This window comes from Coleofasciculus sp. G3-WIS-01, assembly GCF_040223135.1.
GTDB lineage: Bacteria > Cyanobacteriota > Cyanobacteriia > Cyanobacteriales > Coleofasciculaceae > Coleofasciculus.
In genome coordinates this window covers 57,672-113,467 of the sequence record NZ_JAVJZI010000184.1, presented here as the reverse complement: position 1 = coordinate 113,467, position 55,796 = coordinate 57,672, and the positions used below count along the sequence as shown (strand labels likewise).

The following is a 55,796-nucleotide window of genomic DNA, read 5'->3' as shown; positions in this document are numbered from 1 at the left end:
TTGAGTAGGGCGAGTTCCGTCCGATTTTAAGCCTGTGGACTGGTTGAGTGCCGACACCGAAGCGAGTGAAACAGGAAGCAATCCGGATAATGTCTAACAAGATCCAATTTTGTCTAGCTTTGTCCAAGTGTTGTAGAACGGCGTGTGCTTTATCATACCGATGTGCGCCCACTCATGGTGAATGAGTGTTTGATACTCGTCGATGAGTGTTTGATACTCGCCGATGAGTGTTTGATACTCGTGAATGAGTGTTTGATACTCGCCGATGAGTGTTTGATACTCGTGAATGAGTGTTTGATACTCGTGAATGAGTGTTTGATACTCGTGAATGAGTGTTTGATACTCGCCGATGAGTGTTTGATACTCGCCGATGAGTGTTTGATACTCGCCGATGAGTGTTTGATACTCGTGAATGAGTGTTTGATACTCGCCGATGAGTGTTTGATACTCGCCGATGAGTGTTTGATACTCGTGAATGAGTGTTTGATACTCGTCAACGAGTGTTTGATACTCGTCAACGAGTGTTTGATACTCGTCAATGAGTCATGAGTCAACAGCCTAGACGCGCCAACGGAACGTCTCTACAATCCGGGCTAGCCGTTGCCATTCCCATTCCCTGTAGTCGCGAGAACAGTATCAGCTAACTTACCCGGAACTTCCTGGAGATGATCATACTCCCAGTTAAAGAAGCCAATCCCTAAGGTGAGCGATCGCAACTCGATGATAAAGTCATGCATCTCCGCCTGAGGCAAATACCCAGAAATACGATCCCATCCATTCCAACCCGAAACCGGTTCATAGTTGAGAATTTGTCCCCGACGCCCGGATATCAGTTGCAGCGCTTTCGAGGTAAATTCCGTTGGCGCAGATACCTGAATTGCCATAATCGGTTCCAACAGTACCGGATTACACTTGGGCATTCCTTCCGTCATTGCCACTCGTGCGGCTTGTTTAAACGCCTGTTCCGAACTATCAACGGAATGGTAAGATCCATTGGTTAAGGTGACTTCTACATCGACGACAGGGAATCCCAAAGGACCTTGGGACAAATACTCCCGCACCCCCGTCTCAACACCCGGAATATACTGTTTTGGCACCACTCCACCGACAATCGTTTCCGAGAAGCTAAAGCCTTCACCGCGCTCCATGGGCTTAATATCCAGGTACACATCCCCAAATTGCCCATGACCCCCACTTTGGTGCTTATATCGCCCGTGGGATGAGGTGGATTTACGAATCGTTTCTTTGTAAGGAATCCGAGGGAGATGAGTATTCATCGGCAAATTATATTTGCGCCGCAGTCGGTCTAATGCCACTTGCAGGTGAATTTCACCTTGTCCCCAGAGGATAATTTCATGGGTATCCTCATGTTGTTCCCAAGCTAATGACGGATCTTCTTCTAAAAGCTTCGTCAGCGCCCCACTGAGTTTAACTTCATCTTTGCGCTGTTCGGCAGTAATCGCTAAGCCATAGACGGGTTTCATTGCTGGGGCTTTCGGTAATTCTTTTGCCCCCTTCTCGTCTGTACTCAGGGTGTCACCGGTGTGAATCCCTTCTAATCGTCCGATCGCGACAATATCACCTGCCTTTGCCTCTGGGGTAGACTGTTGTTGCTGACCAAAGATATGGTATAGTCCACCAGCCCGAACCCCATTGAGAACCGCACCATCGGTGAGTTGACCTGCCCAAACCCGCGCTAGAGAAAGTTTGCCTCCTTGGGGGGTGTAATAGGTTTTCAGTACCTGCGCTACCGTTGCGCCACCTTTACCCGTTAACCCCCGACGAAGAGCCGTGGCTTCTGGGGTGGGGGCTTCCCGTAATAGGGCGTCAATCAGGTGGCGCACTCCATAATCTTGTTCGGCGACACCCATAAATACAGGCACAATTAAATCCGCCCCTAATTCCATTTTCAAATCCTTGACAATTTCCTCTTGGGGCGGTTCAATTTCCTCTAAGAGTTCTTCGAGTAAGTGGTCATCAAAATCTGCCAACGCTTCCAGCATTTCTTCCCGTGCGGCGTGTTCGGCGTCTTTGAGGGAGTCGGGCAGGGGTATGGGGTCTGCTGGAGCGCCTGTATGATAATGAAAAGCTTGTTCTGTGACTAAATCAATAAACCCGATTAGCTGTTCTCCTTTGCCAATCGGGTACTGGTGGGGAATGATCGGGCGGGAGGATACCCCTTTCAAGGCGTCTAAAATCTGGCGATAGGGTTGACCGCAGGCTCCCCCGTCACAGGAGAGTTGATCGATTTTGTTGACAAAGACGAGGTGGGGGATTTTCCAGTCATCTAGGAACTTGAACAAGGGGGCGAGCATCAGCACGCGATCGCTGGTTGGTTCGCAGACGACAACGGCGGCATCGACACCCATCAGAGCATTATAGGTTTCTATTGCAAACTCAATCGAACCCGGACAGTCAATCCAGTTAAAGCGAATACCCTCGTATTCGGTACTGGCGACATTAATCTCCACCGTCATCGTGCGATCGCGAGCTTCGGCGATCGCATCCCCTACCGTGTTTCCATCTTTGATGCTTCCTTTGCGAGATGTTGCCCCAGTAACGAACAACAAACTTTCTAACAGGCTGGTTTTACCACTCAAATAAGGACCCACAATTGCCACATTACGGATGGCGGTTACAGCGTTTTGGTTCATAATTTTCCCCCGGACTAACGGTAATTCGGTGATTGGTTAAGGGAGTGAAGTCTTGTCTGCTCTCTCAATTCAGCGATTGGTTCACCTCTTAATCTGCCCATCTGTGGCATTTATCGTTTGGCTGAGCAGATGATCAACTCTCTGTTTATCAAATTAGCGCGTTCTGTCCTCAATTTGATAATTCTGGCGAGGTTGGGTCAGGAAAATTACCGTTAAAGTTAAGTAACATTGCTAGATATCAATGAGTGCTAATTTTCATAGCCATATCTGTTGCCCTAATGTATAATTCATAAGATAAGTCAATTTAACATTTTTTTAACATTTTTGGATAATGGTAGCTGAATGGGGAAACCAGAAAAGCCGGAGGAAAGGTTTCAAATCCTTGAGGCTTAACGTGAGCTTACTGTTGCTGAGTATTAGCATTGATCCAGTTGCGGCTCATCCTTCCCTAGCATCAGAGCAGGTGGGCAGAGTTTCCCTGAACCCAGACGCGCCATGGCACGTCTCTACATACAAGCCTGCATTCCTATTGCAGACACAAGGTGCTCATGATCTGGCTCAATCTATCCCTCCCCTGAAGCCAACCCAACCCGCTGCACTAGAACAGCTAAACCAGGGATTGAGGTTAATTCAGCAAGGGAATGTAACCCAAGCGATCGCGGCATTTCGTCAAGCGGCACAACTCAACCCCCAGCTTGCCCCAGCGCACTATAATTTAGGATTAGCCTTGCGTCAAGCCGGACAATTACAAGCAGCCGCCGATGCATTTTACCAAGCGACTCAGATCGATGCCAAGTTTGCTCTAGCTTACGCGAATTTAGGCGCAGCGTTGTTAGAAGGGAAGAATTTGCCCCAAGCACGGGATGCTTTGAGACGAGCAATTGAACTTGATCCGGAGTTGGGGGTCGCCCACTATAATTATGGGTTAGTGCTGTCTGAATTGGGAGAATATGAGGTTGCGATCGCGGCGTTCCAGAAAGCGATGCAGTTGAGCCGCAATGCGCCAGAACCTACTTATCATTTAGGACTGGTTTATTTGCGACAGGGACAGCTTGATCAGGCTAAAGCCGCATTTGAGCAAGCCATCAAAATCAGCCCCCAATATCCAGAAGCTTACTATAATATAGGGTCAATTTTATTTGAACAGGGAGATTTAGATGGAGCGCTAGAAGCCTTCCGCCAATCTGCTGAAAGTAACTCTAACTATGCCAATGCTTATTATGGGGCAGGTTTAGTCTTTCTGCGCCAAAATCGATTCAGCGATGCCCAGCAAGTTCTAGAATATGCTAGAGACCTTTATCAGACTCAAGGTAACGCTCAGTGGTCAGCCTTTGCTGAACAACTGTTGGAGCAAACTCGCGATCTTAACCGTTAGCTAGGGCTTGCTGCACCTTATCGAATACGAATCTGGATTCCCGAAGAGCGATCAATCAGATCTAAGCTGTGGATGCGGACTCTACCTGAGCGAGATCGGTGTCTGGCAGACCGAGTTGTATCAATAATCACAGGATCAACCAAGATAGAATCCGAAATAGTCGAATTGATAATTGTGGGGTTAATTAGCGTAGAATCACGAATGGTTCCCCGAATCGGCTCTTGATATCGAGTATAGTCGCGATCGCGATAGTTGCGATAGGATGAACCTTCAGAGGAAAAGGCACAAGGTTGACCTGTGACCCGATTCATGGGTATTGGTGATGGAATGGGGCTACCGTAAATCACCGAAGTACAGCGCGATGACTGAATCGGTCTAGCCTCTACAGCGCTATCCCCCACTATCATCCAAGCCACTCCCACGGTTAAAGGCGTGAGCATGATGTTCAGCCAACGGCGTTGTCGGAGAGAAAATTTCAGCATCGTTTTACCTCAAAATATGTTACGTAGCCATTCAGCGATTCAGTGAAGCGCAAAAATTTATCTTGTATCCGGCGATCCTGTTCCCTTACCAGTGTAACTATCCCAGTGAATCCGGCTGTCAGTCTCAGCGTAAGTGAAGTCAGATTGAACTGTTAGTTCCTTAGCGCTTTAATTCCTTCAGGTTTTCGTGTAATTTCAAGATATAAGCCTAGAGCCAGATCTAACTTCACCCAATGGCACGAATCAGTGTCTCGATGATGTCAAGTTTTTGACCAATGACCAATGACCAATGACAAAGAACAATTCCGCATCGAATACCAAACTGGAAAAGCTACCTTTGAGCGGGGTGACTATCGCGCTGCGGTGAAGCACCTCGAAAAAGCCTGCGCTTTGATTAACCGCAATTCTCGTTTAGGGGGAGAGGCGCAAATGTGGCTTGTTACAGCTTATGATGCAGCCGGACAACAAACTGACGCGATCGCGTTAGGTCAGCAACTGACAAAACATCCTGATCTGGATATTCGCAAACAGTCTACCAGCTTACTCTACATCCTACAAGCCCCCCAGCTCAAGCGACCTGAGGAATGGATGACCAAGATTCCCGATTTAGGTGCTATTTCTGAAAGTGATCCCATAGATCGTCGGGGTAGCGGGGTGAGTAGAAGCAATCCCAGTTCAAAAAGACAAATTGAACCAGAGGCGATCGATATGAGTCAAGTTAATACCAAAGATAATCAATTTATCTGGGTGGCTCTGGTTGTTATTGCCGTATTAGTGGGTGGACTCTTATGGTGGGGAGTGTGAGATAACCGTGGCAATTGCCGTGTTGGACTATGGCAATACCTCTGGACAAGAACTCGAACAACCCGTGGGATTTAAGGTGAGAGTGGAAAATGGGGTTGTTGATACGCGCTATTTGTGGTCAGGTTTAATTGGTTCGGGAATTCTAGGGATTATGGCGATCATTGCCACACCCTTTTCTGGGAAAGTCGCGATCGCAACCGCACTCTGGTTCCCGTCGAGGTTGTTCACATTCGCCCATATCCTTTATCGGATTATCCCCAAGATAAACACCCTTCTCCATAAGTAGTCAGTCATACGTCAGATGATGGTATTTGTTTGGATTGGAATTATTGTAATTATTGCTACTGCTGTTGTTTTGCTAGTTCTTCAGCAACGGGGACTTTGATCAGGACTAGGTGAAAGTCGGCGTTTACCTCTGCAAAACCTACCGTTTTTACCCTGGAAGTTGGTGATATTGTCCAATACATGGGGACAGATTGGGTAGTGGAAGGGCAACTGACTTATAATGTAGGCGACTATGCTTGGTATGAGTATTTATTGCAAGATGGAGAGCGTATTTGCTGGCTTTCTGTGGATGAAGATGACCGAGTAGAAGTGGCATTATTAGAGCCAACGCAGCAGTTAGAAGTGAGTGGAGAACCCCCCAAGCAGCTAAACTTTAGCGGTGACATCTATCGCTGTGTAGAATCTGGCGTGGCTCAAATGACGCGCACGGGTACAACGTTGCGCCGCACAGCAGAACGTTGTCGATATTTTGATTATGAAGGAGCGGATCATCAGGTTCTCTCGATTGAAGAATGGGATGGTAGGATTGAAGTCACCGTGGGAGAGCGTATTAATCCGAGAATGCTGAGTCTTCTTCCGGGGACAGGTCAACGGTTGTATGGCACTTAAGCGCTTTTAGTAATCGATTCTTCAGTTAGGTAGGACACTATCTCTCAACCTCTAATCAAACTCAGGCAGATCAAATGGGTTAAGTTTTATTACAGCAAAAAAATTTAACGAATTGTGACTCCTAAGAATAACTCTAATGGGTGAGGCTTTTTGATCCCCGTTAAGTGTACCTTACTACTACCGACGCCAAGTACCCCACACCCAAAACCATGAAATCTACCGCACTCGACAAGTTTATTCACTTCTTACGAGAGGAGTTAGCGATTCCATCGTCAGCGATTTCCTTAGCCTTACGCCATCAGGAGGAGAGTCCTAATCTATTACCAATGACTCTATGGCAGTACGGACTCATTTCACTGGAGCAATTAGACCGAATTTTTGATTGGTTGGAAACGGCACAGCTTACTCTGTAAGTCCTCTTTAGATTTTAACCTGCCTTGATACTGCTATGTTAATTAAGGATTGATTGGTGCGTTAGCGAAACGTAACGCACCCTAAAGTTTGGCTGTAAATACTTATAACTGGGGATTGGGTTTTTTTAACGGCTTTGGCAATGGCACGTCTGGAGAATGCTGTGCTTGATCAAGCTTATAGCCTTCAACTTGAAGTTGTTGCACGAATTGGGTTGACTCAAAGTGGGTTGGTTGTGTTGACGTTGGCAACTGTTCTTGTCCTTGACTTTGGCGTCGAAGTTGTTTTAGTTTCGCTTTTCGTCCCATGATTACTCCCTCGATAAGGACTTAACAAACATCTGATGTTCTGCTGTGGCTATCCCCTGTTGGATGATTTCCAATACCTTGGTTAAATCTCCAGCGAGTAAGGCGGATTGTTTTAACCACAAGCCAGGAAAGATTTCACAAAGAAAGGGCGGGAGGATGGAAGCCCAGCTAACTGGGATATATGGAGCGAAATCTCCATAGAATCTCCCTTTTTCTAAAAGGGTTAAGGTTGACGCGATCGCAGATTGATCTATCATGGTTTTGTTCTCCTTGAGTTGAGCCAGATTCAGCCGTCAAAAGTGACGCCACCAATATTGTTCTAGCTGATACCGTTGGCGCAAGTGTTGTAGGGCGGCTGTTGATAGCAATCCTTTGATCAGGGCAACGAATTGTCCCCAAGCTAGCAACTGCGATTCACTCGTTGCTCGGTTGAATTGGTATCCATAGAATGTTGTCCAAAATTCAGGGGCAATTCGAGACTTCCAGCGCTTGCGCCAACGCACTATATCTTGAGGGGTGGGAGATTCGGCTTCCAGGATTGGTGGAAAATCGGCATAGCTGACAAATCGGCTCAACCCTTTACCGTGAACATAAACAATATGTTGCCAGCATTCGATGCGATAAATCTCGTCGGGAGAGCGGTTAAACAGCAAGGAAACTGTCTCGACGGTGACGAATCGTGCTAAGGGATGACGGGTGGACGACTTGTAATTTAGTTTTGACTCTTCAAAGGTGGGCGTTTTTGTGGTATGTGTTGATAACATAGAAGATACTTCCCATTTAATGGGGCATTGGTGCGATTGCTCCACAGTTTTCTAGGCTAGAGGGCGATCGCTTTTTCAGGTTCTCTCATTAAAGGATGCAACTGCATCATTTGTCAAGGATGGGGTTAGTTAGGCTAAAGATTCGAGAACTTGCACAAGAGAAGGGATGGACGTTGAAGGAAGTGTCCGACCGTTCTGGTGTAATTTACAGTACGGTGAGAAGTTATGCCCGTCGTTCCGAGTTGTCAATGGTAGATTATACTGCCCTCTATAAGTTAGCTCGCACGTTTGATGTGATGATTGAGGATTTGGTTGAGATTTTAGAGGAGTAGAAACAAGCCGTTTTGGATCGCTGCAACCGTTGATATACCGTAGGGTGGGCATTGCCCACCAACCTGAAGTCAGTGCCACTCCTCCTAACATACTGTGTCAAAATTGACATAAGTTTTCAGAAGGGCAAACCATGGTTTGGGCGACAGGGGATGCACTTTATAACGGTAAGTACATCCTAGAAAGACAACTGGGACAAGGGCGTTTGGGGATTACCTATCTGGTAAAGGATAGAGACAATTGTCGCTGGGTAATCAAAACCTTGAATGATGCACTCCTCAACTCCCTCACCCCACAAGAACAAAACCGACTGGAAACCAAGTTTTGTCAGGAAGCGGTAAAACTCAATGGTTGTAATCATCCTCATATTGTCAAAGTCCGAGAACTTTTTAAAGACGGGAAACGGTGGTGCATTGTCATGGATTATGTGGATGGGATGAGTTTAGCCTACCGCGCCCAGAAAATGCTCCCAGAAGCCGAAGCCCTCAATTATATTCAGCAAATTGGTGAGGCGCTGATTGAGGTGCATCGGGATGGTTTGATTCATCGGGATGTGAAACCGGGTAATATTATTCGCCATGTTCGCGACGGAAAAGCGGAAGCTGTTTTAATTGATTTTGGTATTGCTAAAGAACTTATGATGAATCGTGAGCAGCAAAAATATTTTCTTGAAAACGGAAAATATTCAAAGTCAAAACATGAATTAAGTCTACTTATAAACAACACTAAACAGTACATATATTCGAGTCATATATCAACCATAAAACAACCTGAAAGCCTGCTAAATAAAAGCATCGGAAAATTAGGATTTGCTTTAGGTATTAGTAATTCAAATACTAAAACCGATATTCAGGGTGTATTTAATTATGGAATATCTCGTAATAATAAGCTCAAGAGCTATGTCGGGGCTGTAGTTGTTAGAGAATTATCAAAGATTGATGAACCAATAACACTGTCAATTTTATGTGAGTCAAAGTCTCTGGACACACCTCCTCCTGAACCAATCTATAAAAATGGAAAACTTGCGTGCAGCTCTGGTACACAAGAGGTTTCACCCTGAATGTACGATCGCACTCCAATGACTAATCACACTTAATCAATACTACGATAAAATTAGAGCTGTTATCCCCAGATTCCAATGACTTCTACAGCTAACCCTCCAACCTTTACCAAAACCCTACCTGACCATACTCAATTACCAGAATCTGATGGCACATTTGTGAAAAACTTTCAGGAGCATCCCCAAAGTATTCTCTTAACCGATTCCATCACATCTGTACTGCAACGATACCATCCAGATGGGCAATATTGTATTGGTCAAGATTGCGGGATTTACTGGCGTTTAACTGACCCACCCGAAAAAGGAGCCGAAGCACCGGACTGGTTTTATGTCCCCAATGTACCGCCTACGCTAAATGGTCAAATACGGCGTTCTTATGTATTGTGGCAAGAATTAATTCCACCTCTGATTGTTTTAGAATTTGTCTCAGGAGATGGCTCACAGGAACGAGATAATACTCCTTTATCCCGAACTCAAGAACCGGGAGCAGAAAAACCGGGCAAATTCTGGATATATGAACGGATAATTCGTCCAGCGTATTACGGCATTTATGAAGTGAACCGCGCCAGTGTTGAGGTTTATTGTTTAGTTGCAGGTCAGTATCAATTAGTAACCGCAAATGAACGGGGTCATTATCCGATTTCACCGTTAGGTGTTGAATTAGGAATTTGGCAAGGTCGATATCAGAATACAGAATTACCGTGGTTGCGTTGGTGGGATTCTGACGGTAATTTATTGTTAACGGGTCATGAACAAGCCGAACAGGTTCAATCTCAATTAGACCAAGAACGTCAGAGAGCCGAGCGATTAGCTGCACAATTGCGAGCCGCAGGAATTGAACCCGATTTATAAGCTGGTGTTTCGTAGCATTTCACCCCAGAACAAAATAACGGAAACCTTGATCAGTCAAGGTTTCAGCGCCTTCCTTTGTCCTAATCGCCTGTTGAGTTTTGGTACAATTCCATCACCTTGGTAATCGGTAGCCGTGACTGCACACCAATGGTTAAAGGAGAGGTATGTCCCCGATTAAGGTGATCCGCCGCTGCACAACCAATCATGGCAGCATTATCTGTACAATACTTAATCGGTGGGAAAAGAACGCGCAAATTGTGAGCTGACGCCGCCGCTTGTAGGTGCTGTCTCAATCCACTATTTGCCGCAACACCACCCCCCACAGCAATTGTGGTTAACCCATAATCGATCGCGCAATTAACCGCCCGTTTGGTGAGCGATCGCGCCACGGTTTCCTGGAAAGAAGCCGCAATATCATTCACGGGTAATTCATCCCCTTCTTGCTCTAATTGTTGCACTAATCGCAAGACAGCCGTCTTCAACCCACTAAAACTGGAATCATAAGGGTGATACCCTCCACTGGGACGAGATACCCTCCCTTCGGGTAACCCAAAGGCGTGAGGATTTCCTTGCTTGGCTAAACGATCAATCGCCGGACCGCCGGGATAACCCAAGTGTAACAATCGCGCTACTTTATCAAACGCCTCACCCGCCGCATCATCACGAGTGGAACCCAGCATTTCATAGACGCCACAGTCCTTAACATAAATTAAACTCGTATGACCCCCAGACACCAATAAACACAAAAATGGGGGTGCGAGTTCGGGTTCAATCAGATAGGTGGCGTAAATATGACCTTCTAAGTGATGCACTCCCAGAAACGGCTTATTATGAACCATAGCCAGGGTTTTCGCCGCCGTTAACCCCATCAACAGCGAACCCACCAAACCGGGCGCACAGGTAGCGGCTATCCCATCAATCGCCTCCCAGCCCAGGTTCGCTTCGGCTAAGGCTTGGGCGATCGCGGTATTAATCATTTCCAGATGCGATCGCGACGCCACTTCCGGCACAATCCCACCATAAGGTTGATGCACCGGAATCTGAGATGCCACAACATTACTACAACAGGTGCGATCCTCCACCACCGCCACGGCGGTTTCATCACAACTGGTTTCTATGGCTAAAACACAAGCCATTGCTCCTCACCTGAATGAAAAACTCAATTTACATTTTAATTAACTTAACTTTACTCTGTTCAACCTGTCAGAGTAATATTGCTGGAGTGTACAAATCCTTTCTGGGTTTTGTACATAAAACTTTTGATTTTGTAACAAAAGGAAACAATTCTATGCGACGATTGTTGGCTCTACTTTTCGCCGTTACCCTCTGGTTTAGCTTTGTCACTCCAGCCTTGGCTGATTTTGGCCATCTCACACCCTGTAGTGAGTCACCCGCATTTCAGCAACGAGCGAAGAACGCCCGTGCGACCACCGATGACCCCAATTCCGGGCAAAAACGCTTTGAGCGTTATTCTCAAGCCCTCTGCGGTGATGATGGACTGCCCCACTTGATTGCGGATGGTCGCTTCAGTCGGGCTGGCGACTTTACCATTCCTAGCATTCTCTTTTTGTATATGGCTGGCTGGATTGGCTGGGTTGGTCGCTCCTATTTACAAGCGATTCAAGCCGAGAAGAATCCCGAAGAAAAAGAAATTATCATCGACGTGCCTTTGGCAATTAATAAAATGCTCTTTGGTTTTGTTTGGCCCCTAGCCGCCCTGCAAGAAGCCCTCTCTGGCAAACTGTATGCCAAAGAAGGTGAGATTCCTGTATCCCCTCGCTAATCTAGAAATTGGCAACTGGAGATAGGATCTGATGGTGTAGAATTTTCCGTCATTTCGGGGGACTAACATCATAGCGACCCAAATCTCTAGTTACACGATTGATTGACTTACCTATCACCTATCACGTTCAGGAGAAGTTTGATGCAGTATTTTCTCAAGTATCTTTCCTTAGCCCCGGTGTTAATTGCTGTTTGGTTAACCATTACCGCCGGAATTTTGATTGAATTTAACCGCTTTTTCCCTGATTTGCTATTCCATCCGATGCCTTAAGCTGACTGGTGGGTATAGGTTGATAGCGGCATTTATGTCTCTATCAACCCATATTTTTAGATTCTCATCCCAGTACAAACGTATTGAGCAGTCGGCAAAGGGCGGGTTTATTAACATCAGGGCGGGAAACAAATGATAATAGTGAAACCCGCCCCGACAAACCAGGTTCCCCAAACGAAGTGAAGGGTCAAAACTTCCCCAAGCCCAGATATCCTAAAGAAGATTGTGATCGAGAAAAGTTATGGCACGTTTAGCCCTGCTGAGTGTATCCGATAAAACCGGACTGGTTGAGTTTGCCCGTCAGTTAGTTACAGAATTTGACTTTGCCTTAATGAGTAGTGGGGGAACCGCCAAAGCCCTGCAAGAGGCTGATTTACCCGTAACTAAAGTATCTGATTATACAGAATTTCCCGAAATTTTAGGGGGTAGAGTAAAAACTCTGCATCCCCGGATTCATGGTGGTATTCTGGGACGGCGCGATGTGGCGGAAGATGTGGAACAAATGACAGCCCACCAGATTCTACCCATTGATTTGGTGGTGGTGAATTTGTATCCCTTTGAGGAGACGATCGCGAAACCGGATGTGACGTTATCAGAGGCGATCGAGAATATCGATATTGGCGGACCTGCGATGCTACGGGCGTCAGCAAAGAATTATGCCCATCTAACGGTTTTGTGTAACCCTAGCCAGTATGAAACCTATCTAGAACAATTACGCCAGCATGAGCATCAACCGTCCCTAGAATTCCGCCAATCTTGTGCGATAGAAGCATTTTCTCATACAGGTGATTATGATCGCGCGATCGCGTCCTACCTAGGCAAAACTCAGGAACCCCTCGACGCAACCCAGGAAGCACCATCCCTTCCCCAAGATTTTGTCCTCTCTGGAAAGCAAGTGCAATCCCTACGCTACGGGGAAAATCCTCATCAATCAGCAACCTGGTATCAAACTGGAACCACTCCCACTGGATGGACAGCTGCAACTAAGCTGCAAGGAAAAGAACTCAGTTACAATAACCTAGTGGATTTAGAAGCCGCACGGCGGATTATTACTGAATTTACGGATTTACCCGCCGCCGTCGTCCTCAAGCATACCAATCCCTGTGGTGTGGCGTTGGGAGGTACGCTGTTTGAAGCTTACGAAAAAGCCTTACATGCTGATCCCGTTTCTGCTTTTGGCGGTATTGTCGCCTTGAACCATCCGATTGATATGTCTACAGCCGGGGCGTTAACCCAAACCTTCTTAGAATGTGTAGTCGCACCGGAGTGCGAACCCGACGCCAAAGAGATTCTGGCGAAAAAATTGAAGTTAAGAGTTTTATTGCTACCTGAGTTGCAAAAAGGTCCCAAGCAAACTGTAAAGGTTATTGCTGGTGGGTTACTGGTGCAAGCGTCGGATGATGCAGTAGATAACCCCGACGACTGGGAAATTGTCACCGAAAAGCAACCGACTCCTGATCAACTAGAGGAATTATTATTTGCCTGGAAGGTGTGTAAACACGTTAAATCTAATGCCATTGTCGTAACTCGCGATCGCACCACCTTAGGAATTGGCGCCGGTCAAATGAATCGGGTAGGCGCGGTGAAAATTGCTTTAGAACAAGCTGGGGAAAAAGCCAAAGGAGGTATTCTCGCCAGTGATGGATTCTTCCCCTTTGATGACTCAGTACGCACATCGGCTGATGCTGGAATAGACGCGATCGTACAACCTGGGGGAAGTTTACGGGATAAGGATTCGATTCAGGCGGCGAATGAATTGGGTTTAGTGATGGTACTTACGGGTATACGTCACTTTTTGCATTAACTAACAGGCTATAAATTTAAAGCGGGACATGGTAGTTGAGATGAGGTATTAGGTATTAGGTTTTGAGCTTCTCGTATAGAAATGCTTTTCCGGTATTGTCAAAAAAACGTGACATATCATTATTTTGATAGCTTAAGCCGCCAACTCCTCAAAATTTCGCCTCACCACCTCCTGATAATCTGGCAATGCCTCAATCTCCATCAACTCCCACGTTGAGTAGGGTGGGCATTGCACTACCCTACTTAATAGAGTGTTGAAAACTCGCCCACAATTTTTTAGGGGTAAAGCCTTGACGACGAACCCACCTGGATAAAGCTACAATAGTGCAATAGAAATTACCACAACAATCTCCTATGAAAGTTAAAGGAATTATACGCGGCAAAACCATAGAGCTATTTCAAGAACTTCCCGTGCCTAATGGCGTGGAAATTTTTATTGAGATTCCTGATACTACTTTATCGAACCCTGACTCCAATTGGCAACAGCTACAAGCCATTATTGGTGCATGGAAGGATGATCAAGAAATCGGAGACATTTTTGCTCAGATTGATAGAGAACGCCATGCTGACTTGGGTGAACCGATAGATTTTGATAATATGCGTCATTTTGTCAATATCCAAAATTTACACCTTGAGAATTGGTTAGTCCCTTAAACGATAGCAAATGGCAGAATAGAGGGAGCGATAGCATTCACTCGCCTCTATTCCCGAACCTGGTGCTAACGGCTCAACAGGTGCTAAACGGCAATGTCAAAAATTGATTTTCAGTAAATCGGCATCCCCAGGTTGAGGTAATCGTGGCTTAGATGGGCGAGTAGGAGTGGAGGGTGGCGAAGACTGCTGGCTGGGTATTGAAATTTGGGTATCGGGACGATTGGGATTAAAAATGCTAACCAAAACGTCAATCAAATCCTCTCGCTGCTGGCGAGTCAGCTTTTCTATCGCCGCGCGATCGCCTGCCATCGGATTTTCCCTTAACGTGTTACTACTGGGATACACAGATTCATTTATAGACTCATTAGCCCCAAGATAGTCAGCAAGGGTCAGCTTCCAATCAAATCGGTAATTAGGAAGACGTCTTTTCTCGTACAAGTGATAACGAATCAGACGACTTGCCAATGTACTCTCTAAATTGACTTCACCCGTTTCATTACTGACATACTGGTTCTCTTGTGGGAAATCAGGCAATCGCTCGTAAACTTGACGCCAAGTATCGTCAGGTCTAATTAATTGGGCGTTGACGGGTTGGGAACCTATAATTGACAAAATGGGGATAGTCCTAACTCCCACTTTGCCCCAGCACAAGCCGATACTCATTACAAAGGTAAGGGTAAACAGCACAACGAAGCGTGTCGCCTTACCTTTGTGTTTCAGTTGGAACATAGTGAATAGGGATGATATCTGACTTTCACGGTATGTGGCGCAACGTTAGTAGAGACGTTGCAGGCAACGTCTCTACAACTTTTTGGTTGCAACCTGATGTAACTAAACCCGCCCAGACGCGCCATGGCGCGTCTCTACAATAGTTTTTAGACTTCCCGTGAAAAGTCCGGGATGATATAGCTGTCGCCATAAAAGTTACTCCCCAAACTTGCCCAGCTTCCCCGGCGCCCGCCTTTAATCCCCAATTATTTCTGGTTGGGTCAGTTCATCAGACATCTCAATAATTGCCCGCAGTACAGGCTTCATCATTGGGTCGTCGAGATTTTCAAAATCTTCGTAGCGACGGCGCTTTGCCCGATTTGCCACTTGCACCGTAATCCGATAGCGATTAGAAGCCGCGTTGACTAGCTCCTCTGCTCGGTGCATAATTTGACTGTAATCCAACTGGTAACGCCGATGCAGCATAGCTTTTTATTCCGTTTCTTATCCTAAAGTCGCAAGTTATAAGTCTAGCATTCTTGACCCATGACTGCCTGTGTGAGCGCAGCAGGGCGAAGCCCAGCCAGAATGCCCCCATCTTCTAATCCAAGTGGGCAACCCAAGCAAGGATTGTCAACGCTTAGTCCTCGTGGTCTTCAAAGGGATCACTCAATTGAGCCGAAGGCGGACCAAAGGCTGTGTAGATTGAGAAGGCGGTGACGACGATCAGAATTACAGCGACTGAAATGCTAAGAACTATTGCAGGTTCCATGGTGGGTCTCTATAGATTAGTCTTCTTCCTCTATAATATTACAGAACATTACAAAACGTGATCGAAATTAATCATAGGTGACCCATGGCACAACGGACGTGGTTAGGAGATATTCTCAAACCCCTGAACTCTGAATATGGTAAAGTGGCTCCCGGTTGGGGAACAACGCCTTTGATGGCGGTGTTCATGCTCTTATTCTTCGTTTTCTTGCTAATTATCTTGCAGTTATACAACTCCTCGCTGTTGCTGGAGAACATCAATGTGGATTGGAAAAGCTTAGGTCAATAGGTCATGTTGGTGTTGATTGTACTCTTTCTCCCCCAACTTTCTCCTCCAAGCCAGCGACATGGTATTTGCGAAGCACCAAACAGGCTATAGGGTTCATAGCCATAAACTTTTCTCTAATCAGATATGAACCATTGATACCCTCTCCCTCTGTGCTTTTCAGTGGGGAGAGGGTTATCTGTGAAGCGTTAGACTTTAGATTTGAGACACAATAGACACAGGTCTCGGTACATCAGGAGGTTATGAAATGAACGTTTTTGGGATTGGTTTACCGGAAATGGCGCTGATTTTGATTGTGGCGCTATTAGTATTCGGACCGAAAAAGTTGCCGGAGATTGGTCGGAGTCTAGGCAAAGCCATTCGCGGCTTTCAAGATGCATCTAGAGAATTTGAATCGGAATTTAAGCGTGAGGCTCAACAGTTAGAACAAGCGACGAAAACACCAGCACTGTCTGAAACTCAGCAGAAAGCTACTCCTGAAACTGATTCAACAGATAACGATAATCACGCCGCGACTCCGTCTCAAGCTGGCTAACAATTATTTTTCACTGAACGTTTTCGCTGAACGTGAAGACGGAGTGTTAGTCTTGACTGACTGATGTTTCCCTAGCGGTGTCCATTTGTCAATACCTAAAATGCCACAAAATGTCAGGACAGCCATTTGTCCTAACTGTGGCACTTACCCTAAAAGAGGGAGGAATACGGCGACCAATATCAGATGGGTAAGCGCTCAAAATTATATCGGTCTTGGGCATCCGGACGGCTGCTGAGAGAAGGGTGATTAGCTGTAAGACCTAATCATGGGTAGTCCATGATCAAGTAATTCCTGATGAAGCCAAAAGCTGACACCATGGCGCGAGCTTGGTGTCAGTTGTTCATAAAGACCGTTGCCCATTATTTTGCTCAGTGTTGGGTGCCTCAAACTTGTACCCAACTCCCCGAATCGTTTGGATTAATTTTGGGTCACTCGCATCGATTTCGATCTTTTTGCGAATTTGCCCAATATGAACGTCAACAACTCGTTGGTCTCCAACATAGTCGTATTCCCACACTTCCTGAATCAATTCAGAGCGGCGCAGGACTTGACCCGGATGAGACGCTAAGAAATGTAACAAATCGAACTCTAGAGCGGTCAAAGGGACGAGTTGGTCGTGAAGGGTCACCTCCCGACGTGTGGGATCAATCGTCAAGTGATTGTAAACAAGGCGCTGCTGGTCAGTCGGCGTAATTTCTCGCTTACGTCTCAAAATCGCCCCAACTCGATTTTCGAGTTCCATTAAATCGAAGGGCTTGGTGAGATAGTCATCACCACCTTGTTTGAACCCTTGGTTTTTGTCAGCGGGTTCACCGCGACTAGTGAGAAAGAGAACAAAAACATCATTGATGTTTTGCATGTCCCGGCAAAGGTTGTAGCCAAGGGTATCCGGCAAATTTACATCCAGAATCACTAAGTCTGGGTTGAATTGTTTAAATGCGGCTAAAGCCGTCTTACCATCCTGTGCCGACTCCATTTGATAGTTCTTTTTGCTCAAAAAGCGAATGATTAAATTGCGGATTGCCGGGTCGTCGTCCACGACAAGAATTTTGGCGGAGACCATGGTCATAAATTTCCACGGAGAACTAATTTCAGGGATTGAGATAAGATGCACACCTATTCACCACTAGGATGTCTTGAGCATTTTAGTCAATACTCTTCTAGCGTAACTGGATCAGGAATCAGGGTATAGATTTTTGTGACATCAATAGCGTAGTCAGCCTTTAAGTCAATTATCGCCAGAGAACTCAGGGATGCCAATAGCGTTTGGCATCGTTACCCAAGTGGGAAAATAGGGCAGCCGCCCAATAGCATAACCGCTTTTGGCAGATCTGGCATCACTTGGGCTTGCTTCAACAAATTTTTCTGTCCAGAGGACTTGTTTGCAAAGAACAGGCTACACTAGCTTGCAAGGGAGTTAGCATGACACTTGGTACGTAACCAGACTGTTACCTGTTGGGTGCAGCCCGGTTGAGAGTATCGATGTCTATCATAATAACCAGTGTAGAGTCTTAAAAAAATCGGCGGAAGTCCCCATCTGTCTTCACGGTGGGAATGGATAGCCTCACCCTAGCTGATAAGCTAAAAACATTGGTTGGAACTCCAACTAAAAACCGCGTTCAAGGGACAAAACAAAATTACTGCCTGTGGAAGACGGGCGGCTGCCTGTGGACGCTGAGTAAGACCATCACCGGATTCAGTTCTGGACTTTCTGCGCTTTTGAAAGTACCCAACGTGGCATCGGCGGATGAGACGGGAAATCTCGAAGACGAATAAGACCGTCACTGTTTTAGCTAATGTGAGGGCGTTAGAAGCCCCAACAAAAGCGAAGCAGGTTGGGGTACTTCACGATATACCAGTGAAAAAAAGGGATATCTCGGAGGTTTTGAATGAGCGATCAAAATCCCTACGAAAAACTTGGGGTCACAGAAGATGCTTCCTTTGATGAAATTCAGGATGCTAAAGGACGCTTGATGCAGCAGCATCGCGGCGAACCTAAGCTCATAGAGTCGGTAGAGGCGGCTTATGATGCGATTATTATGGATCGCCTCAGAATGCGCCAAGAAGGAAAAATCAAGGTTCCAGAACGCATTCGTTTTCCGGAACGAGAAAAAGTCCCACAAACTTCTTTGGGTTTGAGCCCACCCTCAGGCAATTCCTCTCCGGCTTGGCTACAACGACTTTTAGATACCCCGACGAGGAGTGATCTTGTTGCACCAACGGTTGTGTTCTTGGGATTGAGTGGTCTGACTTTGTTTTATCCGGAAGCGTCAATTCTTACCTTGGCTGTCGCCTTGGGGTTTGGCGGTACAATTTATTTCCTCAATCGCAAAGAACAACAATTTGGTCGGGCTGTCTTACTGACCCTAGTCGGTTTGCTGCTCGGTGTAGCATTAGGAACAGTTCTGGGAGGAGCGTTGGAGTCACTGCTTATCGACATGGGTTTGACCATTGAGAAATTTGCCTCATTGGTAACCTTTGTCTTGTTCTGGCTGATTAGCAGCTTCCTGCGATGAAAGGGGGAATAGGAGAAGACAAGGTAGAGATTCAGCAACTCCCTTGTCCTCAATTTCCTTATTCCCTGTTCCTGATTAAAAAAATACTGATCAACTCTTTTCAATCGACAAACAACCCCGTTTCATCTGCTCCCTCTCTATCGCCTCAAACAAAGCGCGGAAATTCCCCTCACCAAACCCTTTTGCCCCCCATCGCCGTTCTATGAACTCAAAAAAGAAGGTGGGTTCGGCGAAAATAGGTTGGGTAAAGGTTTGTAGAAGCAACGCTTGAGGGGATTTGGCTTGCCAATCTACTAAAATTTGCTGCTGGGCGATCGCGTCCCATTCCGCCATCGAGAAATTATAGCCCGGATTGCGATCGCGGACTATCTTGTAATAACTGGGGGGAACGTTGATGAAGGACATACCTTGGCGGCGTCGTTGCGCGATCGCACCTACAATATCTCTCGTAGCTAAGGCAATATGCTGGACTCCGGCTCCTCCATTCACATCCAGAAATTCCTGAATTTGAGAATTCGCTGATGTCGGTTCATTAATGGGCAATTGTGTCCCTGTCACCGGATGCACCATAACCTGAGAGCATAAGCCAGATTTTTCCGTCTGGATAGTAAACACCTGCTGTGGTTGGAAGTCCAACACCTGCTGATACCACTGAACCGCTTTCGCCAAATCCCCTGCCGCCACATTCAGGACAACGTGATCGATATGGGTAAACTCCTCAATTGGGGAACTGTTGAGTGTTGATTGTTGAGTTTGTACAGATGCGCCCTGGCGCGTCTGATTGTTGGGTGTTGAACTCAACCAGTCTACCTGTACAGGAAAGTAGGGAATGGAATCAAAGCTATGGCGTTCAACCAGAGTATGAGTCATATCGCCCCAGGCGGCGACTTTACCCCATTTTATGTAACTATCCTCATACTTGCGAGTTTGAAGGGGTTGTAAGACCTTAGCGCCGCGTTTGAGCAGTCGTTCCATAACATATTCCATGTTGGAAACGTTAAAGGCAATATCAGCAACACCTGGAGGATGCTGGTGCAGAAACTGGGCAACGGGACTATTCGGCGCGATCGCAGACGACAGGACAAAATAAATTGCCCCACTCTTCACCACTGTCGTGCTTGTGTGACAACTCGCCCCCGATGCCACAGATTGAAAGCCCATCTGCTCGACAAACCAAGCGCGGGAGGCTAGCGCATCTTTAACGTAAAAGTGAATGTGATCGATTTTCATGGCTTATCCCATCCGGCAGCTTACCTGGTTGTCAATTTTGCCGTTTTTTGCGGAATTTCAGGTCATTCTTAAGGGAGAGCCATTTGTTATTTGTCATTTGTCCTTCGTTTACTCCCCCATCTTCTCTATCTTCTGTTCCCTCCCTTCGCCACAATACTTCTTCAGCACGCCCTCGTTAAAAGAATAGATGGCTTTCCGGCTGAATGTTGATTTCCATCGGTACTGCTTGCTCTTCAGCGTTCAGAGCAAACAGAACGGCATTAGCGGCTGTTTCCGGCGTGAGCATCTTCTTGCGATCCACTTTTAAGCTGACATTATCCCAGAAGGGTGAATCCACACCGCCAAAGTAAAAGAGTGTAAACTTAATCCCAAAACGCTTTAATTCATCTGCCATACATTTGCTAAACCCGACAACGCCAAACTTCGAGGCGCAGTACGCTGATGCCATTGCCATGGAATGTTTGCCCAAAATGCCGACGATATTACAGATATGACCGGATTTTTGACTTTTCATCACTTCGGCGGCGGCTTGACAGGTATAGAAGCTACCTTTGAGATTTAAGTCCAGCATCGCGTCTAGGTCAGCCGATGTAATTTTGTTGTACTGTTTAAGAATTCCTGCCCCCGCCGCATTGACGAGTACGTCAATCTGACCAAACTTGTCAACCGCCTTGTGCATAAGCGTTTCCACCTGGGCTGGATCGGTGATATCGGTTGGTACATTTAAGACTTGCTCTAAATTAGTCATGGGGAGTTGGGACACTAAAGCGGCTAAGCGATCGCTCTGTCTGGCGGCGAGGACTAAATTTGCTCCCTCTTTTGCTAATTGGTGGGTTACAGCCGAGCCAATACCCCCTGTGGCACCGACGACCACAATAACTTTATCTGGCATATAATTTTACATTTCTTTACACTTTACCTATGATAGAGCGGTTTGTCCGTTGTCATTGGTCATTTGTTGTATGTACTCATCTCCCCCTGCTCCCAGACGTGCCATGGCACGTCTCTACAACTCCTGCTTCCTGAAAACTTATAAAGAGCTAGATTATGGATATTGTGGTCATTGGTAGCGGATTTGGGAGTCTATCGGCGGCGATTCGGTTAAGTGCTGGGGGTCATCGGGTGACGATTGTGGAAAAGCGCGATCGCGCCGGGGGGCGTGCCTATGTTTACCAACAGCAGGGGTTTACCTTTGATGGGGGTCCCACGATTATTACAGTGCCACATTTAATCGACGAGTTATTTGCCCTAGCTGGAAAGAAAACTGCCGATTATGTCAAACTTGTCCCCCTTGAACCCTTTTATAACGTCCGCTTTCCTGATGGGTCAGTCTTTCACTACAATAATTCCGCCGACGCTCTAATTGAACAAATTCGCGCTTTTAATCCAGCCGATGTAGCAGGGTATCAACGCTTTGCCAAAGCAGCAAACGCTATTTTTGAGAAAGGATTGCCGTTGATGGAGCAGTCTTTTAGTCGCTTCACCGATATGTTGAAAGTGGCTCCAGATTTGATTCAGTTACAGACGTATAAATCCGTCGCTGGGTTTGTTAATCAGTACATTCAAGATGAACGATTGCGGCAAGTTTTTAGTTTTCATCCCCTATTAATTGGTGGAAATCCGTTTCAGAGTACGGCTATCTACGCCATGATTCACAAGTTAGAACAGGCGTTTGGGATTTGGTTCCCTATGGGAGGAACGGGCGCATTAGTCCAGGCGCTGGTGCAATTGTTTCAGGAACTTGGGGGTCAACTGTTGCTAAATCAATCGGTGACGGAAATTGTGGTGGATGAAACCACGAAACGAGCCACAGGAGTAAGATTAGATGGGGGAGAGGTGCTGAAGGCAGATGTGGTGGTAAGTAATGCTGATGTGGCGTTTACTTACTTGAATTTAATTCCCCAGAAATTTCGCCGCAAATATAATGACCGTCGCGTTAAAAAGATGCGCTATTCTATGTCCTTATTTGTGCTGTATTTTGGCACAAATCGTCAGTATCCCGACATGGCACACCATGAAATCTTGATGGGGACTCGGTATCGGGAATTGATGCGGGATATTTTTGGACGTCAACAGCTTGCGGAAGATTTTGCGTTGTATTTGCATCATCCTACGGCGACTGATCCATCTTTAGCACCACCTGGATGTGATTGTTGGTATGTGTTATCGCCTGTTCCCCATTTGGGGAGTCAAACAGACTGGACGGTGATGGCGAAACCGTATCGAGATAAGATTATTAAGTATTTGGAACAGCATTATTTACCCGATTTATCCAAGCATATTGTTACAGAACATTATATTGATCCGTTGCATTTTCGCGATACATTAAATAGTTATTTAGGGAGTGCCTTTTCCGTGGAACCGACTCTCACACAGTCGGCGTGGTTTCGTCCTCATAATCGGAGTGAGGATATTCCGAATCTCTATTTTGTGGGGGCGGGAACCCATCCGGGTGCGGGATTACCAGGGGTGATGAGTTCGGGAAAAATTGCAGCGCGGCTGATTGAAGAAACGGCAAGCCAAATGGTAGTGGCGTGGCACAGCTAAAATGGTGGAATAGATTTGACTGGTTTTCTGGGCGCACATCGGTGTGGGCGCACGTCGGTGCGCCCCTACAAGGTAATCAATCAATTTAGGTGTGCCACGTCGTCATCGTGAGGAGAGCGAATCGTAACACACCTGCTAACCCAGCCTAAACAAAGCCTATGACCCCACCGAGAGTACAATCAGTTAACACTGTTTGACTGGTAGGGAATCACCGTCCTATAAGGACGGTGAGGATGTCAAAACTGGTGCAAGATCTCAGTATGACCCGACAGAATATAGAAGGAGCGATCGCATTCACTGTGATCTGTTCTCCAACCTTGTGCTAACGGCTCAACAGGCGCTAAACGGCAATGTCATCTAACAATTTAGACCACTACTACAGAATACTGGGACTAGAACCCGGAGCCTCCCTAGAAGAAGTGAACCAAGCCTACAAAGACTTGGCATTTATTTGGCATCCGGATCGGGTACCGGAGGAGAATCAGCGCTTGCGCCAGAAAGCTGAGGACAAACTCAAAGAAATAAACCAAGCGCGAGACGAACTGCGATCGCACAAACCCAAAACGCCCAAACCCCCATCCTCACCGCCACGCAAGCCTGCTGCAAATACCTATTATTACCGTGCGCGATCGCCCCGAGAAGAACCGACTCAATCGCGGCGTTACTCTCAATCAACAGAACCGAAGCAACCACCCTCCCCAGCTAGGAGTTCCTCTCAATCAACAGAACCGAAGCAACCACCCTCCCCAGCTAAGAATGACTACCAACCCAGAACGCGATCGCAATCCCAGCGCCCGCGATCGCATCCTGATCTCAGTGGTGCTAATTTTCAGGGAGTTGATCTCAAAGAAAAAGACCTATCTGGACGCAATCTTAGTAATGCCAATCTCAGTCAGGCTAACCTGACAGATGCTTTTTTACATAATGTAAATTTCAGTGGTGCAAATTTAGAAGGAGCCAATCTTTTTCGCGCTAACTTATTTCAAGCCTGTTTAGTTCAGGCAAATTTACGAGATGCTAATTTAATTGGTGCGGATTTAAGTGGTGCAGATTTAAGTGGTGCAGATTTGCGGGGCGCTAAAGTGGGGACAGCCGACCGATTGCTCGTTAAATTAACGGGAGCTATTTTATCGGGGGCTATTTTACCCGATGGCAGAATTCATGAGTAATCAGACCCATGAAAATTTATCTAACTATCTGTTTGTGCTGAATACTCCATTTTCATTCACTTTCACCTTTATCAGTAAACCCCGACACCCGCCAAGAACTCAAGTTCTTGGCTTATAGCTAAAGTCCATTAAAATGGACTAAAACTTTTATGCACTCGTCTTTAGACGACTTGAGCTTGGGTTCTTTGGGTTGAAACCCAAGGCGCTTTAACTCGTCCAGAATCTGCCCAGATAGGTTAACCTGTATGCTAGATCAAGAGGGTTCTCCATACCCACACCTTGAACAGTTAACAATCGTCCGACTGTCAATGTTCTGGTTTTGTCAATCATTTGTAAGGGATGAGTAAAACGTTATATGAGTAGTTCAATCCAAGAATTTGATGTTAAATATTTTGTGAAACTGCGGAGTTCTCTAGATGGAGAACAAAGCTTTCTCAGTTGGTCAGGTTCTATCTATGCCTTTATTCCCGGAGAACGGCGAAAAAAATTGTTTAATATGCTGGGAATGAGTGTCAGCCGCTGTATTCCCGCCGATGAAGAAAGTTGGAATTTTACTTCACGAGAACTTACCTATTATCTTGACCCCGAAACCGGAGATATCCTGCATCAGTGGGACAATCCTTGGACGGGAGAAACCTTAACCGTTGTTCATGTGGCAAATAATCCGGTACAAGGTTATCTAAAAGGTAAATTTCCGGCGGAGGTAAATAAGGATATGACAACCTTCTGGTTTGATTTATTTCCCAATTACCCCAACCCTTTAGCCAACGAGCCTCAATTTGCCGCATACAGTCCCCAAGAAACCTATCAAGCGGCTGAACTGTTTAAACTTACGGTTCCTACAGAGGATTTACATAATCCAGACTTAAAGTCCGTTTCTAAACTCTTTCTCAGTTGGGATAGAATCGGACCTTGGGTACCTTGGATGAAAATGGGTGATCAACGTGGACAGCTTATCTATAGTGGTCGAGGGGTTAAAGTGAATGATTTTACGGAATTACCCGAATTACTCCAGAATGAAATTAATATTCGCGTTCCTGTCTATAAAAATGCTCCTCAGCCGCCATTAGATGAGGATGATGATATGACATCGTGGACGTATTTCCAAAAGCATTTTCAGGCGTATCTATCGGGAGAGCGATTTCCAATTGTGGAAACAGAATAATATCATCTGAAAGCATTCGCGACGAAAATTTAACGGTAGACCCGAACAATCCGCAATGCTTCTCCCCTAGTAATTTATCACTTCTTCAAACCAGGGTTTAATATGACTAAGGTATCATCATCAACACGAGGCGATCGCAGGTTCTCTAGAGGCGCTAACCGACGGGGGGAAACCGATTGGCGACTTTTCCTGAGATTGGTTCCTTATGCACTCACCAAAAAACGCCTACTGATCACAGCGATTATTTTACTCGTTCCGGTATCTATTCTGGGTGCTATTCAACCCTTAATTATTGGGCAAGCTGTTTCCTTAATTCGTCAAGAAGAAACCTGGTGGTTTCTTGAGAATCGTTCCTTGTCAGAAGGAATCAATATCTTAGCGATTTTCTTGTTACTGAGTATCATTATCCGATTAATCTGTAGCGTTTTCCAGAAATTCCTGGAAGAAAACTTGGGTCAGCAAATTACCGCCGGGATTCGCAATGATTTATTTGACCATATTACCTCCCTGGCGGTGCGATTTTTTGACCGCACCCCTGTGGGAAAACTGATTACTCGCATCACCAGTGATGTGGAAGCATTAGGATTAGTCTTTTCTAGTGGTGCAATTGGTATTCTTAATGACCTCTTCTCAATGCTGGTTATTGCCATTTTTATGTTTTCCCTGCAATGGCAACTGGCGCTCATTCTGATATTAATGCTGTTTCCAGTTACCGGGTTGATTGTCTATTTTCAGCAGCAATATCGAAAAGCTAATTATACAGCCAGAGAAGAACTCTCCACACTCAACTCAATGCTGCAAGAAAATATCGCTGGGATTAATATTGTCCAGCTATTTCGTCGGGAACAAGTGAATGCTGAGATGTTTCGGGCGGTGAACCAGCGCTATGTTGCGGAAGTTGATAAAACCATCTTTCATGATTCCGCTGTATCCGCCACATTAGAGTGGATTTCCTTAGTTGCGATCGCGGCTGTATTATGGTTAGGAGGTTGGTTAATCCTGCAAGATAATCTCAGTTTTGGTGTCTTATCTGCCTTTATTCTTTACGCCCAGCGTCTATTTAATCCTTTGCGTCAGTTTGCTGACAAGTTTACCATGTTCCAAGCGGGATTCACGGCACTTGAACGGGTGAGTGATATTATGCATGAGCCGATTGAAATTCGTGATCCAGAGTTAGCGCATTCGGCGTTAATTTCAGAACAACCGAGGACAAATGGTAAGGGAGAAGTAACAGCACATCAAGGTGAAATTCGCTTTGAACATGTCTGGTTTGCTTATAAAGAAGATGACTATGTTCTTAAAGACTTAGATTTTACCATTCGCCCCGGACAAAAAGTGGCGTTAGTGGGTCCCACGGGTGCGGGAAAGAGTTCGATTATTCGCTTGCTGTGTCGCCTCTATGAAGCCACAAAGGGACGCATTTTAGTAGATGGGATTGATATTCGGGATTTGCCGCAATCTGAATTACGGCGTCAGATGGCGGTTATTTTGCAAGAGGGGTTTTTGTTTGCTGGGGATGTTAAAAGTAATATTACCTTGGGAGAAGACTACTCGATTGAACAAGTGAAAGCGGCGGCGGAAGCTACAAATGTTGCTCAATTTATCGAACAACTTCCTCAAGGCTATGATACCCAACTCCGGGAGAGGGGAACCAATCTTTCTGGGGGTCAAAAGCAGTTATTGGCATTTGCCCGGGCGGCGATTCGTAATCCCCAAATTTTGGTATTAGATGAAGCGACGGCGAGTTTAGATGTGGGAACCGAAGCGTTAATTCAACAAGCCCTTGATCATTTATTGGAAAAACGCACGGCAATTATTATTGCCCACCGTCTGTCAACTATTCGCAATGTAGACCGAATTTTGGTGCTTAAGCGGGGTGAGTTGGTGGAATCCGGTTCTCATGAACAACTGTTGCAACAGGATGGTTTGTATGCGGCTTTGTATAAGTTGCAGATGTTGGGAAGTTAAGGCAACAGGAAATAGGGAACAGGGAACAGGGAACAGTAAATTCTAGAACTTTAAACATTGACAACGATGGCTAAGTATGGATAAAAAAAATAGAATAAAAATCGGTGCGATCGCGTCGATTTGTCTCCTCATTATAGTCTTAGGATGTTCTCCTGATGAACAAAACTCGGGGACAGTACAAAGCCGCGATCGCACGTTTGTAGAAACGACTGTATCTCCTGCAACCAAGCCCATTTCAGCACCAACCCATTCGGTAGGTGAAGTCATTTCTATCAGCCAAAACAATCTCAATCTCCAATTTACTGTTAACAGCACCAAGGTGCATCCGGGAAAAGGCGTGATTCAACCAAATAAAGGGAATCAATGGGTAGTAGTCGATACCACAATTGTCAATCAAGGACAACAACCACAAACATTTTCCGTCGTTTCCTTTGACGTTATCGATGGCAACAATAATACCTACGAAGTGGCGCTTTTAGCTAGTGCATTGGAGGATATTGAAACGCCGACGGGTGAAATTAGTCCCGGCGATCAACGACAGGGACAACTTGTGTTTGAAGTTCCTGAAGATACTAGCAATTTGAAACTGTTATTTCAGCCGAATCCGATTGAGTGTGAAGAAAAATCAACAGCAGCCAAGGGATTAGATTGTCAACCCATTGTTGTTAAACTATAACCAATCACCCATTATCCATCAACCCTATGGAAACCGCCAATCCGATATTTCGTCATCAAATCTCTGCTGATGTAATTGCCTTAGACAAACAGGGACGAGTTATTCTAGTTGCTGATGTCAGAGGTAGCCGTGTGGTTAAGCTTACCCTCTCTCAATTTACCTCCTACCTAAAAGCCACGCAAACCGCCGTTCCCTTCGCCATGCTAGTTGACCCCGAAACGATTCAAATTGTTCAATGGGATGGCGTCAATTGGTCAGAGGCTATCTGTTCCCTAAAGACGACGGATATGGTAAAACCATATATCAGAGACTTTGATAGTTATAAGCGTGACTATCAGCATCAACAAATAACTGGAGGTTACTTAGAAATATTACTTTTAGCATGGCTGGACGATTTAGCCTTCCACTGGAAGCTAGAAACACCGCCAGCATCAGAAGAATTAGCAGCCATTGGTTTATTAGAACGACTAGACGAGGGTAGCACCAAACGTGAGGTAGAAATTTCAGGTGATACTATACTTAGAGACGAACTTTCTCATGAGTATTTGTACTGGGCGTGATTCCTTAGCGACTACATTGCTGCAAAATACGCCATCATCGGTGCAGCTAGTTATGCCAAATATTTGTTTAATGGAATCCTTATCAGCGTTAGAAAATGAACAAAAATACCGCCGACGTTTTGAAAATGAACTAAATTTGCAAATTAGTCAGTTACGACGAGATGTAACCTCATCTCATGCGAGGTCGATGTTGGCGCTTTTAATGGAGTATAAAACTGAAAATGAGCAGCTACTTGCAGAGATTAAAATGCGTCTATTTCAAGCGATTAACCAGATATCTGAAAAAGCCGAACTCATTGCTTTAACGTCGCCCATGATCCAAGATGGTTTAACTATTCCTTTAATTGATAGAGATTATACAGATAATCTAATTCTTCATTGTATTCTACATCAGGCTCATTCATACCCGACGGAAACTCAAGTATTTTTGAGTAGTAATGAACGGGAGTTTGGTACACCCGAAGTTCAATCCGCGTTACGAAATGTTGGGATTACAAATTATTTTAGTAGCACTCAAGTATTGCTCAATTGGCTACAGTCCCAGCAATCGGAATAAGCAACAGAAATGATCAAGGTATTGGCTAGTCCTAACATAAGGCGTCTAGGGTTCGCTGCAATCCTCGCCTTCTTATGCGCGATCGCTTTCTCCTCCTGCAACCTGGTTAAATCCCCCAGCCCAGCTGCATCCACGTCAAATTTTCCGCCTTAGGGGGAGTATTCTGGAATATTTATGAACTCAAACTGGCGGCGGAGGACATTTAGTTCGTTCGTAGTAGGCGCTGTCTTCGCCATCAACGCTTGCATCAAACCCTTAAATCAAAAGGTTGATTTGTAGGGGCGGGTTTTACTCTTAGCTGCGGCGATATCTTACCAAGTGAATAAACCCGCCCTGACCCTAAGTACAATTTTTGTTCAATGCAGCGTTTCTTTAGGTTAATTTAATTAATGGCTAATCCAGTATAAATTTGGGACTAAGTGAGATATAATAAATTCAACCATCATCCCGTTGCCGACGACTAGAGCAATCATGTGCATTCCCTAGAAATCAAAGCTCAACTCAAATCCCTAATGAAAGAGGCGTCATCGATAGAACCCTGTTTAGCGAAACGGTTAGATGAGATTAACCGCTGGGTGAAAGACATCAAGCCAGGTTCGCTTACGGCTAAAAAATTTGTCATGGCGTTTTTGTTAGAGGTGATTCAAGATGCTAAGGTTTGGCTAGCTATCAAAGCCTTATCCTCTCCAGAGTTGCAGGAATCTGCCTTTGAGCAAATGACGCCAACGGAACGATATTGGTATCATTATCTTTTCCCCAAATGGCTAAATAGCAATGATCCAAAATTTTACATTTGGAAACAAAAGTTGATGTCAAGTGAGTTGACTCAAGCAGACGATGATATCCTTAAATCTATAGCTCAGACAATTGTCAGCCGAGGGGGTACAGTTTGGCGATGCTATATCGCAGATTTTTCTATAGCAACAGATTTGATTGTTAGTTATCGTCAAAGAAAGCCCCTGTGCCTACAGGTGACTAGCGTGAGTAATGACTATTCTCAAAAAAAATATGAAAATTGGCAAAATACTCTCCAGATGTGGGTAATCGATAGAGGGCTTTTCCTAAGTTATAACCCTGGAAAACCCGATTTTTTGGATCAGTTAGTCACAATAACACTTCATAACAGTGACTTTCTTCCCTTGGGACGTTATCTGAAATTTCCCTAACTGAGAAGATTAGTCATGACGACCGAAATCTTTTAGCCCAAACGGAATTTCCTATCTAAGTTATGGTCACCAAACAACAAAATTATAGTCATGATGACTTAGGCGCGTTTTCGGAAGCGCTGGAAAAATCCCGGAAAATGCAGCAGGATTGGCTGACGCATGGACTTGATTTTGTGAATTTGTATATTGAGGATATAGAGGAAAATTGGCTAGACAGGTGGGATGATGATGAAGTAACGGTAGAGAGTTCTGTCACCTTAGCATCAGAACAGACGTTTATTGAACCATCAGTTGTCGAATTTATGAGTGCTTTTTTGGCGAGTGATTATCCCGCCGCAGTTTGGGCGCGAGAAAGTGATCATCCCTTAGCGATGCGAGTACAGCAGCAAATGGAAACTGAGGGATTAGCTCAAATTATTGCCCGGTTGGGAGACTGTTTGAGTATTCCGGACGAATCGGAGAGGCTCCATGAAGCAACCATGATTTTGGCAGGTGGGGTTACGGTTGGAGAGATAACCCGCGATTCGGGTGATGAAGAGGATGAGTTTAAGTTATTTGATTTAGCCGAAAGTTTGTTGGAGAAATTAGCGGAACTGAAAGCAAGAGAATGGAGGATTATGGGGAATTGAGGTGATATGGATGTGCTTTCAGGCAAGAAAAGGGCGCACGGGGCGTGCGCCCCTACGAATAATGGGTTGCCATTGGTGCAATATCTGAGTTTGGGTCGCTATAATTTATAATCAAAACTTGCTGACTCCTCCAGGAAAATTGATATGAATCCAGAAACTCTATTATCCAGAATTTCTATCGATCCCAATATTTGCCATGGTAAGCCCTGTATTCGAGGTCATCGCATTTGGGTTTCTCTAATTCTTGACTATTTAGCGAGTGGGATGACTGTCGAGGAGATTCTTGATGGATATCCAAGTATAGAACGGAATGACATATTTGCTTGTATCGCGTATGGAGCTGAACTGGCGAGGGATTACTATGTGGAAATTCCCTTGGAGACGGCAAAATGAGGTTTAAACTTGATGAGAATGTAGATGTTCGTGTAGCAATTATTTTGCGTCAGGTAGGACATGATGTGGCAACAGTTTCAGGGCAAGGTTTGAATTCAACTTCAGATGTTGAACTAATTACAATTTGCCACAGTGAGGGGAGATGTTTAGTCACTTGCGACAGAGGATTCGGAAATCGCCTGAGGTATAAACCCTCGGATTATTCGGGCATTGTAGTATTACGTTTGCCATCTCGCCCTACCTTTGCAGATTGGCGTGAGGTAGCAAATACCTTAGTTATTGGATTGGAAAGTGCAGAAGTTCAAGGAAAGCTTTGGATTGTTCAGGGCGGGAGGATATTGGAATATCAATCAGTTGATGAGGAGGAAGTTGACTGATGAATAAGGGAAAAGGATTTGGTATTGGAAATCAGACGAAACGTGAACAAAAATATATAGCTCATCATATTACTTTAGAGGCTTTACTAAATTTAACGACTGAAGAAGCTTTTAAATGGATTGCTTCAAGATTTTCAAAGCGACACACTCTAACTTCTTTTAAGCAAGATATTGACATTTGGTATACGAGCGAAATCCAAAGCAAACTTTCTCTAGCAATAGAACATAAACGACGCGGGAAATTCAAGAAGTCCTTAAAAATCTATAATAACTTATTTCAGCAAATGCCAACTTGGTCTGAACTCTACAGAGGTGTGTATAAAACTCTTGCTATTTCTGGCAAGTTAGATCAGGCAGAGCGTTCTATTCAGATTAATGCTCTACTTTTATCACTAGAGTATGCTTTTACTGGTGCGCCATTTTCTTTTCCGGATGATTATTTTAATTTAATTTCAAATAATCCTAGTATTTTTTTGGCATTTTGGACGATAGAAGACCCCAATTTAGTCAAGCATTTGGGAGCAATCGCCTTGATTCGTCAAGGAGGATTAACAAAGCAATCAGTACAAGCTTATTTAAATAATATTCAAGGTAAATTACCGATAAATGATTATCCTGACCGAACGGTTTTAGCCAATAAGGGAAAAGAAGTATTGATTCAACTTCCCTGGCATATAATCTCAGAAATTGAAACTCCCAATAATTTGGTTAATTGGTTACGTGAATTAACAGCTATGCTTAGTTATGAATTAGGCAATTTATTACAGCCAGATAATTATGACAGCAAAGAACGTCTAAAGTCCTATTTAATGGATAAAATTCTGGGATTATCAAAAAATATTATGCAGAGAGAATCTCAGTTAGATAAGAATTACTGGGAAGATGTTGATCAAGAATATTCTGATTTAATGATACTGCTATTTATCAACATTATACAGAGTGGCAGCGACAGAGGAGTTGTATATCCATTTTTATTGGCAAATCTAGAAAATATAGATAATAATTTTGCTAAATATTGGCATATATTTTTAACAACAGAACTATCCAAAAAGAAACTAGAGCAAACACAAGGTACAGCAGCATATATTGCTCTTTTTAGCATGTTGATGCAAGAATTTCCGCAGGGAAACCAAGCCAATAATATAGAAATAGCAATAGCAGGCTATGAGGCTGTATCTACTGTGTATACCTGCGAAGCATCTCCTCAAGCATGGGCAAATCTACAACATAATTTTGGTGATGCCTACCTAAACCGGATTCGGGGAGACCAAGCCGAGAACTTAGAGAAATCTATCCAATACTACAATAATGCTTTAGGTGTCTATAAAAGAGAAATATTTCCTGAACTGCTTGCCAAGATGCAATGCTAGTCTACACTCAACAATCTTTTCCTGAACAATGGGCTTTAGCCCAAAGCATTCTGGGCAATACTTATAGCCAACTCAATCATATTAATGAGGCAATAGCTTGTTATCGGTCAGCTCTAAAAATATATTTATCTACGACTAATCCCTTGAATTGTCTCAGAATTGGACGTAAATTTGGTAAAGTTGCTTTCTTGGCTAAAGGTTGGGATGAAGCGATTGAGGGTTATAATCTGGCGATTGAAGCCGTAGAAACTAGCCGCCGTTGGGTAACGTCCGACTTCCGCCGTCAAGAGATTCTCGCTGAATCCCTTGATGTTTATGACAATATGGTGCAAGCTTGTATTAATGCTGGACAATTAGAAAAAGCCCTGGAAACCGTCGAGCGATCGCGGGCTAAACGTTTGGTCGATTTAATGGCAAGTAATGACCTTTACCAGAGTGAGGAAATTGCCCCAAATGTCAAGGCATTGTTGCAAAAGTTCGATGATTTGCAACAGCGAATTGACCAAGAACGAATACAAAATAAGTCCAGCCATAATCGAGAACTGATAAGGATGGATAGCCATCCCAGAAACCGCGCTGCATTCCAAGCCGAAAACGACGCGATCGCATCCTTAGAAGCTGAAAAACTGCACGTCTGGGAACAACTTAGACGCCTTGATCCTGTACTGGCTGGAGAAATTAAAGTTGATGCGCCTAATTTTGCTCAGATACAACAACTTATTGACGAACCGACTACTGCCATTCTGAGTTTCTATACCACAACTAACGACCTACATTTATTCATTCTACGACAAAATCAACTGACGCTACACACTTGTCCCGGTCAAGGAATTAATACCCTGCAAGGTTTTATTTCTCAGAACTGGTTACAACCTTATATTGAGGATAAGTTTAACTGGACAAGCAATATCAACACATTTCTCAATGAACTCTCTCAACGGTTGCAACTGACTGAACTGATTACCAACCATTTAAAAGGTATTGATGAACTGATTATCATTCCTCACTTATTGCTGCATCAAATTCCCTTTGCGGCTTTACCGATTCCGAACTCCTCTCCCGACTCAAAGAATGGTGCAAGTCGAGACTATTTCGGAGACAAATTCCTCATCCGTTATACGCCCAGTTGCCAAATCTTAACATTTTGCCACCAACGCCGCGATCAGGATGTAGAGACATTACCTGCAACCCAATATGGCACAGTTGAAGATGCCACAGATGACCTGCCTTTTGCCAGTTTTGAAGGCGAACAAATCGCCAATTTACATAATATTCCCGATAACCTACGATTAAAAGGCAAGACTCAAGCCACGGTTAAAAATTATCGCCAACTGGTCAATCAAGTCCAAGTGATTCACTCCAGTCATCATGCCGAATTTCGCCTGGATAATCCATTGGAATCGGTGCTTAAATTAGCGGATGGTCATATTACATTAGGACAATTAATGACACCAGGATGGCGTTTACCTGATTTATTCGATGTCTTTCTCTCCTGCTGCGAGACAGGTTTAGGATTGCCGGAAATCACTGATGATATCCTCACTCTCTCGACTGGCTTTTTATGTGCCGGGGCGAGAAGTGTGGTTAGCACCCTTTGGTCAGTGGCTGATTTAGCTACAGCTTTATTCTCTATTTTTTACTATCAACAGCGACAACATGGAAAAAATCGTCCTGAAGCGCTGCGATACGCTCAAATCCAATTACGGGAACTCCAGAAAGACGAACTGTTGAATCGAGAGGACATCAAAGAATTCTGCCAACAAGCAGAATTAAAGCGGAAAGAGGCAAGGTGTAAGCGCAACCAATGCCAACCCGATTCAACAGACTATTTAAAATGGGAAAGTGACTATAATAAATACCATACAATGATTCAGCAAATTCAGACTATAAAAAAATCTCCAGATGAATATCCCTTCTCACAACCACGATTCTGGGCGGCATTTACCTGCCAAGGCTTACGCTGAATTTGTCAGTCCGTGTAGATGAGAAAATCGAAACCATGCAAGCGTATCAATTATACAGTATGGGACTGATTCAGCGAAAGCGCGATCGCGTCATTCCTCATTGTCAGTTATATCGGCAATATTTTCAGCGAATTATGAATTATGAATCATAACTATTAAAATAGTAGAGACGTTCCATGGAACGTCTCTACAAGGTTTTGGCTTAACTTTGCTGTAGGGAAATAAATTCAGTTGGTTGATGGGGATATAAAAGATGAGAATGCTCACCACCCAGCTCAGTCAAAACCCGATAATGATCCTCATCGCTTAATCCCAGTTGATGGCGAATGGCTTGGAGTGGCTCTAGACTTTGGGACGACTGAAAACGCCCCTCTTCTAATCCATCCTGCAAGACTCCTTTGTAAAGGGAAAAGCGGTACTGTTGGCTAAAATTAGGCAGAACTTTTGCCAGAACATAGAGTTCATCAGCTTTTAATTGATCCAGAGAACGCCCCTCCAAAACCTGAGAAAAATCTACCGGAATCTTTTGCAATTGACGGCGGAAACTATGGGTGAGACTTTCCCGGTTATACTGCTCGGCGCTGCGATTCCAAGTGCGGTAAAGCCAAAGACTACTCACCACAGCAACAAACCCATTAAACATCAATTGTACCGAGACGGGTAAGCGGAGAATTTCTGGACGTCCCCCATAGATAAAGAAAATGTTAAACGCCAAAAAGGTACAAATCGAAAAGACTCGGTGCAGAACCTGTTCCCGGCTGATACTGGAGTTACGCCGTCTTAGAGAAGCGCGGTATGCCTTTTCAAATTTCGTACAAATCAGACAACTCATCACCACACAAACCCCCAGCGTTAAAGGACAAGCTACCAGTTTAGGAATAGGAATTGGATGATTGAACAGATAAAAACCCGGTTGCCAAAGCGTGGCTAATTGATTCGGTTCATGAGCCCAATCCCCAGAAAAGTAATAATCGAAATTACCCGCATATAATCCGTAATAAATGAAGTACCCAATCACTAAGCCCAAATAACCGTATTGCACGAGTTTTCGCCCCGGATGGCTGAGATAGTGCCAGTACGATTTCTCGGCATCTTTATCAATACAAGTAGACTTGCAGCCGATACAGGCACTTTTTTCTTTGCCTTTTGTCTTATCAAACGTGCGGCACTCAGATTGGGGAATACTACGACGTTCTGCTGTATGCGCTGGTGAGCTTAATAATCCCCGTGGACCCGTGAAAACAGTTTGCACGATGCCAAAGGGGCAAACATAATGACACCAACTCCGTCCTCCATACAGGAAAACTACTGTAATTGCACAGAGAATAGTTAGGATTAAAAACAGCCCTAAAACTGTGCGACTGGAATTAATAAATAGAATTCGGCAGTTCAAACCGATAAACAGAAGCGCAAATTGTAGATAGAGGTGGTTTTGTGCCAGCCAGAGATTTTTGCGAATATTAAGTCTGGGATTTAATCCCAAAGCCCGGGTAATTTGAGACAGAAAGTAGAGCGGACAAATACGCCGCCAGGTGTCATGACCGAAAACCAAGAGAATCATAATCGCACTGGGAACAATCATGCCCCAGAAAATGCGTGTCCCCATGGGATATGCGGCTTGTTCTAGACATTTTCCTTGCACTAATACGCAATTGTTCGGCTCGCGAAAAGGACTGAGGAGGTTATTGGGATCAGTTAGGTGATGGGAAATGGGGTCATAAAAGAGAGATAAAATTAATACCAGCCAACCGATTACCAGCACTAATCTGACGGTATGCATCTTTTTTTCTGAAACGTTATTAAGCACTTCGTTATTGCCTCCTAAATTGGTAAAATGATTAATGCGAGATTAATCTCTCAATTCAATCAATTGGAAGAATGAGCTGGAAAAAATTACGCCCACGTATCAAACATGGCGGTAGGCAAGATGCCGTAAACTCGCTCTACAATAGTTAGGATCACAGCCGTGTTAATCACAGCTGGCTAAACTGCCCGCTCCCACTTAACTGAAATGATGGGATATGGAGCGTTAACTGTAACCAGTTGACTGTCGGGATTGAGGATTAATTCAACAGAAATGTTGAGATTGATTGAGTTTGCCATTAAGATCAGATCAGAAGTTTGAAATAAACTACGCTTGGGAGTCAAATTTAGCTCCTGTTTTTTTGTTGACACTCCCGTCGCCGCAGGAGTGCGGCTTTATCAGTGCTTAATCCGCTATATTTCTCAAGGCTGATTACCTATGCACATTTGCAGCATCCGTGATTTTGAGATTCTATTGATCTATCGGGTTTCAGTTCTTCATTTTACGCAGAGAGGCTTGTTTTGTAACATTTATTCACAGAATGAAATGGGACTCTATTAACAACTCATTGAAGCAGTCAACGTATACAAATCAAGGTTCTGTGTAGCAAGATTCACAGACTCACAGGTTGTACACATCTGTGAAACGGGTGAGATGCCTCAGTTCAATAGAACCCGACTTTTGATTGATGCCTTTCAACTCCTACTATATTTTCTCAGTTGATAAAGAAGTTGAGGAAAATTGAGGATTTCTCAAACCAAGTATGGTTATCAGTGGGTTACAGCGGACATACAATTAAAATAAATTACCCGATTAACCCACGATGGCGGCGTGATACAGCTAAAATAGTGGAATAGATTTTACGGTTGATACCAAGTTGCGTTCTAATGTGTCATTGAAGAGCAAAATTTTTGACAACCAGTTACAATATCTTAGCGAGTTGGCAGGAAAATAAAACGTATCAAATCCCCTAGTAGCGACTCGGAGTAGTCATTTTTTCTGGGTTGATGAACCGGAAATTATCTTAGCAGCAATTCAGACCATTTTAGTTGATTATCATGAGTAGGGGCGCACGCCCCGTCATTGGTGTCAACTTAAGTCACAACCCTTACCCATTCTCGTTTCCAGCTTTAGGGTGGAAATGCTGCTTAAGCGGCTCCAGCCGCTTGTCAAAGGAGGCGGAGCCTCAACAGAGGCATTCCCAGGCTATGCCTGGGAACGAGAGTGTGCCTGGAAGCCTGCTCACTAACTGATTTGGCTTAAGTTGACACGGATGACGGATGGTGCGCCCTTCTTCATTAATGGCTAATAGACTTACCGAATGGAAATGGACTTAAACGCCCACTCGTGTCAGGTTAACCGTTGCCAAAGCTTCCACCAAACTGCGGACAGCCGCAACCATCGCCACTTCATTGTCTAACTGATTCACTGCCGAACCAACGCCAACGCCAGCGGCACCTGCGGCAATTGCCATAGGTACGGTGACACTGGATAAGCCAGAGGCACAGAGTACGGGAACGGATACCGCCCGAGAAATTTCTGATGCAGCGGCTAAGGTGGGGGCGGCTTTTTCAATCAAGCCCAATGTTCCAGCAGAACGAGGCTGACTGCTAGTACCGCCTTCAGTTTGGATAATATCTGCCCCGGCTTCCACCAGTTCTTGTGCCAATTCCACTTGCCGATCTAAAGTCAGAATGTGAGGAACGGTAACGGATAGGGTAATATCAGGCAAGAGCGATCGCGTCTGTTTGGTCAAGGCTAAAACCTCTTGCGCCTCGAACCGCCGTCCTTGAGCGTAGAAGCTATCGAAATTACCGATTTCAATTAAATCCGCCCCAGCTTCCACCGCACTGACAAATCGATGGGGTTCAACGGCTGATACACAAATAGGTATATTTGTCAATCCTTTGACCAGGTGAATCAAATCAGGATCAGCGGCGATATCGACAAACGTCGCACCACCACGATCAGCCGCCTTAACGGTGGCACTTACCCGCTGAGAGTCAAAGTTATTCAAGCCACTAATAACTTTGAGAACTCGGCGGTATTCAAAGGCTTTTTGTAGTTTTGGATGCATAGTCATTGTTGCACGTCTGCTCTATTATTACCGATCGGCAGTTTATTTTTGTCGAAGTTAATCGCTGCGGTCGCCTACATGAATTCATGAATAGGAAATATCTATTGTGCCACTTACTGAGGCGTCGTGTAAATTTGAAAAAATATAAGATCTTTGCCTAAACTAAGAAATAGGCTGGAGAGCTTGTATCATCTGATTTTGGAAAAATGAATTTTGTGCCGGGAAACCTGTCTTCCTTCCACTCGGAAATTTTACAGCAAACCCAACTTGGTCAGCTTTGCGGTCAAAATGAACAATTTTGCGATCGCTACAAGATCTTGCGAATGTTGGGGCGCGGTGGGTTTGGCGTGACCTTTCTCGCCAAAGATGCTGAGTTACCGGGTCAACCGCTGTGCGTGATTAAGCAACTTTGCCCCAAAGTTGATGACCCAAAAGCCTTGGAGAATGCTTGCCAGCGTTTTGAGAGAGAGGCAAAAATCCTCGGCAAACTGGGTAGCCACTCTCAGATCCCCATGTTACTCAATTACTTCGAGACTGGGGGAGAATTTTTTTTAGTTCAGGAATACGTCCGTGGTTCAACCTTAGCGCGGCTAGTCAGGCGCAGCGGATGTTTATCTGAGGTAGCCGCCAGACAGTTTTTGGCGGAAATGCTACCCCTACTCGACTACATTCACCGAAATAACGTCATTCACCGAGATATCAAGCCGCAAAACATTATCCGCTGTGAAGACGATGGTAGACTGGTGTTGATTGACTTCGGCGCGGTTAAGGAGAAGTTGGTTCAAGCCCTCGACAGTAGCCTGAAACTCGCCTCAACTCATTTTATCGGCACCGTCGGGTTTGCCCCACCGGAACAGTTTTCTCTGCGACCGGTATTTGCTAGTGATATCTACGCCCTAGGGATGACCTGTCTTTACCTGCTAACCGGAAAAGCGCCTCTAGATTTGGAGAGCGATCGCCAAACGGGTGCTTTATACTGGGAACGCTTGGTGCATGTCAGTCAGCCTTTTACTCAAGTGCTGCGGAAAATGACCGATGTATCCTTGACGAATCGCTATCATTCCGTTAAGCCGATTCTGCAAGACCTTAATTTTAAATCACCTTATGATGATCTGGCGCAGTATTTAGTCAGACAACCCCAACCGACAACTGACAAATCAGCCAATCAAGATGGAAGTAGTCACAAGAGTTATCGCACTCCATCAGCCAAAACAGCGGTTGCGATTAGGAACTGGAAACAACGACGAGAAAAAAAGCGGCGGCGTCCAAGTCAACCTCCATTGGGGCATTCTAAATGAACTACCATGTCCTTTACCTATAACCGCACTGTCCGCTTTCAAGATACCGATGCTGCTGGTGTCGTTTACTTTGCCAATGTTTTGGTAATGTGTCACGAAGCCTATGAAGACTCTCTAGCCAAGGCGGGTATTAATCTCAAGACATTTTTTAGCCGCGCCGCTGTGGCTGTGCCAATTATCCACAGTAGCGTAGACTTTTTTCAGCCCATGTTTTGTGGAGACAGGCTGCTGATTGAGGGGATACCTCAACGGTTAAGTGATAGCAAGTTTGAAATTAAGTATCACGTTGTTGATGCTGCTTCACCGCAACCGCACCTGGCAGATGCCTTAACTCGCCATGTTTGTATTGATACGAACACTCGCACTAAAATTCCTTTGCCAGACGCGATGATTAATTGGTTATATCATGTTCGGTGAATACTAAGACGACTAGAACACTGATCAAGTATTCCCAGAAACCCGGTTTCTCGCCAGGTCGATTTTATGTACGTGGCACAGCTAAAATGGTGGAATAGGTTGTAGGTTGGGTTGACGAGAGGAAACCCAACGAAATCTAGGGCTAAAGCCTTTACTACAAGCCAAATCTATCAAATTAGGTGTGTCACGCCAGTAGTGGACTGACACAGCTAAAATTGTGGAATAGATTTGACGGTGAAATTGGGCGCACACCGTGCGCCCCTACAATACTAATCCACCATTTTAGGTGTGTCACGCCAGTAGGTGTTTTTTTGGGGAGGTGGAAAAAAATGGCTGTATTCGTTACAGGAGAAAGGGTTGGCGCGATCGCGAGTTTCAGGGGGTTGCCGCACCTTACAGGGCTTGCGGTTTGAGCGATTTGGGGCTTGCGGTTTGAGCGAAATAATGGCACTCTGAAAGAGGTTATTGCATCTGTACCTTGAAAATTTGATCGGGTAAGGGTTTGAGTACCGCGCAGTCTTATCCACTCTTTATTGAGTGGCTCCATTCAAAGGTTTGTAGTAACCGATACAAGCGCTTATGGCACGCTTCGTGCCTACTACAATCCTATCCAGCTAAATTTAACCTCACCCGCTCCAATTCTTGCTCCAAATTCTCTAAAACATTTTGCAGTAACTGTAACTGATGGTGCTGAATTGTCAGCTTTAACGGTTCATTCGTCAGATTAACATTAATCACAGTTTCCGCCAATTTCTCATAGCCTTCCAATGCGGAAACCGCCTCCCGGCTCAAACAAGTTAGGTACTCTGTCGCCGCATTGGTGTAAGCTTGAGTCACTTGTTCTAGGTATGACGCCGCAGATTTTGGCGGTGCAGAATCCCCGGAATTTTTATTCAACAAATACGTCGCCCCACCCGCCACCGCCGCGCCAACGGGTCCCCCAAATACCCAACCCAATCCCGTCGCGATCGCAACTGGAGTAACGCCCTGAGTTCCCTTAGCTTGGGGTGGGGGTTCCGGAAGCTGGACTTCTGGGGGTTTAGGAAAGGAAATCGTCAAATCAGTCGGGGGTTGGCGATCAAAAAATTCACCCGCTTGATGTACCCATTTAACAATTCCCTGTTGATGTTCCTGAATCGCCTCTTTAAAACCGTCTTGTTCCCACAGATTAAACGTACCCTTTTGTAGCGCTGAAACCAATTCCGATTGATAGCGTTCTAAAAGTTTGGGTAAATACAGCCATCCTTGGAAATCAGAAACACTGGCGGCGAATCCTTTTTGAATTAGGTTTTGTGCTTTTTCTTTAATCTCTATTTTACTTTGATGCTTTTGTTGAGCCATCGTAATTTCAGCGGAAATGGCTTGCACTTTGACAGTTGCAGCCTGTTGGATTTGAGACGCGATCGCTTCCACACGGGGAAAGCGGATGGCGAGGCTCTCATGGCGAGTGGCGACAATGCTTTGCAGCGCCGATTCCAGCATGTCTAAGCCCGTGGTTTGGGCGGCGGCGGTATCCCCTTTGAGTCGATAGCGTAAGGCGGGGAGAGCATCGACGCGATAGATATTACTGATATTATTCGGCAGTTGCGATCGGAAACTTTCCGCCACAAAAAGCAGCCGATTATACACTTGTTTTTGCTCGTCAGGTTCTAATAAATTTAGGAAATTAACCACAAAAATAACCGTAGTAATTCCCCGATCCAATAACCAATCTCGCAGGTGTTCTCGTTCCCCTAACGTCATCAATTTACGACCATCGAGCACCTGTACAATTAAATCAGCGGTGAGCAGTTGGTCGCGAACTAAAGCGTCCTGGGCTTCCCGGTCATCCGTTCCCGGTAAATCCAGTAATTCTACCCCCGTTTTCAGGAAAGGATGGGGACAAAATACCTCAACATTGGTCACATCCTCCCGCATCCGCCGTTGGTCATCTAAAATGGCAAACTGTTTCAGAAGAACCGTACCATTTTCGCTAATTTGTTGACCATTGCTGAGGGTAATGCGCGTGTGTAACTCCTTCCCGTAACGGATATGAATCGCTGCACCTGTGGTGGGGATTAAGTCGATGGGTAGGGTACGTTTCCCCAGTAAAGCATTGAGTAGGGTAGATTTCCCGTAATTAAACGGACCAAAAACAGCGATACGGAAAATCGGATTCTCCAGATAATCACACAGTGCGATCGCGTCTTGGCGGAGTTGGGCATTTTGTTCCCCATCCAGCAACCCAATCGCCGATCGCAGCGTGTTCGCAAGTTCGCGGAAAACATCCTGTTCCATTGGTTATTAGTCATTTGTCATTGGTCATTTGTCAGAGTTTGAGGAATCTTTCTCTAACTTAGTATAGTTGGCTTTATTTCCATCAACCGTAACTAAGGGTACACCATTTTTCCAATAGAAGGTGGTTCAATCCTTTAATATGAAAGACAGCAACTATTACAGATTTCACCGTGATCAAAGCTTGTGCCGCTCATGAACCCGGAGGAAAACTCCAACCCTTCGAGTACGATCCGGGTAGTCTCGGCGATGAAGAAGTAGAGATTAATGTCGAGTACTGTGGGATTTGTCACAGTGACCTGAGTATGCTGGACAACGAGTGGGGAATGACTGAATATCCTTTTGTTCCAGGTCATGAGGTTGTTGGTACAATTGCCGCATTGGGCGATAAAGTAACCACGCTAAAGGTAGGACAACGAGTGGGATTAGGTTGGTTTTCGGGTTCCTGCATGACTTGTGAATGGTGTATGTCAGGGAATCACAACCTCTGCTCGAACGTAGAAGGTACAATTGTCAGTCGTCATGGTGGATTCGCGGATAAGGTTCGCGCTGATCAGAGTTGGGTGTTTCCCCTACCCGATGCAGTTAATCCGGCTACCGCCGGTCCTCTCTTCTGCGGCGGGATTACCGTATTTAATCCTATTGTTCAGTTTGACATTAAACCGACGGATCGCGTTGGCGTGATTGGTATTGGCGGATTAGGTCATATCGCCCTGGGCTTCCTCCAGGCTTGGGGATGTGAGATCACAGCCTTTTCTAGTAGTCCAGACAAAGAAGCAGAAGCACGGGAATTGGGAGCAACTTATTTTATCAATTCTAGCGATCCCAAAGCCTTGGAGTCAGTGCAGAATTCCTTTGACTTTATTCTCTCCACGGCTAATGCTGACCTCGATTGGGACGCCTACATTGCCGCATTACGTCCCAAAGGTCGGTTACACTTTGTTGGAGTCATTCCTAATCCCCTATCCACCCAACTTTTCCCTTTGATTGGCGGTCAAAAGTCAATTTCAGCCAGTCCCGTGGGGAGTCCAGCAACGATTTCCCAGATGATCGATTTCGCCGCACGACAGGGTGTTGAACCGATTACCGAAACCTTCAGCTTTGAGCAAGTGAATGAGGCGATGGAAAAGCTTCGTAATGGCAAACCGCGCTATCGCTTAGTGTTGAAGCATTAAAATAAAAAGATTGCGATTGTGAGGGATGTGCTTTGATCAGTGAGAAAATCAAACCCGATTGGGCGGGTGGTGACCTTCTTTCCCGATTGGTCAACATTCTGATTCAGACCAAGCCCATTTATAATGTCATGAAACACCAAGCTCGGCAAGTCTTGATGAAGACGGCGGAGAAAAATGGCATTCCTTGGCGCAAAACCTACCAAGAATTGGAAGCGTCAGGCGTCAAAGAACGTCTGGAACAGATTACGAATCAAAGCCTTACCTATCCTAACTACTACCAGGTTCCCTTCCACGCCTACGATCAAGGTAACTTATGTTGGTCGGCTGCATTTGAAGCCGAATCCGCCACATACTCAATGGGGTTAAGGGTTTGGCGTAATCAACCCTTGACTTGGCAAAAGGCTCAATCGCGGTTGCGGGGGAGTTTTCACCACGTCTTAGCTGAATATTGTACTCAACCCGTACAGGATATTCTAGACATGGGTTGTTCTGTGGGTATCTCAACCCGGACGCTACATGAGTATTACCAAAGCCATCAAGATACCCCCGTGCGAACCGTGGGATTAGACTTATCCCCCTATATGTTAGCGGTGGCTCAACTCCGGGATACCAAGGGTGAAATTGAGTGGATTCACGCCAAAGCTGAGGAGACGGGATTATCTGATGCTTCCTTTGACTTAGTGACACTGCAATTCGTGATTCATGAACTCCCGCGTCAAGCAACTCAGGCAATTTTCCAGGAAATACTCAGGCTTTTGCGTCCTGGGGGTTATCTGGCGATGGTAGATAATAACCCTAAATCTCCCGTCATCCAAAATTTGCCACCTGTACTTTTTACCCTGATGAAAAGCACTGAACCTTGGTCAGATGATTATTACACCTTAGATGTAGAAGGACTGATGCAGAGGGTAGGATTTGAATATATTGTTACCGTGGCGAGTGACCCGCGACATCGTACCATTATAGGTCGAAAGCCGGAGGAAGGATAGGACGCGATCGCTCTAACTTTTCATCGGAAGTCTTGACATCGGCGAAAGTCCGGGCGGGTTTAGTCACATCTAGGTGTAACCGAAAGGAGAGTCGTAAAACCCGCCCCTACACGATCCCGACTCAACTGTAGCCAAGTTCATATTTTGCCATCAGAGTCTGTCATTCTAGGAGCCTATCAGGGAAAGCACGCAATATTCCAGCTAACCGGATAAGTTGGATTTCGTTCCTCAACCCAACCTACTCTCGTTGAGATGCATCCGTCATTCTGAACGCAGCGATAGCGTGCATCCGTCATTCTGAACGAAGCGATAGCGGAGTGAAGAATCTCACCAGATGCTTCGTTGCTGTTCCTTCGCTTTGCTCAAGACTCAACTAAAAGGTAATAATGTTCATATCAAACTTATCAATCGAAAAATGGGTTGGCAACAAAAATCAAGGTGACTTAATCGAAAATCCGGATTGGAGTCAGATAGAAGCAGCTATCCGCCAGTTAAATGGAAAAAATCAAACGTTAGTTACCTTGGCAGCCGATGATGAGACTTACATGACGATTGGCGGTGGTTATGCTGGGAAATATATCGTTTCAGTCACCTTCGATAATCTAGATTTTTATAATTTAGTTGATTTATCCAAACCTGAAGCAACCGAAAAACTCGTTATTGGCGGACAAGAAGGTCTTTATTCCACAAAGATGTCTGTTGATTTGCTGCGTTGTCTGCTAGCGGCGCGAACATTTTCAGAATCAGGAAAACTCGATTCATTGCTATCGTGGGAAGAAGATAAGTCATTAGTCACCGTATAATAGATACGCGATCGCAACGGTTGGACTGAAATATATTTTCAGTGTGCCGACTATGGACATTACCCATAGCATCGTGCATAATATGAACAATCTGTACGCGGAGCGGACTAGGGATATTGTCATACTGATAGACATCAGGGACTTCCCCATTTAGTCTTTTTTACGTTTTGAGTAAAGATTGTAGACTACCATTTTTGAGAGAGTTATCTGTCAAAGTACAAGTTTATACTATAGCCATAATAAGTAAGCTGTGTCTTACTGTTCGCCAATCATTGAGAGAATGTATTAGCGATAACAGCTATACCAAATATCATAGTAACACGGAAAAATACTTTTGTAGTACGCCATGAGATCAGTGGATGGATTGTGGAGGAGGATGATTGCTCTCACCCCACCACCGCTTGTCCCAACCGCTTCAAAATCCGTAGAACCTCACTTAACTCATGTCGCCTGGGAAACAGCGAAAAAGTCCGCGATACATCATACTCTGGACTATCTCCTTGACTTAGCTTTAAAAACACAAACTCATCCCCATTTGTCGCCATACCAAACGCTAGGCGCTCCCTCTGCGGACTCGCTAACATATAAACCAACAACTGCGGTAAAGCCGCCGGAACTGGAATACTGGTTCGCTTCGACTCAATCACCAAAATCCAAAGTTGTTCTTGTACAACCAACGTATTAATAAAACCGCGAATGGTTTCTTCAGGATCATCAAGTTCTAACCCAACCCCATAAGGCGAACGAATGCGGAAAGGTGGATCAAGAAACCCGGCAAGTTCCAATAGTGGCGAAACCACCAGCAGATTAATTGTACCTTCCAATAACAAACCATCGCCGCGATGATAATCATAGCGTTGTTTAATCCGAGCAACACCCGCCTGTTCTCGTTCGTCGAGTTCGGGTAAATTATCAACCCACTCACTGAAAAAGCGCTCATCATCCGCCTGTCGCAAATTACAGCGCACCCGCAGATCATTTAAGCTTTTTATAGTATCAGTAATCCCTACACCCGTAACCATCTGTTGCTGTCTATTTGTTAACCTTAGTTTAGCAAACTGTTCAGGATACCCAAGCCAGTGATACCGAATCCGGTTGACTCCATTGATAACCGCCGCGATCGCACCCCAATCAGGTAGGGGCGGGTTTAGGGATTAAATCAGTGGACATATCCCCAATAAAACAACAAAACCAGCCCATTCTCCACCACCCGCGATCGCTATTTTCTCTGCGATCGCACCCCAATCAGGTAGGGGCTTCCTTTAGGAATTAAATCGCTAGACACACCTCAAACAAGACAACGAAACCCGCCCTCTTCTTAACCGTAAGGGGTGGATTTTGAATTGAGGTTACCGGTTGGGTTTAGGGCGGGTTTTGTATGAAATGTATTGATTTTCCCGTTCATTGAGTCCCTAAACCCGCCCCTACATTTTAATTTTCCTGTCAACTGATTTCCTTCTGGCAATATCTAGGGTTGTATGACATTATTGAACCCTTTTATTACCCGATAGTAGAGACGTTGCATGTAATGTCTCTACACCGTATCCTGCAATCGCGCCACTAACTCCGCACGCGCCGATACATTCAGCTTACGGAACATCCGTTTCAGCGCCTGTTTTACTGAATTTTGAGTAATCCAAAGTTCAGCACCAATTTCCGCATTTGTCAACCCCCTAGCAACTAAATCAGCAATTTCCCGTTCCCGTGGGGTGAGGCGATTGGCGACGAGAGACTGGGATTTTTTGGCTTGCGATCGCAAAGTAGCCAGACGTGAGGATAAATGCAAGCATAATCCGGTTAAATCAGCCAAGTCTTTATAATCAAACGCAGGCGCGTCACTCGCGCGGGCAAAATACACCCCACCCATCAAACGCCCCCCACTAACAATCGGACCCATCATCACATGCTCGTGATCGTAGCGAGCATAACAATTCTGGTACAGTTCAGATTGTTTCCAAACCTCTGGAGAGAATATCAGTTGTTCATGGGCGGGAGCATGGTGTTCGATGACATAGCGTAACACCGGATCGACCTTTCGCGCCAACTTATTGTAATCGGCGACAAACCCCTCCGTATCCGCTCCCCCTTGTATTTGCACCTCAGCCGCGTGAGAGTCTTCGTTGAGCAGACACAGCCCCCAATACTGCGCCTGAAAATACTCCCCTAATTCGTCCATGATTTGCAGGCGAAGTTCCTGCTCATCACGAGCATCTGCGATCGCTTGGAAAAAACTGTGGAGAGAACGGTTCATCGTACTTGGTACGGTCATAATCTATCATTTTGAACGAATTGTTAAATAAGTCAGAATGGTTTAACCTGAACGCTTAGGAGAGTTCATTTTTTGATCGGGGTGAACAGTAATTACAGTATAGCGACATTATCTTGACGATAAATTTTTTATTTTGATAGAATTTGCCATTTTATATGCTACTCTAAAAAGGTACTACAACAGTAGAGTAGCTAGGAGCAATAAATCTACTCTTGATGATCTGACGGGCTTTGAGCGATAAAAGCCGTAGCCAATCATGACACCTCCAAGACAATTAATGATATCTCGGTTGAGTCGTACCGATAAACCTTTTTTTGTGCTGGATACGACTGACACAGCCAACTCATTGACCCAAAGGAGGAGTATTAATGAACATTCAAGCACTTGATATTAAAGTTGGCGATCATATCATTGCCTACTGCAAGAATAAGATGCAACCTTGTACGGTGAAACGGTTACTGGATTCCACCCCCAACACAATCACACTCAAAGTATCCACCTGTACCCGTGTCCATTATCGGGAATCAGCCTCTTGTGTGATTCAGTTTCACCGAGAGGCTGTGGTTGAAATGGCTAGCTTAAACAGAAGTTTATCCAAGACGATTTAACAGGAAGCTTACCAGGAAAAGATTGCAAGTATGGAGATGAAATTATAAATTCTCGATCGGCTTGGCAATTACCAAAAACTATCCTGATGAGTGGAAAAAAATTGAAAGAAACTAATTGAAATGACAATCAAAAAAGAAACGGCTTTAATTTACTGCGAAAATCAATTTAGTTTAGCAGACGGCAAAACTGCCGCTGGGTTGGTTCGACACTCTGAACTGTATACAATTGTTGGGGTGATTGATAGTTCACGAGCAGGTAAAGACGCAGGGGAAGAATTAGGGCAAGAAAAGAATGGTATACCCATTTTTGCTAATTTAAATGAAGCATTAATTAACCTTTCAGAGGTTCCCAACTGTTACATTTATGGTAAAGCTCCTTTAAATGCCTTTATATCCCAGGCAGAACGGTTTCTTATCTTAGAAGCCATGGAAAAAGGAATGGATATCATTAACGGTCTTCATCAGTTTTTCTCTGAAGATCAAGAGTTTACCCAGATGGCTTCCCAGAATAATATCCAAATTAAAGATATCAGAAAACCTCCACAATTACAAGATTTGCACGTCTTTACGGGTCAACTCTCTAAAATTAATGTTCCTGTAATCGCCATACTAGGTACAGATTGTGCTTGCGGCAAAATGACAACCGCAATAGAACTCAACAAGTCCCTCAAGACTCTCGGCATAAAATCAGTATTGGTAGCGACGGGTCAAACTGGTTTGATGCAGGGAGCAATGTATGGCATATCGATTGATGCTCTGGTTTCCCAATTTGTGATTGGTGAAATAGAAAACTCTATTATTCAAGCCTTTGACAACGAACGTCCCGACATCATTTTAGTTGAGGGACAGAGTGCCGTTAGTCATCCCGCTTTTATGGGTTCTCTCGGCATCTTGAAAGGAAGTATGCCCGATGGTGTTATCCTTCAACATCCACCAGCTAGGAAATTTCGGTGCGATTTTCCTCATTTGCCAATGCCAACTGTTGAGAGCGAAATTAAACTGATTGAAGCGATTTCTCAAGCTAAAGTTATGGCGATTGCATTAAGCCATGAAAACCTAGCAGATGAAGAGATTTTGACAATCATAGAGGATTATGAGAGGCAGTTTCAATTGCCGACAATGGATGTCTTAAATCATGGATGCCAAAAAATCATTCAAGCCTTAGGTGATCATTTTCCCAACCTGAATCAAATCATCAAGCGGAAGACTTTAGAAAAAATGCCTGTATTGGGAATGAGGTAGACGTAATCGTCTGGAAATAATCAATGAAATTGTTTATGCCAAGGATAGAAATTTCCCTATCTAAAATACGGGACAATGCCCGAATGCTATGTGAACTTTATGGGCAAAGAGGAATTTCATTGATGGGAGTTTCCAAAGCAGTGCTAGGAGAACCTTCTATTGTCGAGGCAATGATTCAAGGTGGAGTCAGATTTATTGCTGACTCTCGCATTGAAAACATTCAAAAAATGAAAAATGCTGGGATATCCACTCAGTTTGTGCTTCTACGCACTCCTTTAAGTCAGGCTGAAGCTGTAGTTACAAGTGTAGACATTAGTCTAAACACTGAAATCGAGACGATTAAGCAACTTTCCTATTATGCAAAACTACATAATAGAAATCATCAAATAATTGTGATGGTAGAGTTGGGAGATCTGCGGGAAGGGGTACTTCCTGGTGATCTTTCTCAATTTATCAGAAAAATTCTTTCTCTATCCCATATAAAAATTGTTGGTATTGGCTGCAATTTGGCTTGTTATGGTGGAGTAAAGCCAGACAATAAAAACATGCATAAATTGTCTGAGCTGGTTGATGGCATCAAAAAAGAATTTCAGATTGATTTGGAAATAATATCCGGCGGTAATTCGGCTAATTATGAATGGTATAAATCTGCTCAATATATCGGCAATATCAACAATCTTCGCTTGGGTGAATCCATCTTTTTAGGTTGCGAAACTGTGAACCGGAAAGCGATTCCAGGTTTACACACAGAGGCATTCAAACTCGTTGCCGAAGTTATTGAGTCCAAGACAAAGCCCTCCATACCATTTGGCGAGATCTGTCAAGATGCTTTTGGAAACGTTCCTAGTTTCTCAGATCGAGGAATTAGCCAGAGAGTGATTATTGCTTTGGGAAGGCAGGACGTTCTGGTATCTAGCTTGAAATCGAAGAAAAAGCTAGAAATACTAGGAGCTAGCAGTGATCATATTATTCTCGACGGCAAGAACCACAACTTACAAGTTGGAGATGAAGTGAATTTTAACCTGGATTACGGGGGTCTTCTGTCCGCGATGACTTCTCCTTTTATTAGAAAGCAATTTATCCTGACAACTGAAGCTATAATTCCTGTGGTTAAAACGTTAAAAGTTGTCTCACCTATAAATTAGAAGTTGTAAGTCAATAAACGAGGTTGATGTTAAAATCTTTGCCGTTTAACTCACATCTTGCACCACCTAAATCGCGAGGGGAATCTTGCTTCAACCTTCACGAAGTGGAGGTAAGCCGTAGGGGAAGAGCGGGAAATACGAGGGCGTTTAGCCTAAGTATTTCCAGTTATTTCCCGCTAGTTGGTATAATGGTAGCCATGAAACAAGTCCTCACGATAGTCGTAAAGCTTCAACCCTCCCCTGAGCAGGTGGCCTTCTTAGAGGCAACCCTTCAGGCGTTTGCGGATGCTTGCAACTACGTCAACGGACATACAGATCCAAAACTGACCAACAAAATTGCTATTCAATCTTTGACTTATCAAACCATCAAAAGCCAATTCAATTTGGTAGCAAATATGGCAGTCAGAGCTTGTGCAAGAGTAGCGGCTAACCGAAAGGTAGCCTTTTCAAAAGGCAAGCCTGTTAAAAAGTTTGCCCCAGGCAGTATGGACTGCGATAAGGACTTGTTTCGACTTCGTTCACACGACTGGACGGTAAGCCTTGCTACTGTTCGCGGTAGAGAGCGAGTTAAATTGAACCCAGGTAACTACCAAAAAGGAAAACTCAAAGGAAGGAGTTCAACTTCAGCACAACTATGCAAACACCGTGACGGTCAGTTCTACCTACATATTCAGATAAAGGACACCCCTCCAGACCCAAAAAACACCGACAAGGTAATTGGTATCGACTTAGGACGTCGCGACATTGCCGTTACTTCAGAAGATGAAAGGTGGGACGGTAAGCCTATTCAGTCGGTGCGAGATAGATTCAGCCAAGTAAGAGCATCTCTCCAGAAAAAAGCCTCGAAAGGCACGAGAACAACTCGACGTAGATGTCGAGAAGTTTTGAAACGGTTGTCGGGGAGGGAGAGGCGTTACCAGCAGTGGCTCAACCACAACATTTCCAAGTTAGTGGTCAAACGAGCAGTTGAGTTAAGTGCCTCAATTGCTATAGAAGACTTAACAGGCATAAGGGAAAGAACTAACCAACAACCAAGAAACAAGACTGAGCGAAGACGCTCAAATTCGTGGGCATTTTATCAGTTGCGAACATTTATCGAATATAAAGCGCTTGGTGCTGGCGTTAAAGTTACCCCTATTCCCCCTGCTTATACTTCCCAAATGTGTCACAAGTGCCTGCATATTCATCCGGCAAAAGGAAAGTCTTACCGTAGCAGCAAGACATTCAGGTGTGGTCACTGTGGCTGGCATGGGGATGCCGATTTCAACGGAGCCAATAATATTGCACTTGTGGGGCTGTTTATAAACCAGCCTGGAGGCACGGGGTTATCGTGCAAGTTAAACAGAACGGAGAGATACGTTCAGCTTAACTGGTTTGATAGCTTCAGGGCTACTGAAAACCCAGACCTCCGCAATAGCAGGTCTGGGTAGTTTATTCACTATTTTTCCCTGCTCCCCAGTGGCGTAGTTGACGCCGACTGTACCCACTTGGGGTCTATACAGGCTAGATAGTCCCGACTATGCTAGTTTACAGCAACTAAAATGATAGGAGAGGCAGATGGTTGGAGTTCAAACATCAGCTCGTGATTTTTTTCGGGCGGCGTATGAAAACCGCTACACCTGGGATAACAACTTCCCCGGTTACACCGCAGATGTGACATTTAAACAAGATGATCAGGTTGTTACAGGTAAGGTTCGGGTTAACCCGGATATGAAAGCAGAAGTCTTCGATGTTGAAGATGAACAAGCCAAGCAAGCGATTCACTCTCAACTCTGGGAAACCGCGATTCACCGGGTTCGCCGTTCCTTTGAAGACACCCACGGGAAGAACACTTTCTCCTTCGGGGATACCGATGAGACGGGTGCTGTGGAACTGTTAATGGGTGGTAAAGCAGAAGGCGATCGCTATAAAATCCGTGATAATGAAGTAACTCATGTCCACCGTCATATTCACGGTGTTGTCGTCACTATTAACACCTTTAGTTCCCACAACACGGGTGAAGGTTATCTTTCTCACAGTTATGACTCCGTCTACCATGACCCCAAAACCGGTGAACAAAAGGGCGGTAAAAGTGTTTTTGAAGATAATTACGAAAAAGTGGGCGACTATTTTATCCTAACCCAGCGGATTATTCGTACAGAAACCGATGGAAAAGAGTCCGTTCAGGAGTTTAACTTCTCGAATGTCAAACTTCTGTAAATGGTGAATAATCCCCTCATTTTTCCTGAGTCCGCCTAGGCGGACTTTGTTTGTTTAGCCTCGATTTTAGCCCTTCGAGTTACCGGTTCCCTCCCCTTCTCAAGGGGAGAGTTAGGATGGGGTTCCGTCTCAATGCTTTGGAGATTTTTGATCTAAACTTACATAGGAACTCAACTTGTCCATCCTCTATACCAAAGATTTCGCTAATATCAATAGAAAATGAGAATTATGAATCAATTTAAGAAGCAGAAGGTCTGCATTGTCACCGGTGGAAACTCAGGTGTAGGCTTGATGAGTGCTGTTGGTCTAGCCCAATTCGGTCATCATGTATTTATCGCTTGTCGCTGTGCAAGCAAAGCCGAGAAAGCTGTCAATTATATTCGCTCATCTACCGGAAATCTAAATGTTGAGTTTCTACCACTCGATTTAGCATCCCTCGATTCGGTTCGCACATTTGCGAAACTTTTTCAGGAACGGCATCTGCCACTTCATATATTAGTGAATAATGCGGGTGTATTCAACGCCAGAGGCACAACTCAAGAAGGGTTTGAACTCATTTTTGGGATTAACTATCTCGGACACTTTCTACTGACAAACTTGTTGCTGGAAACGCTTCAACATTCAGCGCCCAGTCGAATTATCATGGTTTCCTCTGACTTGGCATTACGCCCCACTTCTATCAAATGGGAGCGCTTTGTCAGGAAGACGCCATTAAATTTCCTGGAACTGTACGCCCTGTCCAAACTGTGCTTATTGGTACTGACTAAGGAATTGGAGCGACGCTTAGAGAATACCAACGTAACTGTTAATGCGATTCATCCCGGATTTGTGCAATCTAATATAACATTACCCCATCGCTTAAGCAAGTATTTAGGCATAGGTATTTCACCTCAGGAAAGTGCTTCGGGTTTGCTGACTTTGGCAAACTCTTCTGCTTTTGCCGACGTGAAGGGTAAGTTTTTTGACTACAAACAGAACGAAATCGAACTTCCTGATCTGGCAAAAGATACTGAACTAGCTCAAAAGTTATGGGAACAGAGTTGTTTGTGGACAGGGTATAACCGATACAATCCAACAACGACCCCAAAACATGATAATGCTGCTGGAGTGTTGAGACCCTATTCTCTTGCCTTGAGTCCCACTGAAGTTGCTTCTATTACCAAGACTGTTGTTGAAACTGTGTTGCCTAAAGCACCGAAACATTTTTTTCATCATCTTATACGCTTTTTATTTACAGGCAAGTTTGGAGCTATTTTTTTGCTTTTAAACCAAGTCCGAAAGAAAGAATTTTACATGGAAAGACATCTTGATTCGGATGCTGTTTGGTCTATCTGTCAGGATAAGAATTTACAACAGAAGTTAAAAGAGTATTTGGGTGAAGATTTGGTGTTGTGGCGTTCTGAAATTTGGGTTAATTATCCCTCTCAACAACTGATTCCTTTTTGGCATCAAGATTCCTATCCTAATTTGCTTCAAGGGGAAGGCAAAACTATCAATGTCTACATTGCGCTAACAGAGGTTAATGAATGGAATGGGTTTGAGTATATCCCTAATTCTCAACTCACTCCGGATGTCTCTGTGAAAATAAAAGACCCTTTTAGTGGCAATTGCTTGTTTGATTTGACAGAAGACTTAGAACAGCAAGCCGTTCCTGTGGTTTTGCGTCCTGGAGAATTTGTTTTATTTACCAATCAACTCATGCATCGTTCGGTTCGCAATACCAGTGGTCAAGTTCGGCTAGCGCTTACCCTGAGGCTTACTGAACCCTGTGTTCATATCGTGCCAAACTATACTCCTGTTTACCATAAGCCTGTCTTGTTATGAGTCCTTTAACATGAAACCACCTAGATGCAACACTAAGATTGAAGTATACAGAAACTTTTAGGGCTGGGGACTATGAAACGCATCGTCTTAATTGCTGGGTTTGAATCATTCAACGCCGACTTGTATCGCCAAGCGGCTGATTGGGCGACTAAACGCTGTCCAGACTTAGATATTCGCGTATTTAGCGACCAATCCTTGAGCACAGAACCGGATATCGTCACCGCCGCCCTCCAGGATGCGGATGTCTTCTTCGCAAGTCTGCTGTTTGATTATGACCAAGTATTATGGCTGCGGGAGAGAACTCAACATATCCCCATCCGCCTTGTCTTTGAATCCGCCCTAGAATTAATGAGTTTGACTCAGCTAGGGGCGTTTAAAATTGGTGATAAGCCCAAAGGAATGCCCAAGCCGATTAAGTTTATTCTGGATAAATTTAGCAATGGACGAGAAGAAGATAAACTGGCGGGTTATATCAGCTTTTTGAAGACAGGTCCTAAGCTGCTGAAATATATTCCGGCGAAAAAAGTTCAGGATTTACGCAACTGGCTGATTATCTACGGTTATTGGAATGCTGGCGGTTCCGAAAACGTCGCTTCAATGTTTTGGGTACTCGCTGAAAAATATTTGGGATTACAAGTTGGA

60 protein-coding genes and 1 pseudogene (1 of these 61 only partly in view) are annotated in these 55,796 nt (G+C 44.7%); 43 read left to right on the top strand and 18 right to left on the bottom strand.

What is annotated here, in order from left to right; all coding sequences use genetic code 11:
- Positions 1-593: 593 nt before the first annotated feature.
- Positions 594-2,654 carry an elongation factor G gene (locus RIM23_RS19155; RefSeq protein WP_446368719.1) on the bottom strand — a complete coding sequence of 687 codons (2,061 nt, stop codon included), beginning with the start codon at positions 2,652-2,654 and terminating at the stop codon, positions 594-596.
- A 553-nt stretch (positions 2,655-3,207) separates the two neighbouring features.
- On the opposite strand from RIM23_RS19155, the gene RIM23_RS19150 reads away from it, so the two are divergent.
- A complete protein-coding gene (locus RIM23_RS19150; RefSeq protein WP_446368724.1) occupies positions 3,208-4,029 on the top strand; it encodes a tetratricopeptide repeat protein in 822 nt (273 codons plus the stop codon).
- A gap of 17 nt (positions 4,030-4,046) precedes the next feature.
- Here the strand turns inward: RIM23_RS19150 and RIM23_RS19145 are convergent, their stop codons facing one another.
- Positions 4,047-4,511: a hypothetical protein gene (locus RIM23_RS19145; RefSeq protein WP_446368718.1), complete on the bottom strand. Its 465-nt coding sequence runs from the start codon at positions 4,509-4,511 to the stop codon at positions 4,047-4,049.
- Positions 4,512-4,793: 282 nt separating this feature from the next.
- Between RIM23_RS19145 and RIM23_RS19140 the strand changes: the two genes are divergently transcribed.
- The 4 genes from RIM23_RS19140 (at position 4,794) to RIM23_RS19125 (ending at position 6,622) form a co-directional block, all read left to right on the top strand.
- Positions 4,794-5,315, top strand: coding sequence for a hypothetical protein (locus RIM23_RS19140; protein ID WP_446368717.1), 522 nt, complete (start codon positions 4,794-4,796; stop codon positions 5,313-5,315).
- 7 nt (positions 5,316-5,322) lie between these two features.
- Positions 5,323-5,601, top strand: coding sequence for a hypothetical protein (locus tag RIM23_RS19135; protein ID WP_446368716.1), 279 nt, complete (start codon positions 5,323-5,325; stop codon positions 5,599-5,601).
- Positions 5,602-5,780: 179 nt separating this feature from the next.
- Complete coding sequence (locus RIM23_RS19130) at positions 5,781-6,209, top strand: DUF4178 domain-containing protein (RefSeq protein ID WP_446368715.1); 429 nt, start codon at positions 5,781-5,783, stop codon at positions 6,207-6,209.
- A gap of 209 nt (positions 6,210-6,418) precedes the next feature.
- Positions 6,419-6,622: a DUF2949 domain-containing protein gene (locus tag RIM23_RS19125; RefSeq protein WP_446368714.1), complete on the top strand. Its 204-nt coding sequence runs from the start codon at positions 6,419-6,421 to the stop codon at positions 6,620-6,622.
- A 102-nt stretch (positions 6,623-6,724) separates the two neighbouring features.
- Here RIM23_RS19125 and RIM23_RS19120 read toward each other — a convergent pair whose 3' ends face one another.
- From RIM23_RS19120 to RIM23_RS19110, 3 genes are read right to left on the bottom strand one after another with little or no spacing between them, the layout of a single operon-like run.
- Complete coding sequence (locus RIM23_RS19120; RefSeq protein ID WP_446368713.1) at positions 6,725-6,928, bottom strand: hypothetical protein; 204 nt, start codon at positions 6,926-6,928, stop codon at positions 6,725-6,727.
- Positions 6,929-6,930: 2 nt separating this feature from the next.
- Positions 6,931-7,185, bottom strand: a complete 255-nt coding sequence (locus tag RIM23_RS19115; RefSeq protein WP_446368712.1) for a hypothetical protein — start codon at positions 7,183-7,185, stop codon at positions 6,931-6,933.
- Positions 7,186-7,221: 36 nt separating this feature from the next.
- Positions 7,222-7,692: a hypothetical protein gene (locus RIM23_RS19110; RefSeq protein WP_446368711.1), complete on the bottom strand. Its 471-nt coding sequence runs from the start codon at positions 7,690-7,692 to the stop codon at positions 7,222-7,224.
- Between the two features lie 119 nt (positions 7,693-7,811).
- Between RIM23_RS19110 and RIM23_RS19105 the strand changes: the two genes are divergently transcribed.
- From RIM23_RS19105 to RIM23_RS19095, 3 genes are all read left to right on the top strand, one after another.
- Positions 7,812-8,024 (top strand): helix-turn-helix domain-containing protein, encoded by a 213-nt coding sequence (locus RIM23_RS19105; RefSeq protein WP_446339693.1) that lies wholly within the window; start codon positions 7,812-7,814, stop codon positions 8,022-8,024.
- Positions 8,025-8,155: 131 nt separating this feature from the next.
- Entirely contained in the window at positions 8,156-9,082 is a 927-nt protein-coding gene (locus RIM23_RS19100; protein ID WP_446368710.1) for a protein kinase domain-containing protein, read from the top strand.
- 78 nt (positions 9,083-9,160) lie between these two features.
- On the top strand, positions 9,161-9,934 hold the full coding sequence (locus RIM23_RS19095) for a Uma2 family endonuclease (protein WP_446368709.1): 774 nt from the start codon (positions 9,161-9,163) through the stop codon (positions 9,932-9,934).
- A gap of 80 nt (positions 9,935-10,014) precedes the next feature.
- On the opposite strand, the gene tsaD is transcribed toward RIM23_RS19095, so the two are convergent.
- Complete coding sequence (gene tsaD, locus RIM23_RS19090; protein ID WP_446368708.1) at positions 10,015-11,070, bottom strand: tRNA (adenosine(37)-N6)-threonylcarbamoyltransferase complex transferase subunit TsaD; 1,056 nt, start codon at positions 11,068-11,070, stop codon at positions 10,015-10,017.
- Between the two features lie 152 nt (positions 11,071-11,222).
- Between tsaD and RIM23_RS19085 the strand changes: the two genes are divergently transcribed.
- Both RIM23_RS19085 and psaJ read left to right on the top strand, forming a co-directional pair.
- On the top strand, positions 11,223-11,717 hold the full coding sequence (locus RIM23_RS19085; RefSeq protein ID WP_446368707.1) for a Photosystem I reaction center subunit III: 495 nt from the start codon (positions 11,223-11,225) through the stop codon (positions 11,715-11,717).
- Positions 11,718-11,858: 141 nt separating this feature from the next.
- Positions 11,859-11,987, top strand: coding sequence for a photosystem I reaction center subunit IX (psaJ, locus tag RIM23_RS19080; protein ID WP_006099310.1), 129 nt, complete (start codon positions 11,859-11,861; stop codon positions 11,985-11,987).
- A gap of 15 nt (positions 11,988-12,002) precedes the next feature.
- On the opposite strand, the pseudogene RIM23_RS19075 reads toward psaJ, so the two are convergent.
- Positions 12,003-12,086: pseudogene (locus RIM23_RS19075) on the bottom strand (zinc ribbon domain-containing protein); the annotation flags it as partial.
- A gap of 142 nt (positions 12,087-12,228) precedes the next feature.
- Between RIM23_RS19075 and purH the strand changes: the two are divergent.
- Both purH and RIM23_RS19065 read left to right on the top strand, forming a co-directional pair.
- Entirely contained in the window at positions 12,229-13,791 is a 1,563-nt protein-coding gene (purH, locus tag RIM23_RS19070; RefSeq protein WP_446368706.1) for a bifunctional phosphoribosylaminoimidazolecarboxamide formyltransferase/IMP cyclohydrolase, read from the top strand.
- A gap of 353 nt (positions 13,792-14,144) precedes the next feature.
- A complete protein-coding gene (locus RIM23_RS19065; RefSeq protein ID WP_446368705.1) occupies positions 14,145-14,444 on the top strand; it encodes a hypothetical protein in 300 nt (99 codons plus the stop codon).
- Between the two features lie 96 nt (positions 14,445-14,540).
- Here RIM23_RS19065 and RIM23_RS19060 read toward each other — a convergent pair whose 3' ends face one another.
- Positions 14,541-15,173, bottom strand: coding sequence for a hypothetical protein (locus RIM23_RS19060; RefSeq protein ID WP_446368704.1), 633 nt, complete (start codon positions 15,171-15,173; stop codon positions 14,541-14,543).
- A gap of 11 nt (positions 15,174-15,184) precedes the next feature.
- On the opposite strand from RIM23_RS19060, the gene RIM23_RS19055 reads away from it, so the two are divergent.
- A complete protein-coding gene (locus RIM23_RS19055; protein ID WP_446368703.1) occupies positions 15,185-15,316 on the top strand; it encodes a hypothetical protein in 132 nt (43 codons plus the stop codon).
- 91 nt (positions 15,317-15,407) lie between these two features.
- On the opposite strand, the gene RIM23_RS19050 is transcribed toward RIM23_RS19055, so the two are convergent.
- Both RIM23_RS19050 and psbN read right to left on the bottom strand, forming a co-directional pair.
- On the bottom strand, positions 15,408-15,638 hold the full coding sequence (locus RIM23_RS19050; protein WP_446339660.1) for a DNA-directed RNA polymerase subunit omega: 231 nt from the start codon (positions 15,636-15,638) through the stop codon (positions 15,408-15,410).
- Positions 15,639-15,792: 154 nt separating this feature from the next.
- On the bottom strand, positions 15,793-15,924 hold the full coding sequence (psbN, locus tag RIM23_RS19045; RefSeq protein ID WP_446339659.1) for a photosystem II reaction center protein PsbN: 132 nt from the start codon (positions 15,922-15,924) through the stop codon (positions 15,793-15,795).
- 84 nt (positions 15,925-16,008) lie between these two features.
- Here psbN and psbH point away from each other — a divergent pair, with 84 nt between their 5' ends.
- Together psbH and RIM23_RS19035 are read left to right on the top strand one after the other, a co-directional pair.
- On the top strand, positions 16,009-16,212 hold the full coding sequence (gene psbH, locus RIM23_RS19040) for a photosystem II reaction center phosphoprotein PsbH (protein WP_446339658.1): 204 nt from the start codon (positions 16,009-16,011) through the stop codon (positions 16,210-16,212).
- A 244-nt stretch (positions 16,213-16,456) separates the two neighbouring features.
- A complete protein-coding gene (locus RIM23_RS19035) occupies positions 16,457-16,744 on the top strand; it encodes a TatA/E family twin arginine-targeting protein translocase (protein WP_446339657.1) in 288 nt (95 codons plus the stop codon).
- A 340-nt stretch (positions 16,745-17,084) separates the two neighbouring features.
- Here the strand turns inward: RIM23_RS19035 and RIM23_RS19030 are convergent, their stop codons facing one another.
- Positions 17,085-17,813, bottom strand: a complete 729-nt coding sequence (locus RIM23_RS19030) for a response regulator transcription factor (RefSeq protein ID WP_446355939.1) — start codon at positions 17,811-17,813, stop codon at positions 17,085-17,087.
- A gap of 485 nt (positions 17,814-18,298) precedes the next feature.
- On the opposite strand from RIM23_RS19030, the gene RIM23_RS19025 reads away from it, so the two are divergent.
- Both RIM23_RS19025 and RIM23_RS19020 read left to right on the top strand, forming a co-directional pair.
- On the top strand, positions 18,299-18,520 hold the full coding sequence (locus tag RIM23_RS19025; protein ID WP_446368702.1) for a hypothetical protein: 222 nt from the start codon (positions 18,299-18,301) through the stop codon (positions 18,518-18,520).
- Positions 18,521-18,633: 113 nt separating this feature from the next.
- Complete coding sequence (locus RIM23_RS19020) at positions 18,634-19,260, top strand: CPP1-like family protein (protein ID WP_446368701.1); 627 nt, start codon at positions 18,634-18,636, stop codon at positions 19,258-19,260.
- A gap of 90 nt (positions 19,261-19,350) precedes the next feature.
- Here RIM23_RS19020 and hppD read toward each other — a convergent pair whose 3' ends face one another.
- Together hppD and RIM23_RS19010 are read right to left on the bottom strand one after the other, a co-directional pair.
- Positions 19,351-20,490 (bottom strand): 4-hydroxyphenylpyruvate dioxygenase, encoded by a 1,140-nt coding sequence (gene hppD, locus RIM23_RS19015; protein WP_446368700.1) that lies wholly within the window; start codon positions 20,488-20,490, stop codon positions 19,351-19,353.
- Positions 20,491-20,665: 175 nt separating this feature from the next.
- Positions 20,666-21,382: an SDR family oxidoreductase gene (locus RIM23_RS19010; protein ID WP_446339652.1), complete on the bottom strand. Its 717-nt coding sequence runs from the start codon at positions 21,380-21,382 to the stop codon at positions 20,666-20,668.
- A gap of 155 nt (positions 21,383-21,537) precedes the next feature.
- Between RIM23_RS19010 and RIM23_RS19005 the strand changes: the two genes are divergently transcribed.
- The 14 genes from RIM23_RS19005 to RIM23_RS18940 all read left to right on the top strand — a co-directional run bounded on the left by RIM23_RS19005 (position 21,538) and on the right by RIM23_RS18940 (position 35,182).
- Entirely contained in the window at positions 21,538-23,037 is a 1,500-nt protein-coding gene (locus RIM23_RS19005) for a phytoene desaturase (RefSeq protein WP_446368699.1), read from the top strand.
- Between the two features lie 350 nt (positions 23,038-23,387).
- Positions 23,388-24,206 (top strand): pentapeptide repeat-containing protein, encoded by an 819-nt coding sequence (locus RIM23_RS19000; protein ID WP_446368698.1) that lies wholly within the window; start codon positions 23,388-23,390, stop codon positions 24,204-24,206.
- Between the two features lie 355 nt (positions 24,207-24,561).
- Positions 24,562-25,371: a DUF1838 domain-containing protein gene (locus RIM23_RS18995; RefSeq protein ID WP_446368697.1), complete on the top strand. Its 810-nt coding sequence runs from the start codon at positions 24,562-24,564 to the stop codon at positions 25,369-25,371.
- Positions 25,372-25,473: 102 nt separating this feature from the next.
- Positions 25,474-27,339, top strand: a complete 1,866-nt coding sequence (locus RIM23_RS18990; protein WP_446368696.1) for an ABC transporter ATP-binding protein — start codon at positions 25,474-25,476, stop codon at positions 27,337-27,339.
- A 76-nt stretch (positions 27,340-27,415) separates the two neighbouring features.
- The gene (locus tag RIM23_RS18985) at positions 27,416-28,015 is read left to right on the top strand and encodes a DUF4352 domain-containing protein (RefSeq protein WP_446368695.1); all 600 of its coding nucleotides are present in this window, start codon (positions 27,416-27,418) and stop codon (positions 28,013-28,015) included.
- Between the two features lie 26 nt (positions 28,016-28,041).
- Positions 28,042-28,575 carry a hypothetical protein gene (locus RIM23_RS18980; protein WP_446368694.1) on the top strand — a complete coding sequence of 178 codons (534 nt, stop codon included), beginning with the start codon at positions 28,042-28,044 and terminating at the stop codon, positions 28,573-28,575.
- Positions 28,553-29,131, top strand: a complete 579-nt coding sequence (locus tag RIM23_RS18975) for a PIN domain-containing protein (RefSeq protein ID WP_446368693.1) — start codon at positions 28,553-28,555, stop codon at positions 29,129-29,131. The genes RIM23_RS18980 and RIM23_RS18975 overlap by 23 nt, the downstream gene beginning before the upstream one ends.
- 473 nt (positions 29,132-29,604) lie before the next feature.
- A complete protein-coding gene (locus RIM23_RS18970) occupies positions 29,605-30,297 on the top strand; it encodes a hypothetical protein (RefSeq protein ID WP_446368692.1) in 693 nt (230 codons plus the stop codon).
- Positions 30,298-30,359: 62 nt separating this feature from the next.
- The gene (locus RIM23_RS18965) at positions 30,360-30,926 is read left to right on the top strand and encodes a hypothetical protein (RefSeq protein ID WP_446368691.1); all 567 of its coding nucleotides are present in this window, start codon (positions 30,360-30,362) and stop codon (positions 30,924-30,926) included.
- Positions 30,927-31,070: 144 nt separating this feature from the next.
- Positions 31,071-31,319 (top strand): DUF433 domain-containing protein, encoded by a 249-nt coding sequence (locus RIM23_RS18960; RefSeq protein ID WP_446368690.1) that lies wholly within the window; start codon positions 31,071-31,073, stop codon positions 31,317-31,319.
- Positions 31,316-31,696 (top strand): DUF5615 family PIN-like protein, encoded by a 381-nt coding sequence (locus tag RIM23_RS18955; protein WP_446368689.1) that lies wholly within the window; start codon positions 31,316-31,318, stop codon positions 31,694-31,696. The genes RIM23_RS18960 and RIM23_RS18955 overlap by 4 nt, the downstream gene beginning before the upstream one ends.
- On the top strand, positions 31,696-33,066 hold the full coding sequence (locus RIM23_RS18950; protein ID WP_446368688.1) for a hypothetical protein: 1,371 nt from the start codon (positions 31,696-31,698) through the stop codon (positions 33,064-33,066). The genes RIM23_RS18955 and RIM23_RS18950 overlap by 1 nt, the downstream gene beginning before the upstream one ends.
- Positions 33,060-35,030 (top strand): CHAT domain-containing protein, encoded by a 1,971-nt coding sequence (locus RIM23_RS18945; protein WP_446368687.1) that lies wholly within the window; start codon positions 33,060-33,062, stop codon positions 35,028-35,030. Before RIM23_RS18950 ends, RIM23_RS18945 begins: the two co-directional genes overlap by 7 nt.
- A gap of 35 nt (positions 35,031-35,065) precedes the next feature.
- Positions 35,066-35,182 carry an AAA-like domain-containing protein gene (locus tag RIM23_RS18940; RefSeq protein ID WP_446368686.1) on the top strand — a complete coding sequence of 39 codons (117 nt, stop codon included), beginning with the start codon at positions 35,066-35,068 and terminating at the stop codon, positions 35,180-35,182.
- Between the two features lie 50 nt (positions 35,183-35,232).
- On the opposite strand, the gene RIM23_RS18935 is transcribed toward RIM23_RS18940, so the two are convergent.
- Both RIM23_RS18935 and RIM23_RS18930 read right to left on the bottom strand, forming a co-directional pair.
- A complete protein-coding gene (locus RIM23_RS18935; protein WP_446368685.1) occupies positions 35,233-36,810 on the bottom strand; it encodes a 4Fe-4S binding protein in 1,578 nt (525 codons plus the stop codon).
- A 1,357-nt stretch (positions 36,811-38,167) separates the two neighbouring features.
- Complete coding sequence (locus RIM23_RS18930; protein WP_446355919.1) at positions 38,168-38,917, bottom strand: DUF561 domain-containing protein; 750 nt, start codon at positions 38,915-38,917, stop codon at positions 38,168-38,170.
- Between the two features lie 200 nt (positions 38,918-39,117).
- On the opposite strand from RIM23_RS18930, the gene RIM23_RS18925 reads away from it, so the two are divergent.
- Positions 39,118-40,209: a protein kinase domain-containing protein gene (locus RIM23_RS18925; protein WP_446368684.1), complete on the top strand. Its 1,092-nt coding sequence runs from the start codon at positions 39,118-39,120 to the stop codon at positions 40,207-40,209.
- A gap of 6 nt (positions 40,210-40,215) precedes the next feature.
- Positions 40,216-40,626, top strand: coding sequence for an acyl-CoA thioesterase (locus tag RIM23_RS18920; protein WP_446355916.1), 411 nt, complete (start codon positions 40,216-40,218; stop codon positions 40,624-40,626).
- A gap of 606 nt (positions 40,627-41,232) precedes the next feature.
- Here RIM23_RS18920 and RIM23_RS18915 read toward each other — a convergent pair.
- Positions 41,233-42,903 (bottom strand): dynamin family protein, encoded by a 1,671-nt coding sequence (locus RIM23_RS18915; RefSeq protein WP_446368683.1) that lies wholly within the window; start codon positions 42,901-42,903, stop codon positions 41,233-41,235.
- A 170-nt stretch (positions 42,904-43,073) separates the two neighbouring features.
- Here RIM23_RS18915 and ahr point away from each other — a divergent pair, with 170 nt between their 5' ends.
- The 3 genes from ahr to RIM23_RS18900 all read left to right on the top strand — a co-directional run bounded on the left by ahr (position 43,074) and on the right by RIM23_RS18900 (position 45,867).
- The gene (ahr, locus tag RIM23_RS18910; protein WP_446368682.1) at positions 43,074-44,075 is read left to right on the top strand and encodes an NADPH-dependent aldehyde reductase Ahr; all 1,002 of its coding nucleotides are present in this window, start codon (positions 43,074-43,076) and stop codon (positions 44,073-44,075) included.
- 35 nt (positions 44,076-44,110) lie between these two features.
- Positions 44,111-45,064: a class I SAM-dependent methyltransferase gene (locus tag RIM23_RS18905; protein ID WP_446368723.1), complete on the top strand. Its 954-nt coding sequence runs from the start codon at positions 44,111-44,113 to the stop codon at positions 45,062-45,064.
- Between the two features lie 386 nt (positions 45,065-45,450).
- The gene (locus RIM23_RS18900) at positions 45,451-45,867 is read left to right on the top strand and encodes a hypothetical protein (protein WP_446368681.1); all 417 of its coding nucleotides are present in this window, start codon (positions 45,451-45,453) and stop codon (positions 45,865-45,867) included.
- Positions 45,868-46,253: 386 nt separating this feature from the next.
- Here the strand turns inward: RIM23_RS18900 and RIM23_RS18895 are convergent, their stop codons facing one another.
- Positions 46,254-46,889, bottom strand: coding sequence for a type I restriction endonuclease subunit R (locus RIM23_RS18895; protein ID WP_446368680.1), 636 nt, complete (start codon positions 46,887-46,889; stop codon positions 46,254-46,256).
- Between the two features lie 512 nt (positions 46,890-47,401).
- Positions 47,402-48,136 carry a LuxR C-terminal-related transcriptional regulator gene (locus RIM23_RS18890; RefSeq protein WP_446368679.1) on the bottom strand — a complete coding sequence of 245 codons (735 nt, stop codon included), beginning with the start codon at positions 48,134-48,136 and terminating at the stop codon, positions 47,402-47,404.
- A 368-nt stretch (positions 48,137-48,504) separates the two neighbouring features.
- Between RIM23_RS18890 and RIM23_RS18885 the strand changes: the two genes are divergently transcribed.
- The 7 genes from RIM23_RS18885 to bchH form a co-directional block, all read left to right on the top strand.
- Positions 48,505-48,744 carry a hypothetical protein gene (locus tag RIM23_RS18885; protein WP_446368678.1) on the top strand — a complete coding sequence of 80 codons (240 nt, stop codon included), beginning with the start codon at positions 48,505-48,507 and terminating at the stop codon, positions 48,742-48,744.
- A 120-nt stretch (positions 48,745-48,864) separates the two neighbouring features.
- Positions 48,865-49,986, top strand: a complete 1,122-nt coding sequence (locus tag RIM23_RS18880; RefSeq protein WP_446368677.1) for a DUF1611 domain-containing protein — start codon at positions 48,865-48,867, stop codon at positions 49,984-49,986.
- 23 nt (positions 49,987-50,009) lie between these two features.
- Complete coding sequence (locus tag RIM23_RS18875) at positions 50,010-51,131, top strand: alanine/ornithine racemase family PLP-dependent enzyme (RefSeq protein WP_446368676.1); 1,122 nt, start codon at positions 50,010-50,012, stop codon at positions 51,129-51,131.
- Between the two features lie 197 nt (positions 51,132-51,328).
- Positions 51,329-52,561 (top strand): RNA-guided endonuclease InsQ/TnpB family protein, encoded by a 1,233-nt coding sequence (locus RIM23_RS18870; RefSeq protein ID WP_446368675.1) that lies wholly within the window; start codon positions 51,329-51,331, stop codon positions 52,559-52,561.
- 127 nt (positions 52,562-52,688) lie between these two features.
- Complete coding sequence (locus tag RIM23_RS18865) at positions 52,689-53,330, top strand: DUF3386 domain-containing protein (RefSeq protein ID WP_446368674.1); 642 nt, start codon at positions 52,689-52,691, stop codon at positions 53,328-53,330.
- Positions 53,331-53,558: 228 nt separating this feature from the next.
- The gene (locus RIM23_RS18860; protein ID WP_446368673.1) at positions 53,559-55,154 is read left to right on the top strand and encodes an SDR family NAD(P)-dependent oxidoreductase; all 1,596 of its coding nucleotides are present in this window, start codon (positions 53,559-53,561) and stop codon (positions 55,152-55,154) included.
- Between the two features lie 72 nt (positions 55,155-55,226).
- A protein-coding gene (gene bchH / locus RIM23_RS18855) for a magnesium chelatase subunit H (protein WP_446368672.1) crosses the window boundary here: on the top strand, positions 55,227-55,796 show its 5' portion. It continues 3,381 nt past the right edge of the window; the window shows 570 of its 3,951 coding nt (coding positions 1-570); the start codon lies at positions 55,227-55,229; its stop codon lies off the right edge, out of view.

What these genes read in the sequence shown, in the direction of transcription:
- RIM23_RS18880 (WP_446368677.1), top strand. Translation starts at nt 48,865, where the DNA reads ATGACAATCAAAAAAGAAACGGCTTTAATTTACTGCGAAAATCAATTT.
- RIM23_RS19100 (WP_446368710.1), top strand. Translation starts at nt 8,156, where the DNA reads ATGGTTTGGGCGACAGGGGATGCACTTTATAACGGTAAGTACATCCTA.
- RIM23_RS19130 (WP_446368715.1), top strand. Translation starts at nt 5,781, where the DNA reads ATGGGGACAGATTGGGTAGTGGAAGGGCAACTGACTTATAATGTAGGC.
- RIM23_RS18860 (WP_446368673.1), top strand. Translation starts at nt 53,559, where the DNA reads ATGAATCAATTTAAGAAGCAGAAGGTCTGCATTGTCACCGGTGGAAAC.
- psbN (WP_446339659.1), bottom strand. Translation starts at nt 15,924, where the DNA reads ATGGAACCTGCAATAGTTCTTAGCATTTCAGTCGCTGTAATTCTGATC.
- RIM23_RS18955 (WP_446368689.1), top strand. Translation starts at nt 31,316, where the DNA reads ATGAGGTTTAAACTTGATGAGAATGTAGATGTTCGTGTAGCAATTATT.
- RIM23_RS18920 (WP_446355916.1), top strand. Translation starts at nt 40,216, where the DNA reads ATGTCCTTTACCTATAACCGCACTGTCCGCTTTCAAGATACCGATGCT.
- RIM23_RS19020 (WP_446368701.1), top strand. Translation starts at nt 18,634, where the DNA reads ATGAGCGATCAAAATCCCTACGAAAAACTTGGGGTCACAGAAGATGCT.
- RIM23_RS18975 (WP_446368693.1), top strand. Translation starts at nt 28,553, where the DNA reads ATGAGTATTTGTACTGGGCGTGATTCCTTAGCGACTACATTGCTGCAA.
- psbH (WP_446339658.1), top strand. Translation starts at nt 16,009, where the DNA reads ATGGCACAACGGACGTGGTTAGGAGATATTCTCAAACCCCTGAACTCT.
- RIM23_RS18900 (WP_446368681.1), top strand. Translation starts at nt 45,451, where the DNA reads ATGTTCATATCAAACTTATCAATCGAAAAATGGGTTGGCAACAAAAAT.
- RIM23_RS18870 (WP_446368675.1), top strand. Translation starts at nt 51,329, where the DNA reads ATGAAACAAGTCCTCACGATAGTCGTAAAGCTTCAACCCTCCCCTGAG.
- RIM23_RS18945 (WP_446368687.1), top strand. Translation starts at nt 33,060, where the DNA reads ATGCTAGTCTACACTCAACAATCTTTTCCTGAACAATGGGCTTTAGCC.
- RIM23_RS18965 (WP_446368691.1), top strand. Translation starts at nt 30,360, where the DNA reads ATGGTCACCAAACAACAAAATTATAGTCATGATGACTTAGGCGCGTTT.
- RIM23_RS19155 (WP_446368719.1), bottom strand. Translation starts at nt 2,654, where the DNA reads ATGAACCAAAACGCTGTAACCGCCATCCGTAATGTGGCAATTGTGGGT.
- RIM23_RS19125 (WP_446368714.1), top strand. Translation starts at nt 6,419, where the DNA reads ATGAAATCTACCGCACTCGACAAGTTTATTCACTTCTTACGAGAGGAG.
- RIM23_RS18930 (WP_446355919.1), bottom strand. Translation starts at nt 38,917, where the DNA reads ATGACTATGCATCCAAAACTACAAAAAGCCTTTGAATACCGCCGAGTT.
- RIM23_RS19060 (WP_446368704.1), bottom strand. Translation starts at nt 15,173, where the DNA reads ATGTTCCAACTGAAACACAAAGGTAAGGCGACACGCTTCGTTGTGCTG.
- RIM23_RS18985 (WP_446368695.1), top strand. Translation starts at nt 27,416, where the DNA reads ATGGATAAAAAAAATAGAATAAAAATCGGTGCGATCGCGTCGATTTGT.
- RIM23_RS18865 (WP_446368674.1), top strand. Translation starts at nt 52,689, where the DNA reads ATGGTTGGAGTTCAAACATCAGCTCGTGATTTTTTTCGGGCGGCGTAT.
- RIM23_RS18925 (WP_446368684.1), top strand. Translation starts at nt 39,118, where the DNA reads ATGAATTTTGTGCCGGGAAACCTGTCTTCCTTCCACTCGGAAATTTTA.
- RIM23_RS19120 (WP_446368713.1), bottom strand. Translation starts at nt 6,928, where the DNA reads ATGGGACGAAAAGCGAAACTAAAACAACTTCGACGCCAAAGTCAAGGA.
- RIM23_RS19010 (WP_446339652.1), bottom strand. Translation starts at nt 21,382, where the DNA reads ATGCCAGATAAAGTTATTGTGGTCGTCGGTGCCACAGGGGGTATTGGC.
- RIM23_RS19030 (WP_446355939.1), bottom strand. Translation starts at nt 17,813, where the DNA reads ATGACCATGGTCTCCGCCAAAATTCTTGTCGTGGACGACGACCCGGCA.
- RIM23_RS18950 (WP_446368688.1), top strand. Translation starts at nt 31,696, where the DNA reads ATGAATAAGGGAAAAGGATTTGGTATTGGAAATCAGACGAAACGTGAA.
- RIM23_RS18915 (WP_446368683.1), bottom strand. Translation starts at nt 42,903, where the DNA reads ATGGAACAGGATGTTTTCCGCGAACTTGCGAACACGCTGCGATCGGCG.
- RIM23_RS19105 (WP_446339693.1), top strand. Translation starts at nt 7,812, where the DNA reads ATGGGGTTAGTTAGGCTAAAGATTCGAGAACTTGCACAAGAGAAGGGA.
- RIM23_RS19085 (WP_446368707.1), top strand. Translation starts at nt 11,223, where the DNA reads ATGCGACGATTGTTGGCTCTACTTTTCGCCGTTACCCTCTGGTTTAGC.
- RIM23_RS18960 (WP_446368690.1), top strand. Translation starts at nt 31,071, where the DNA reads ATGAATCCAGAAACTCTATTATCCAGAATTTCTATCGATCCCAATATT.
- RIM23_RS19140 (WP_446368717.1), top strand. Translation starts at nt 4,794, where the DNA reads ATGACCAATGACAAAGAACAATTCCGCATCGAATACCAAACTGGAAAA.
- RIM23_RS18995 (WP_446368697.1), top strand. Translation starts at nt 24,562, where the DNA reads ATGAGTAGTTCAATCCAAGAATTTGATGTTAAATATTTTGTGAAACTG.
- RIM23_RS19055 (WP_446368703.1), top strand. Translation starts at nt 15,185, where the DNA reads ATGATATCTGACTTTCACGGTATGTGGCGCAACGTTAGTAGAGACGTT.
- RIM23_RS19035 (WP_446339657.1), top strand. Translation starts at nt 16,457, where the DNA reads ATGAACGTTTTTGGGATTGGTTTACCGGAAATGGCGCTGATTTTGATT.
- RIM23_RS19000 (WP_446368698.1), top strand. Translation starts at nt 23,388, where the DNA reads ATGTCATCTAACAATTTAGACCACTACTACAGAATACTGGGACTAGAA.
- psaJ (WP_006099310.1), top strand. Translation starts at nt 11,859, where the DNA reads ATGCAGTATTTTCTCAAGTATCTTTCCTTAGCCCCGGTGTTAATTGCT.
- RIM23_RS19095 (WP_446368709.1), top strand. Translation starts at nt 9,161, where the DNA reads ATGACTTCTACAGCTAACCCTCCAACCTTTACCAAAACCCTACCTGAC.
- RIM23_RS19115 (WP_446368712.1), bottom strand. Translation starts at nt 7,185, where the DNA reads ATGATAGATCAATCTGCGATCGCGTCAACCTTAACCCTTTTAGAAAAA.
- RIM23_RS19005 (WP_446368699.1), top strand. Translation starts at nt 21,538, where the DNA reads ATGGATATTGTGGTCATTGGTAGCGGATTTGGGAGTCTATCGGCGGCG.
- RIM23_RS18935 (WP_446368685.1), bottom strand. Translation starts at nt 36,810, where the DNA reads ATGCATACCGTCAGATTAGTGCTGGTAATCGGTTGGCTGGTATTAATT.
- RIM23_RS19025 (WP_446368702.1), top strand. Translation starts at nt 18,299, where the DNA reads ATGGATAGCCTCACCCTAGCTGATAAGCTAAAAACATTGGTTGGAACT.
- RIM23_RS19065 (WP_446368705.1), top strand. Translation starts at nt 14,145, where the DNA reads ATGAAAGTTAAAGGAATTATACGCGGCAAAACCATAGAGCTATTTCAA.
- RIM23_RS19110 (WP_446368711.1), bottom strand. Translation starts at nt 7,692, where the DNA reads ATGTTATCAACACATACCACAAAAACGCCCACCTTTGAAGAGTCAAAA.
- RIM23_RS18875 (WP_446368676.1), top strand. Translation starts at nt 50,010, where the DNA reads ATGAAATTGTTTATGCCAAGGATAGAAATTTCCCTATCTAAAATACGG.
- RIM23_RS18990 (WP_446368696.1), top strand. Translation starts at nt 25,474, where the DNA reads ATGACTAAGGTATCATCATCAACACGAGGCGATCGCAGGTTCTCTAGA.
- RIM23_RS19145 (WP_446368718.1), bottom strand. Translation starts at nt 4,511, where the DNA reads ATGCTGAAATTTTCTCTCCGACAACGCCGTTGGCTGAACATCATGCTC.
- RIM23_RS18895 (WP_446368680.1), bottom strand. Translation starts at nt 46,889, where the DNA reads ATGGTTACGGGTGTAGGGATTACTGATACTATAAAAAGCTTAAATGAT.
- purH (WP_446368706.1), top strand. Translation starts at nt 12,229, where the DNA reads ATGGCACGTTTAGCCCTGCTGAGTGTATCCGATAAAACCGGACTGGTT.
- RIM23_RS18980 (WP_446368694.1), top strand. Translation starts at nt 28,042, where the DNA reads ATGGAAACCGCCAATCCGATATTTCGTCATCAAATCTCTGCTGATGTA.
- RIM23_RS18890 (WP_446368679.1), bottom strand. Translation starts at nt 48,136, where the DNA reads ATGACCGTACCAAGTACGATGAACCGTTCTCTCCACAGTTTTTTCCAA.
- tsaD (WP_446368708.1), bottom strand. Translation starts at nt 11,070, where the DNA reads ATGGCTTGTGTTTTAGCCATAGAAACCAGTTGTGATGAAACCGCCGTG.
- RIM23_RS18940 (WP_446368686.1), top strand. Translation starts at nt 35,066, where the DNA reads ATGCAAGCGTATCAATTATACAGTATGGGACTGATTCAGCGAAAGCGC.
- RIM23_RS19050 (WP_446339660.1), bottom strand. Translation starts at nt 15,638, where the DNA reads ATGCTGCATCGGCGTTACCAGTTGGATTACAGTCAAATTATGCACCGA.
- hppD (WP_446368700.1), bottom strand. Translation starts at nt 20,490, where the DNA reads ATGAAAATCGATCACATTCACTTTTACGTTAAAGATGCGCTAGCCTCC.
- RIM23_RS18885 (WP_446368678.1), top strand. Translation starts at nt 48,505, where the DNA reads ATGAACATTCAAGCACTTGATATTAAAGTTGGCGATCATATCATTGCC.